The organism is Rheinheimera aquimaris (genome assembly GCF_020531985.1).
Lineage (GTDB): Bacteria > Pseudomonadota > Gammaproteobacteria > Enterobacterales > Alteromonadaceae > Alishewanella > Alishewanella aquimaris.
The window spans coordinates 229,575-287,245 of the sequence record NZ_JAJAVQ010000001.1; the positions used below are offsets into that span (position 1 = coordinate 229,575).

The following is a 57,671-nucleotide window of genomic DNA, read 5'->3' on the forward strand; positions in this document are numbered from 1 at the left end:
GACGGTAAACCAGGCTATAGCTCTGGCAGGGGGCCTGACCGAGCGGGCATCACGCGACAAGATCCTCATCTCCCGTGAAGGCCAAAAGAACCAGCACGAAAATGGCAACCTGAACAGCCGCATCCTGGCCGGCGATACCATCACTATTGAACAGAGATTTTTCTGATTATGGCCGTAAATTCTACCAACACTCCGCTGACATCAGGCGAACAGCTGGTTGACCTGAGTAAACTTTTTGCAGCGATAGGCCGCTACAAGTGGCGCATTATTTTGCTCGCCATCGTTAGCGCAGTTTGCGCAGCACTGATTGCGCAGAATATGACACCCATTTACCGCTCTACAGCCACTTTGTTGATTGAGGCTCAGGCTGCACGGGCAATAAAAATTGAAGAGGTGTATGGCTTTAACTCTTCTCAGGAAGAGTATTACCTGACCCAATTCGAAATTTTAAAGTCCCGCTCTATCGCCGAACGGGTATATGATGAGCTGAGCTTAGCCGGTCATCCGGCATTGCAGAGTAAGCCCACCTTGTATCGTCAGGCGATGAACTTTGTTAAAACACAGCTGGGTATTAAAGAAGAGGTTGTTGCGGACAGCGAGCTTAGCAGTGCACTGACGCGTAAACGCCGGCTTGACGGTTTTAGCCGCAGCATTCAGATCAGCCCGGTGCGCAAAACACAGCTGGTTAATCTCAGCTTTCAATCTTCAGATCCGCGCCTGGCACAGTCGGTTGCCAATGCCATTGGTGAAGCTTATATCGCCAGTCAGCTTGATGCCCGGTTAGGGATAACACAAAAAGCAAACAGCTGGCTAGGCGGCCGGCTGGGTGAGCTACGTGAGCGACTGGAGCAGTCAGAAGCCAGGCTGGAGGCATTTCGCGCTGAGCATAACCTGGTCGATGTTGAAGGGGTGACGGCATTAGATGCCAGAGAGCTGGAACGCCTGAATGAAGAGCTTACCGATGCGCGCTCAAAGAAAACCAAAGCCGAAGGCTTTCTTGCCCTGGTCAGGCAGTTTGACCAACATGATATTGCCGGCTTAGAAAGCTTGCCTGAGATAACGTCGCACCCGTCGGTACAGAATGTAAAGCGTGAAGTGATGGCGGTCGAGCGTAAGTTCTCGGAGCTGAGCAAAGTATATGGGCCCAAACATCCCAAGATGATTGCGGTTCAGGCCGAGTTGTTAACAGTAAACAACAGCTTACGTCAGCAGATCGGCCGTTTGATCGAGGGGATTGAAAAAGAGGCCCAAAGCGCAGCACGCCGGCTGGCGGCTCTGGAGCAGCAATTCAACCGCACTAAAACGGCGTTTTCAAGCTTAGGGTCGGTTGAGTCAGATTACCGCAGGTTGCAGCGTGAGGTTGAAACCAATCAGCTGTTGTTCGAAAGCTTTTTTGCCCGGCAAAAAGAGACTGAGGTCACCGGTGATTTTGATGCGCCGATAGCCCGCTTTACCGATAGAGCAGTGCTGCCGTCGGAACCGGTTAAACCGAATAAAAAGATGATTGTCATGCTGACGTTCGTCAGCACCCTGTTGCTTGGCACAGTCTTGGCGCTGTTACAGGATGCGTTTAACGACACGATTAAAAACACCGCTGACGCTGAGCAGGAACTGGCGCAATGCGCGCTGGGGCATTTACCCAGAAGCAAGAAAAAGAAAAACGAGCAACTGCGCAGCCTGGCATATTTTGATCCGAAGCAGCGCCGTTACAGTGAGGCTGTACGTAATATTCGTACAGCAATGTCCTTAATGGCCCTTGATAAACCGCTGCAAGTGATTGAGGTCACCTCATCTGTACCGCAAGAGGGTAAAACCACTGTCAGTATGAACCTGGCTTTTGCTTACGCCGCGCTTGAACGGGTGCTGCTGATTGACGCTGACTTGCGTAAACCGGCCGTTGGCGCGCGTTGCAAACTGCCAAGCTATCAGCCTGGCCTGGCGAATGTGCTGGCTAAGACTGCCTCACTGGAAGAATGTATCGTTAAAGATGTGCAGGACGGAGTCGATGTGATGCCAGCCGGCGCAGTGCCGCTGAATCCGATGGAGCTGTTAGCCGGTTCCGGTATGCAAAGCTTGCTACAGCAGTTAAAAGGCCAGTACGACAAAATCATCATAGACACGGCGCCGGTGCAGGCGGTAAGCGATCCTCTGCTACTGGCACCGCTGGCAGATGCTGTTGTGCTGGTGGTTAAAGCCGAGCGCACACGCATTCCTGTGATTAAACATACATTAGGTCAGCTGCATCAGGCGCATGCCCGAATGTATGGCGTGGTGCTCAATCAGGTTAAAAGTGACAAAGCGGAGCCTTACTATGGCAATTACGGCGCTTAAAGGCTCAATCTAATGTTTGATTTACATAACCATATTTTGCCGGGAATAGATGATGGCAGCCGTGATATGGCCGAGTCGCTGCAGTTACTGCGCCTTGCCGCAGAGCAGGGGATAAGTCATATGCTTGCCACTCCCCATATTAACCCGGGCCGTTACGATAACAGTGCTGCTGGCATCAAGCACGCCCTGGACTGCTTACGTCAGGCTGCCAGTGAGCAACATATCAACATCAGTGTTGCAGCTGCAGCTGAAGTGCGTATCAGCAGTGAAATGCTGCCGCTGGTTGAACAGGGCAAGTTACCGTTTATCGGGCAGTATCAGGGACGAAATATCGTGCTGCTGGAGTTGCCGCACAGCCATGTTCCACCCGGTAGTGATAAGTTACTGGCCTGGCTTGGCCGGAAAAATATCAGCGTGATGCTGGCGCATCCGGAGCGCAACCGCGATTTGCTGGCTGAACCGGAGCGAATTAAGCCGTTTATGAAAGCCGGTTGTTTGTTTCAGCTAACGGCTGGTGCGCTTGACGGCGATATGGGGCCGGACGTTATGGCGCTGGCCCGGCACTGGTTAACACAAGGGTTGTATCACATCATTGCCAGTGACACGCATTCGGTTAAACGCCGGCCCCCGAAACTTGGGCAGGCATTTGAGTATGTGAAACAGGTTCAGGGGGAAGAACAGGCGCACCGGCTTTGCGTTAGCAATCCGGCCGAGCTGTCTGCGCCTGTATTCGAACGCGGCATGTTACTGAGTTAAAAAAAAGTATCAACACTCTGCAACAGGTTGTAGTTATCATCTACCAGCCATAAGCTGCGCCATTTATCAAAGGTCAGGCATGGATGTGATGTGCTGAGCAGCACAATATCGCCAATATGGGGCTGGATAGTGCCGCTGTAGCGCCAGAACGCATGCTGATCCATTACTTTTATCGTCTCGCAGCCCTTAGGTTTGTCGCTTAGCAACTTACCATCGCGGTAAACCGCAATCGCCTGCGGCAAGCCTGCGTCAAAGGCCGCGTCACGTTTACCAAAGCCGAGCACGGCCAGCCCCGGTTCCGGTAGAGACTGCACATAAGCCGCCAACTCCAGCGCACTGGATAAACTGTCACCCAGACGACAGGCAAGATGACTGCGCGACATCAGCTGTTGCTGCGCCTGTTCGTATATGCCTTTGTCATGGCTGATATAACAGCCCGGGCGAAGCACGATACGCATAGTATCGGGTAAAGTAGCTTTGTTAAGTTCAGTGGCAACAATGTCATACCAGACTGAGCCTGCGCCGCTTATCAGCGGTTGCTGGTATTTAAGCAGCTGTTGTCTGGTCAGCGCTTTCGCCAGCGCGGCAGCACGCTGTACAAACTGGCGCACATCGCGCTCGGTATCATCACTTTTTATTACGCCCTCGTAGAATTCGATACCTGCCAGGCTTAAGCCGGGCAGGGTAGCAATATGTTGTGCCAGCTCCGTTGCCTGCTGATTAGTCCGGCAACCGCAGCGACCACCGGGTACACCAAGCTCAATCAGTACCGGTAAAGTAAGTTTTTCGGCGGCAAAAAAAGCTGACAACGCGCTGGCATTGGCATGACTGTCAACACAGACATAAATATTACATCCCCTGCCAACAACCGCTGCCACCAACGCCATATTGGCGCGACCAATCAACTGATTGGCCAGAATGATTTGCTGCGCACCGGCCTGGGCGGCAACTTGTGCCTGATAAGCCGTAGCGACTGTGATACCCCAGGCGCCACTGGCCAGTTGCTGCTGGAACAGCCAGGGCGTCATGCTGGTTTTACCATGTGGAGCAAGCGACACGCCACAGCTATTGGCAAAGCGTTGCATCCATTGCAAATTATGCTCAACGGCAGACTGCTTAAGCACAGCCGCTGGCAGGCAGATATCCTGCTGCAGTAAATTCAGTTGCCGGTTTAATTGCTGCGGTGCTGCAGCTTTATGCCCAGAATTTTGGTACTTCATAACATCTCGCTATTAACTAATTGCTATCCAGATTGAAGTGTAACCAGTAAATTGCTGTAAATAAGCGATATTAATGTTTACTTTTGCATCAGCATGGTACAAAGTATCTTTTATGTCTAGAGAAATGTTACTTTAGCAAAAGTTACTCTGTAACACCATTGCTAAAGGTTTCAGCCCGGCGGAAAAAGTAATGAGTTACGAAATAGATGTGTTGTCACGCATTTCTGAACGTTTTGTCGAAATGAGTGAATCGGAACAAAGGGTAGCGCAGCTGATCCTGGACAATGTCAAAGCTGCAACCGAGATGAGTATCGCTAAACTGTCGGAGCAGGCCGGTGTAAGTCAGGCAACAGTTACGCGTTTTGCCCGCACCGTTGACTGTAAAGACGTGCGTCAGCTTAAAGTGAAGCTGGCGCAATCGCTGGCTGTCGGCCAGCGCTTTGTTGAAGAAACACCCGATCTTGACGGTATTCAGGGTGTGTACGAAGCAATAAAAAACACGCTGGACCTGAGCCGCAAATTGCTGGTAGAGGCCGATATCAAACTGGCAGTCAGTTATCTGCAAGGCGCCAGAATGATTTTTTGTATCGGCATGGGCGGCGGCTCTTCTATCGGATCACAGGAACTGCAGTACCGACTGTTTCGTTTTGGTATGCCGGTGTGCAGTTATCAGGATGGTTTACTTACCCGAATGGCCGCTGCTGCAGTTGAACCTCAGGATGTCCTTGTTGCCATTTCTCTGACCGGTAACACAGCAGAAATCATTGACTCTGCAGCCATAGCGCGCCAATACGGTGCCAAAGTTATTGCCATTACCAAACCCAGCTCAGCACTTGCTGCCAATGCCGACATCGTGCTGGGTCTGCAGGCACCGGAAACCGACTTTATCTATAAGCCATCGGCTTCACGCTACGCCATGCTGGCGATTATCGATGTGCTGGCGACCGAAGTTGCTAAACAGAATAAGCGTAAATCACGCGACAAATTGCGCCGTGTCAAGCTATCGCTGGATAGCCATCGCGGTGGTGACGAGCGTCAGCCGCTTGGAGACTAAACCGTTATGACGATAAAACGCTATGGTATCGATGAAAGTACCGGTACCGGTGGCCAAAAGCTGCCCTTTGCCAAAGCTGTAGAAGCCGCTGGCTGGCTGTATGTGTCAGGCCAGACACCCATGCGAAATGGTGAGGTCGTTGAGGGCGGTATTGTTGAGCAGTCGGAACTGGCACTGCAAAACTGCATAGACATTATGCAGCAGGCTGGCTATCAGTTGGCGGATGTTGTGCACGTAAAAGTGTATCTGACAGATGCGCGTTACTTTGCAAGTTTTAACCAGGTATTCCGCCGGGTGTTTGCTGAGGCGCCACCTGCCAGGATTTGTGCGGTGGCTGACCTGGTGGTCGACTGTAAAGTTGAGGTTGATTTGACCTGTTACCGCGCTGATCGCTGCTGATATGAACGGCACACTGTTTCTGCTTGGTTTTGGTCTGTATCTGTTGCTGATGATTACCATCAGTTATCTGGTATCACGCAGGCAAAGCAGCAGTGAAGATTTTTTGCTGGCCGGACGTAAAGTGTCCGGCACGCTGACACTGGGAACCACTGTCGCGACGATGATTGGTACCGGCACCAGTATGGGAGCTGTAGGCTATGCCTATCAGCATGGTTGGGGAGGCATTTTGTATGGTATCGGCGGTGCCGTTGGTATTTTACTGACAGCCTGGCTGTTTGCACCGCTGCGGCAATTGCGTTTTATGACAATGAGCGAAGAGCTGTGTTACTACGTTGGTGCCAACCAATGGGTAAAGCATTGCAGTGCGGTGCTTATCTTCCTGGCGTCACTGGGCTGGCTCGGCGCGCATATTATTGGTGGCGCCCTCTATTTATCCTGGGCCACGGGCATAAACTTACTGCATTCCAAATTACTGATCGCAGGTGCCTTTACTCTGTACGTTATGATAGGTGGTTATAAGGCGGTGGTTTGGACCGACAGTCTGATGGCTGTGCTGCTGTTTTGTGGATTTATTGTGATGAGTGCCGCTGCGGTGCATATTAGTGGTGGTATAGCACCACTTGCTGGTTTGGTCACTGAAGCGCTGCATTCCGGTCAGATGAAAAGCCTGCCGTTGCTGCCGGCTATTTCTCTGGCGGTGGTCGTGGCAGTGGGCGTGATGGCGACACCGTCATTTCGGCAACGTATTTATGCTGCACGCAGCGTCAATACGGTCAGGCGTTCGTTTTTGCTGTCAGGCGGTTTATATCTGTTATTTGCCTCTTTACCGGCCGTCATTGGTATTACCGCATTTTCACTGGCACCCGAGCTGGATAATCACCAGTTTGCCTTCAGTACGGTGGCCGTTATGTTGCTGCCAGCCGCTTTGGCAATGCTGGTGTTGCTGGCTGGCCTGTCGGCTACGTTATCCTCTGCCAGTTCAGATGCTATTGCTGCCGTGTCGGTACTGATCCGCGATTTATACCAGGCAGTAACGGGGCAGATGCCGCCGGTTAATAAAGCCGTGCGCTACGCCAGACTGGCTGTGCTAGTAGTGTCAGGCTGCGCATTACTGCTGGCTCTGCTATCCGATGATTTAATCAGCTACATCAGCAACATGATCGCGACGCTGATTGCCGGTATGTTTGTTGTCGCTGTACTTGGCCGGTTTTGGCAGCGGCTTAACTGGCAGGGCGCATTGGCGGCGATGCTGACAGCTGTATTTACCTCGCTGTTGCTGTTAAGCCAACCGCTCTGGCTTGCACTGTGGGGAAACCCCTGTATTCCGGCTGTCAGCTGTGCTTTTTTTGCAGCAGTGCTAGTCAGCTTGCTGACGCCGGCATCCGCAGTAAGCCGGGATCTGGCATTACAACGTATTACGGCGCAGCGGGAGCTAAACCCTGTTGTGCAGCAAGAGCAAAACGGACGCCCTGTCACGCTGGAACAGCGGTACTGAATTCAATGAGGGTTTATGCGTATTTTTACTGCCTCGCTGGCAACTGAAACCAACACGTTCTCGCCGATGTATACCGATGTGCATAGCTTCTATCAGAGCTTTTATGCGCCACCAGGCCAACATCCGGACACACCTACGTTATGCAGTGCACCACTGATTGCTTGCCGTGAATACGCCAGCAGCAATGCCAGTATTGAAGTAATAGAAGGCAGTTGCAGTTGGGCTGAGCCAGGCGGCTTGCTGAACCGGCAGTCTTATGAGCAGTTACGCGATGAAATTTTGCTGCAATTGCGTCAGGCTATGCCGGTGCAGGCGGTACTGCTTGGCTTGCACGGTGCTATGGTGGCGCAGGGGTATGACGACTGTGAGGGTGACTTACTAACGCGGGTACGTGAAATAACCGGGCCAGATGTGTTTATTGGTGCCACGTTAGACCCTCATAGCCACCTGACACCTGACCGGCTCAAAGCGTCTGATGTGCTCATAGCATTTAAAGAGTTCCCGCATCTGGATTTTATGCAGTGCGCGCGTGATTTGGTGCGCCTGGCGGTGGCAGCAGTGCAGCGTGAGGTTAAGCCCAGCATGAGCAGTTTCGATTGCCGGATGATAGATGTATTGCCAACCAGCCATGAGCCGATGAAATCCTTTATCACGAAGATCCGTCAGTTAGAGCAACAACCGTCAGTGCTGTCGATTTCGGTTATTCATGGTTTTATGGCGGGGGACGTGCCATATATGGGCACGCAATTGTTGGTCGTCACTGATAACAAACCTGAACTCGGGCAGCAACTGGCAAAACAGCTTGGGTTGGAACTGTTTTCTTTCCGCGGACGCACTTTACCGCGGTTTGACAGCATAGAAACCGCACTGACGTTAGCCGTACAAAGTAAGGGCACGACTGTGCTGGCCGACGTCTGGGACAACCCGGGTGGCGGTGTAGCAGGGGATGGCACCTTAATTTTGCAGCAGATACTTGCACGTAAACTGACCAATGTAGCTGTTGGGACTATTTGGGATCCTATGGCGGTTAAGTTGTGTTTTGCCGCCGGAGAAGGCGCCCGGATAAGCTTACGTTTCGGTGGTAAAAGTTGTGCCACTGCTGGCGAGCCAATAGACAAAGTAGTGCAGGTTGTCCGGCTTAAAGCCAATGCTGAGCAGCAGTTTGCCGACAGCAGTGTGCCTATGGGTGACTGTGCATTGATTAAATTTGATGGTATCGACGTTATTCTGAATACCAACCGCTGTCAGTCGTTTGACCCCAGCCTGTTCAGAGCCCTGGGTATTGCGCCGGAAGAGCGCAGCCTGCTGCTGATCAAGTCGACTAATCATTTTTATCAGGGCTTTGCGCCGCTGGCGGCGCAGGTACTTTATGTCGATGCCGGGGCGCCATACCCCAGCGATCCTAAGCGTAATGGCTACCGCCACCTGACCAGGCCGATATGGCCCATAGTAGAAGAGCCGTTCGCGCTATAGTGCAATGCGCTCAATGCAGCCACACTGCTGAATGGTGACATACAAAGTCTTTTCGTCACGGCTCAAGGCTACATTCGTCGGTAAGGCATTGTTTAGCCGGTATTCCTGCAACAGGTTGCCGTTTTTATCCAGTTTCGCTACCACGCCTTTGCCGTAACGCGCGATAAAGAGATTCCCCTGGCTGTCGGTGCGCATACCATCAAGGCCATATTCACTGAAGCGGGCAAACAGTGTTTTGTCAGCCAGGCTGTTATCCGGCAGGATCCGAAAACGCCATACTGTTCGCTGCACACTCTCGTTAACGTATAAAAATTGCTGGTCGGGGCTTACAGCAATGCCATTGGTTGTACCCATATCGGCGCGCATTAACTCGCTTTGGCCGTTTCGGCTAATGCGCCATAATTTGCCGCTGTTATCTGCCCAGTTCGGATCGCTGGCAAACAAAGTACCGTTTTGCATAATGGCCAGATCATTAGGCTGGTTCATCGTCTTGTTGTGGCTGAAGGTATCCAGCGTGCCGTTGTGATAACGCAGAATATTGTGGCCGGTATAGTCGGCGATATACATGGCGCCGTTTTCATCAAACACTATGCCGTTGCCGGTGCTGCCAGGGGCTAATGTAATGTAACGACTTGCACTGCCATCAGCACTGACTTTGCCGACGGTACCAGCGGTTGCAAAGTTGACAGCATACAGGTTGCCGGCAGTATCGACAGCCGGACCTTCTACCGCGCCGCTGAAAGTCCCCGCTTTAACCCAGATATGGCTGTGCGGAGTATGTTCGAGTAACTTTTGTAGTGGCCGGTGCAGGGCAATAATTATCTCATGCTGAATGGTCGCGGCCTGTTCAAGCTGCAGTGCGATGCTGTCGCGCTTTGTTTTTAAAAGCGGTTTTTGCTGTTCAATGCTGTTCAGCATTAACTGGCCTGACTGGCTTAATGCTACCAGTTGCTGCATCAGAGAGTTGTAAGGTTTGAGAGTTGCGACATTTGTTGCAAGCAGTCCGTTAGCGGCGGTTTGCCACTTCGCAAGCTGCTCATTAAGCCACTGCTTGTCGACAGCCTGGCGTTGTTCCAACCAAAGCTGCAACCGTTGTTCAAACTGGCGGACAGCGCTTTGCTCGGCTGGTAAGAAATCAGCCAGCAGGTTAAGCGGGGCATCCTGATGATAAATGCCGGTAGCAGACTTTTGATGCAGACGATGATAATAATGCGCGGGTTCAAAAGCCTCACTGACAGTTGCTAAAGCCTGTGAATGTTCACCTGCCAAAGCAGTATACCCCTGTTGCTGTTGCCTTATGTTCTGCAGGCTGAAGTGATTTAACCGCTCATTAAGCCAGCCGAGCCGCTGATACATACTGTCTTCGTCAGTGACATCCTGAGCTGACCATAGTCGCTCAGCAACAGCGAAACCATTCGGCCATAAGCGGATATCGATATTGTCTGGCGTCACCAGCTCGCCCCATAACGCCATTTCGCCACCGAGAATGTGTTGCGTTGTGCTGCCGTCAGTATCATAGGTGTAAGGAACGGGCGCTGCTACCGGTAACTTTTTATCCGCGCGTTGCTGTAGTGCTATTGCAGAACCGTTGACCTGGTAAGGCGCATTACCGACAATCAGCTTACCCTGTAGTGTTTCGCCAAGCGTAAAATCTGCAGTAAGCGGCCCCATCCAGCTATCAATCCGGAAGCTTAGTTTGTCAGCGTTTAAGACAGGTTGCTGTACGAAGGCCGGTGAGCGGCCATCAAACTCCATTAAAGCGTGCACTGTGCCGTCAGTAAGACCGAGCAGGGCCAACTTGCCTGTTATGGCGCTGCCGCGCAGCCGCTCGAAATCAAAATGCCAGGCAGACCAATGGGCAGGCGCTGATAAATCTGGCTGCGGCAGGTTTGCTGGCGCCGGGTCGTTACGGTAGTGAAAGGCGGCAAACTGTGGTTGGTCCAGATAATAGCCGGTCGATAATACGGTATCGTAACCTTCCGCAGCGGCCTGATGCAGCGATTCTACGCCACGCCATGACTGCACCAGCACCGATTTTGGTAAGCTGCCCTGCGTTATTTCATCCCAGCCCATCATAGTGCGGCCAGCCTGTTGCAGTATGCTGTGCAGCCGCTGGTTAAAGTAAGCATGTAACGCAGTAGCGTCAGCCAGCTGATGTTGTTGCATAAACTTTACGATATGAGCCGAGCCAAGCCAATGCTCGCTCAACACTTCATCGCCGCCGATATGCAGATAGGGATCAGGAAATACCGTTGTTACTTCCGTGATCAGTTCAGTCAGAAAGTCATAAACGGCTTCATTCGTTGGGTCCAACACGGCCGGATGCACTCCCCAGTGTTTTTCGGGTTGTTTCGGCCCGGGTTGGCTCATCAGTTCAGGATAAGCAATACCGAGAGCGGTCGTATGGCCCGGCAGGTCAATTTCCGGTACGACGCGGATGCCACGCTCCGCGGCATACTGTACCAACTGCCGTAACTGTTGCTGTGTGTAGTAGCCTTGTTTGCCTCCCAGCTGGTGTAACCTGGGAAAACGCTTTGACTCAAAACGCCAACCCTGGTCATCAGTCAGATGCAGGTGCAGCACATTCAATTTCACCGCCGCCATAATGTCCAGCTGGCGCAGCAAAGTTGGAAAAGGCAAAAAGCGCCGGGCCGGATCCAGTAACACGCCACGCCAGCTAAACCGCGGCGCATCATACAGCTGTAATGCAGGGGCTTTGCCATTTTTCTCCAGCTGTAATAGCGTTTCCAGACCGCGCAAAACACCGATTTCTGTTGTGGCGTCAAGTTCAATTTCGTGCTGGCTGATACGCAACTGATACTGCTCGTTCATCTGCACAACCGGTATATTGCTTTGGCGGGCGTCAGTGACTGTAATGCGCAAGGTTTGTTGTGGCGTGTCGGCAATATCGACGCCGGTTTGCAGAGCTAAGCGCTGAACAAACCGCTCTGTTGCCTGATTAAGCAAAATGTTGTCCGAGGCGTCGATATTAAAGCCAGAGCTGAAATCAAATTCTCCCTGCTGTAACACCAGTCTGGTCGGCACCGGTAGTAAATTAGGAGGCTCTGAAGCAGAAACCGTACTTATTAACAGCAATATAGAACAGCAGATAAATCGCATAAACAGCCAGCTTGAATTGTTACTTGGTAACATATTAATAAGCAATAAACGATAGGATGTCTATAATTCAATGCTATATGAAGGGATTTTTTGCACAATTTCTGTTTACTTTTTAATCTTGATGGTACAAAGTAACATTTAAGTGCGGTGGGCTTGGTAGTGCTACCGGCTTAATCCAGGAAGAACGAGACAAGTATACAGTGGCTTAGCCGGTAGTTGCGCTGCCGACAGAGCTAAACGGATTAAAACAAGAACAGAAGAGAAAAACATCATGTCTGAATTACTCAGCGATAGCGTTACCTGCGGTAAAAAACGGGCCAGGCTCAGTCTGGCTATTTCGGCTGCGTTACTGGGTCTTAGCCCTTTTGCTGCAACAGCACAGACGTCGCCACAAAATGACAGCGATGTCATTGCGAAGAATAGCGAACAACCTGTAGAGGTTATTGAAGTAAAAGGTATAAGAGGCAGTATCCAATCGGCGCAGGAACTTAAACGCTACGCTGACACAGTAAAAGATGTGATCACCGCCACAGATATCGGTGCTTTACCGGATAAATCAGTGACTGAAGCACTGCAACGTGTACCTGGTGTGACGATTGAGCGCTTTGCTTCATCTGACGATCCTAAACATTATGCCGATGAAGGCACCGGCGTGCTGGTGCGTGGCCTTGATCGTGTGCGCTCCGAGGTAAACGGCCGAGACGCCTTTAGCGCTAATCCTTGGGGTGGTTTAAGCTATGAAGATTTTCCCGCTGAGTTACTCGGTGCGGTAGAGGTTGTGAAGAATCAGACCGCGGATCTTATCTCCGGTGGTATTGCCGGCACAGTCAACCTGATCACGCGCAAGCCATTTGATTCACCGGAACGTTTGATAGCCTTTAGCGCTAAAGCTAATTACGGTGATTTTCGCGAAGAAATCACACCGTCTTTCTCGGCGCTGTTTTCAGACAGCTGGGAAACAAAAGCCGGTAAGTTTGGCTTTTTAATCGCCGGCTCAAGGTCTGAATACAAATCGCGTGGTGATGGCGTAGGGCTGGGTAACTTCCACTCCCGTGGCGACGCTTTTATTCCTACGCTGGACCAGTGGGGCGGAATAACGGGGGTTGACCCAAGTTCACCGGTCGACGGTCCGGCCTTGCCCGGCCAGCCCGCAGGCAGTGTCTGGCATGTTCCGGTGGCCATTCATATGAGTACAGCAGACAACGATCGTGAACGCACTGGCTTTACTACGTCGCTGCAGTGGGCTAACACCGATAATACTATCATCGCGACGTTGGAACATATCAACTCAGACGCATCTCTGGAATGGAATGAGCGGCAGATTGGTCAGGCAGCGCAGGGCTTTCGTGGTTTTATGGGCTCGTCACAGAACTGGACGGAAGATCTGGAAAATGGCTATCCACTGACAACCGACAACGGCTTTGTTACCTCAGGTATAGCGCTTGGTGTCAGCCCGGAAACACCGTTTTTCTATCGTAGCCGCTGGAATTATAACGAAAACACCGTTAAAGACACCTCATTTAACCTGAAGTTAAAACCGAGCGATCGTTTAACGCTGGTGCTTGATTATCAGCATATTGATTCAGAAAAAATCGTACACAACTACAGTATGTCCGGTCAAACCCGTGGTAACCATGTACACGTGGTGTCGCCTTATTTCCTTGATATGCGTGGTGAGCGTCCGACGGTTGAATTTCTGAGTGACAATATTCTTACCGCTGGCTGGTCGCCTAATGAAGACTGGAACGGTCCTGTGCCTAATGTGTTTTTGGGCAGCGGCATGGAGCAGGAAGAACACAATACGGCTAAAGCCGACAGTTATAAATTCGATGTTACTTATGAGCTGGACGGCGCTTTTACTGCCATTAAAACCGGTTTTTACTACAGTGACAAAGATCTCACTGTTCGTGATACCGCTTATGAAGGTTGGTCTGCTATCGGTACTCCATGGGACATGAACGATCGTAATGCCGCAGCAGCAGTAAACCGGCCGGAGCTATTTGAACGGGTAGATTTTTCTGATTACTACAATGGTAAGGTGCTGCAGGGTAATGTGAATAACTTCCTGTTTCCGAAGATGGATCTGGTAAGGAATTATGCTGAATCATTACGTCAGGGCTGTCGTGACGGCTGGCATAATGCCACCAGCAGTGCTGCCAATAATGGTGTTTGTACCGGCACCTATGTGCCTTATGCCGACAAACCTAATCGTGTTGAAGGGCCTTTTGCCGCGCATAATATCAGTTCTTCAAATGAACAACGTACAGAGTTTTATCTGCGTGCAGACTTTGAGCTGGTGAATCAGGATATTCCGGTTAAAGGTAATCTGGGTTTGCGTTATGTCAGTTATGAGCTGGAGTCTACCGGTGCTTTTGTTCAGCCGCAAATTACCCGACGCGGAGAGCCAGGAACATCGCTCAATGCAGTAATGCAGCAACCGGAGTATCTGCGCTATTACAACCTGGCTAGCGGTGAGTCAGAGTTGAGTACCGTTGAGGGCACCGATTACGACACTATACTACCCAGTTTCAACGTTAACTTTGGCCTTACCGATGAAATCGTGGCGCGCTTTGGTATCTCTAAAGGTTTATATTATCCAAGCCTGGTTGATGCGCGTAATATCAGCTTGCTGGACCTGGATTATACCCGCCGTCTGCAAACACCTGGTGCAGACTACGACGAAGAGACTAACCCGGTGGTTGGTATCGATGATATCGAAGTTACAGCACTGGCCGGTAACCCTTACCTTGAGCCGGAGGAGTCAGTAAATGCTGATCTGAGTGTCGAGTGGTACTTTGCGCCGGCAGGTTATGTTACCGCAGGTCTGTTTCATAAGAAGCTGGATAACATTATTCGTAACCGACAGTTTAATCTGGACGTAACATACAACGGCGAAGAATATGATGTGTCAGCCTATGGCCCGGCTAATACCGGCTCAGGCACTATCCGCGGCGTGGAGTTATCTTACTCGCAGTTCTACGACATGTTGCCCGGAGCCTGGAGTGGTTTGGGCTTACAGTTTAACTTCACATACATCGATCAGAGCGGCCTGGAAGACCCGAACGAGATCTCGGAAGGCACGTTAGGCTTTGACGAAAATGGTAACCCGATAGCGGATAACCGCAACACTTTCCGTGTGTTCAGTGGTTTACCACTGCAAGGTTACTCTGATAAAAATATGAATATCGTCGGTATGTACGAGTACGACAAAATCTCCTTCCGTCTGGCTTACACCTGGCGCTCGGAATACCTGTTAACGCTGCGCGAGTCTGAAGAATATGTTCCGGCCTTCGCTAAAGCATCGGGTATGATGGATGCCAGCCTGTATTACTCCATTAATGACAACTGGAAAGTTGGTATCGAAGGCAGCAACCTGCTGAATACCGAAACTAAAACTCAGTATCAGATGAATCAGGCCGGCGTAAGAACAGATGCATTAAACTTCACGACTGACCGTCGCTATGCGTTAAGCGTGCGCGGTGTGTTCTGATCGTTGTTTGCTGTTCTGATAAAACGCGCAGTGCTGATACTGCGCGTTTTTTTATCAGCGCAAACTGTTATTTTTGTTAGTTAGCCCGTGCCCCAGCAAAGAAAAATACTGTAGCCAAATGGCTGCGAGAATATCAGTCAGTGCGTCATCGGGGTATATACCATGCGCGGCGGCGTCACTTTTTAGCGTACCTGACACCAAAAAGCTGTTTTTCAAAGGCTGCATCTGTAACACCTTTTCAAAGGCTCGCGCGGCCATTTCCTCTGGCCGAGCCAGATAAAACCGGTTCATTTTTGAGTCGAGTTGCCGGCAGTGGCGAAAGAAGCCGCTTTCACTTTCGGCGCTATCTGACAAAAATAGTTTTTGATAAACTTCGCTTAGCAACGTATTGAAATAATGTGGTTTTAAGGGCTTGTGCTGCAGCCAGCAGCTGCTGGAAAACTGGTTACGCGTATCGTGAAGTGTAAACATCTTTTCGGCGATATAGTGATCAAACGCATGATACCACTCGTGTGCCAAGCTGCCGCCACCGGCATTTTTAGCCAGCGCCAGGATCCGCCCCTGAGGCTGATAATGGGCACATACACCAGGTTGGCCACCAATACCGAATGTCAGCCCAAGGCTACCTCTGAGTGATATCACCTCTGACGGTACCTGCAACAGTTGCTGCAAATCGCAAAAAGCATCAAAAAACAGGTTAGCCGCCAGCTGCTGCTCATCAGCTGTGACCCAGCGGCCAATATGGATACTGTTAAATCCAAATATCTTTAGCAGATCGGCAAAGCTGACATCGGCTCCGCCACGATGAGGAGGCCCGTTACGGTAATACTGGCGCTGAATACGCGGTGTAAGGTCTGGCATAGGTTGATAATAACGTGAATTTTGTGCCGTCAAAAGACGTATAGCATCGGGTTATTGCCCCGGGTCAGCAGCCGGGTTTAGTTTACGGCTTCTTATATAGCCGACCAGATTACTGCTTAAAAATGCCAGCTCCATCAATACAGCAACCGGCGAACCGACCAGCAGATTGTGCACTATCCAGGCACTGGCACCGATTGCCATTAAAATACGCACCAGCGTTACGTTTTTCTGAAAACTGCCGACGGTACCCACTATGGCAGCGAGATAAGGCAACAGGTTAATTGGGTTAGAATAACTGATAAAAAACAGCAAGCTGGACAATACTAGAAAGACGTACATCCAATGTAGCCTGGGGCTGACAGCAGCAACCAGAAACCGTACTGATGTAAGTCCAACAAACAAGGCTGCCTGATACTGAGCTAAAACGGCAAAATGGCAGGCGTTTAGCAGAGCAGAAACAAACCAGAACTTCAGCATCGCTGAACGCTGATGTTGCTGAAAAGCAATAATGCCGCTGGTAAAAGCCAATGCCGCCAGCAATTGTGACAGGACAAACAGCAGGGTAAATTCAGGCAAATGCACCTCTTAAACAACTAAGGTAATAGCGCTATTGTACCTTAATTTACCGAAGTACTCGCGACAACAAAGGTATAAGATATAAAGAATCCGGCAAAAACCGGAGCCGAAGAGTAATGCCGGTAACGGCTTTAAGAAGGAGAGAAATAATGCGTGAACTTTACATTGCCAATAAAAATTACTCATCCTGGTCGCTACGGCCATGGGTGCTGATGATGCAGCTTAATATTCCGTTTATCGAGCAGTTGGTGCCGTTTAGCCAGCAAGGCAATTTTGAAAAGTTCAGAACCTTTTCTCCCAGTGGTAAAGTGCCGTGTCTGGTTCAAAAAGACATCGTGGTTTGGGATTCATTGGCCATTACTGAGTTTCTGTACGAAACACATAAAGATATTTGGCCGGAACAGATAAAAGCGCGTGCTTTCGCCCGCTGCGCAGCCGCCGAAATGCATTCAGGCTTCAGCACATTGCGTAGCACGTGCGGTATGAGCTGTTGCCACCGCGTCAAACTGCACAAAATAAGTGATGCCCTGAAGGCTGATATTGCAAGGCTTAACGAGTTGTTTGAGCAGGGGTTGAGTACTTTTGGTGGTCCCTTTATTGCGGGTAATAGATTTACTGCTGCCGATGCTTTTTTTGCCCCTGTCGCTTTTCGTATGCAGAGCTATGACCTGCCGTTTAGCGAAACTGCCAAACAGTACCTGAATCATCTGCTTGCCTTACCGGCGATGCAAAACTGGTATCAACAGGCACTGGCAGAGCCGTGGCAGGATCAGGCGCATGATGCAGAAATCGCCAACTTCGGACAGGTTATCGCAGATTACCGTCAGAGCAGCTAACGCCGTAGCTATTCCGCGGCTGATGTGGCAAATTAGGCGGCGTATAACAATCTTCATGCAAAATAATTATAAGGAACAGAAATGGAAGGCTTTATTAGTGCGCTGAACGGCATTATCTGGAGCCCGGCGCTCATTTATTTATGTCTCGGGGCCGGTTTATTTTATTCAATTCTGACACGCTTCGCACAGGTGCGGCATTTCAAGGAAATGTGCAAACTGCTGCTTAATAACAATGAATCTGACAAAGGGATCTCCTCATTTCAGGCTTTGGCGGTATCCCTGTCTGGCCGGGTAGGCGTGGGTAATATCGCTGGTGTCGCTGCTGCTATCGGTTTTGGCGGCCCGGGGGCAATTTTCTGGATGTGGGTAGTGGCATTTTTAGGTGCCAGTACCGCTTATGCAGAATCAACACTGGGACAAATTTACAAAGTTGAAGAAAATGGCCAGTACCGTGGTGGCCCGGCGTACTACTTTGAACGTTGCCTTGGCTGGCGCTGGCTTGGTGTAGTTTTTGCTATATCAGCAATCATTGGTTGCGGTATTTTCTTACCCGGTGTGCAGGCAAATGCAGTGGGTAATGCGGTGACGCAAATTTTTGGTGATGGCAACATGGTTGTCACCAGTTTCGGAGAAGTAGGCACCTATAAGCTGATTGCGCTGGCAATTATATTAATTGTGCTGGCTTTTATCATTTTCGGCGGTATCAAGCGCATTGCTCATTTTACCCAGATAGTGGTGCCTTTTATGGCACTGGGTTACATTGTTATGGCGCTTATCGTCGTGTTTCTGAATCTTGATAAAGTGCCAGGCGTATTTAACCTTATCTTCAGTGATGCTTTCAGTGCTCAGGCGGGGTTTGGTGCTGCTATTGGCTGGGGCGTTAAGCGCGGTATTTATTCTAATGAAGCCGGGCAGGGCACTGGCCCACACGCCGCCGCCGCGGCGGAGGTTGAACACCCATCTCAGCAAGGGCTTGTACAGGCTTTCTCGGTTTATGTTGATACCTTGTTCGTTTGCACTGCGACAGCACTGATGATCCTGATCACGCAACAGTACAACGTAGCCGGTGAGTTACCGGCTGGCCAGTTTATCGTGCAAAACGTTGATGCGGCCACCGAAATTGGTTCAGCTGCTTTTACACAAATGGCCCTGCTGAGTGTTTTTGGTAATTTTGGCCAGATATTTGTTGGCATAGCGCTGTTTTTCTTCGCTTTCACCACTATTTTGGCTTATTACTACATTACTGAAACTAACGTAGCGTATTTAAACCGGGTGTTTAACAACAAATTACCGGTAGTGCTGTTTAAGCTACTGCTGATGTTTATGGTGGCGTACGGTACGGTAAACAGCGCTGGTTATATCTGGAATATCGGTGATATCGGTGTGGGTTTGATGGCCTGGGTAAACGTTGTTGGTATTCTGGCGATATTTTTTATGTATAAACCGACCATGCGTTGTTTACGGGATTATGAAGAGCAAAAGAAAAATGGTGGCCCAATTAGCTTTGACCCGGTAAGGCTCGGCATTAAAAACGCCACATTCTGGGAAAACAAGCTGGCGAAGCAACAAGCAGAGCTACAGCAAAAAGATAAGCAGTAGTTTATCGCTTAAAGTTAAAAAGCCCGGTATTCACCGGGCTTTTTTCATGCTAAATACGATGGTAAAACTTATTTCACCTGTACTATCTTGCAGGTGTTAGAGGCGCCGATTGTCTCCATCACATCACCATGCGTCATAATGACCAGATCGCCGCTTTTTAAACCCGCCTTGGCTTTTATCGCATCAATCGCAGCATCAGCCAGAGACTGACCATCCAGCGCAGTGCTGTCAAAAAATGCTGGATATACCCCACGATAAAGCGCCATCTTGTTTAGCGTTTTAGTATGCCGTGACAGCGCAAAAATTGGCTGTGGTGACGTGATCCGCGACATCAGTTTTGCCGTGTAGCCAGACTCTGTCAGTGTAATGATCGCTTTGATACCTTCAAGATGGTTGGCTGCATACATTGCTGATAGCGCTATGGTTTCGCTGATCTCGGTAAACGTCACATCCATACGATGCTTGGATATTTGCACGCTCGGGTGTTTTTCAGCCCCATCACAAACCCGCGCCATGGCGCGCACCGTTTCTGTAGGGTATTTACCGGCAGCAGTTTCCGCCGACAGCATTACTGCATCAGTGCCATCGAGTACCGCGTTAGCCACATCCATTACTTCAGCACGGGTCGGCATAGGGCTTTCAATCATGCTTTCCATCATTTGCGTAGCGGTAATGACCACGCGGTTTAGTTGGCGTGAACGCGCTATGATGCGTTTTTGTTGGCCAACGAGTTCTGCATCACCAATTTCAACGCCCAAGTCTCCCCGGGCGACCATCACAGCGTCAGAGGCGCGGATGATGTCATCCAGTGTTTCGTTATCAGCAACGGCTTCTGCCCGTTCAATTTTGGCCATAATGCGCGCTTCAGAACCGGCGGCCAGTGCTAAGTCACGCGCTAAGCGCAGGTCATCACCACTGCGAGGAAATGACACCGCCAAAAAATCTACATCGATTTCTGCCGCAGTAATAATGTCGCGTTTGTCTTTATCAGTCAGGGCAGGGGCAGTTAAGCCGCCACCCTGGCGGTTAATACCTTTGTTGTTACTCAGTTTACCGCCGACTGTTACTGTTGTATAAACGCGGGCACCTTCAACACGGTCAACGGTTAATTGAATACGACCATCATCCAGCAACAGTAAATCGCCGGCTTTAACGTCTTGTGGTAATTCTTTATAGTCAATACCAACCTGATGCTCATCGCCTTCACCTTTAGCCAGTTCTGCATCCAGCACATATGGCTGGCCTTCTTCAAGCATTACGGCACCGTTTTTAAAGGTGGACACCCTGATTTTTGGCCCTTGTAAATCCCCAAGAATTGCAACATGCGCGCCTAGCTTCGCCGCTGCAGCCCTTACCATCGCCGCGCGTTCACGGTGATCATCGGCACTGCCATGCGAGAAATTCAAACGGAATACCGCGGCTCCAGCCTGGATCAGCTTTTCAATAGCGGTTTGAGTACTGGTGGCTGGCCCCAGCGTAGCGACGATTTTTGTTCTTCTGTGCATGTTCTGTTCCTGCATATTGCAAAGAGGGAGTTTCAGGTGGGATCAGTGTAATGTAATTTTATTACAGAATACAGCGCAGGAAGGAATAAAAACGACAGGTTGGTGCAGTTGCCGCGGCAACCGCACCTTACAGCAGATTAGTTGTTGAAGTCTTTCTTATCAAAACGTGAGCCACGCAGGCTGTCTTTAACTTTTTTCAGATTTTCCCGGAACTTACTGCCACGACGTAAGGTAAAACCTGTCGCCAGAATATCAATTAATACCAACTGCGCAACGCGGGACGCCATTGGCATATACATGTCAGTATCTTCAGGTACATCCAGTGACAACACCAGTGTACATTCTTTAGCAAGCGGGCTGTCATAAGCTGTCACACCTATCACCGTGGCATCATTTTCACGGGCTATCGCTGCTATATCGCACAGATTTTTTGTTCTGCCGGTATGACTGATACATACCACCACATCGCCTTCGGCGCTGTTAATGGCGCTCATACGCTGCATGACGATATCGTCAAAACAGACAACCGGCACGTTAAAACGGAAAAATTTATTCTGTGCATCGTGTGCTACAGAGGCAGAAGCACCCAGCCCGAAGAAAGAAATCTTCTTTGCTTGCGTCAGCACATCTACCGCCCGGTTCACGGTGGCAATATCAACGCGCTGACGGGCAGTGTCTAAAGCTGCCATAGTAGATTCAAAGATCTTAGCGGTGTAAGCTTCGGGGCCGTCTTCTTCTTCAACGTGACGGTTTACATAAGGCGTGCCGTTTGCAAGGCTCTGCGCCAGGTGCAATTTAAAATCCGGAAAGCCTTTGGTATCAAGCCGGCGACAAAACCGGTTCACTGTAGGTTCGCTGACATCTGCCATCTTGGCCAGGGCAGCTATACTGCTGTGTATAGTCGTTTGCGGGTTAGCCAGAATGACGTCGGCAACTTTACGCTCCGACTTACTAAAGTTATTTACGCTATTGACGATTTTTTCCAGCACATTCATCCGGCGATTCCTGACTTATAATTTGGCTTATACAGGTTGTAATAAGGCTTGTAGCCCTTCTGTGTTGTGGTCAAAACAGTATTAAATTTACCACAAAACAACAGATCCGTTGCTAAGGCTGCCTTATTATATAAGAATAGTCAAAACATTACGCAATCTGTAATTTAATTACAAGATATCCGGTTTACAACCCTGTGATGCTACGCTAGTATGGCCTAAGTGTTGTAAAATTACATATAAAGCAAGGGTCAGTTATGACAACAACAGCACAAAATTCAGCATGCGATTTAATCCTGTTTGGTACCAAAGGTGACTTGGCACGCCGTAAGCTGCTACCAGCCATGTATCAGCTGGAAAAAGCCGATTTACTCTGTGCAGAATCACGTATTGTCGGGGTTGCACGTGATGAAATGTCTACCGAAGATTATGCTGAGCTGGTGTTAACAAACCTGAATAAGTTTCTGAAAGAGCCGCTGGATAATGCGGTCTGGCAGCGGTTACAGCAGAAACTGGTATATGTGCAGCTGGATTTAGCCAACGAGCAGGACTACACCAAGCTGACAGCCGTTACCGATTGCAGTAAACGTGTGCCGGTCAGCTATTTTGCGACGCCACCTTCTTTATTTGGTTCTATCTGCAAAGGTTTGGCCGTTGCGGGTTTGGCGGCAGAGCCTGCAAGAGTTGTGTTAGAAAAACCTATCGGCCATGACCTGGCCTCATCAAAAGTGATCAATGATCAGGTCGCTGAATTCTTTAAAGAAAGCCAGATTTACCGTATAGACCACTATCTGGGTAAAGAAACCGTTCTTAACTTATTAGCTTTACGCTTTGCAAATGCCATTTTTGCCGGTAACTGGGATCATAATTCGATTGACCATGTACAAATTACCGTCGCAGAAGAAGTGGGTGTTGAAGGCCGTTGGAGTTATTACGACGATGCCGGCCAGATGCGTGATATGGTGCAAAACCACCTGTTGCAGGTGTTAACGCTGATTGCAATGGAGCCTCCGGCCAGACTGGATGCGGACAGCATTCGTGACGAAAAGCTGAAAGTACTTAAAGCGCTGCGCAAAATTGATATCAGTAATATTCAGGAAAAGACTGTACGTGGGCAATACGCCAGCGGCTTTGTTGCAGGCAAAGCTGCACCGGGCTACCTGGAAGAAGAGGGCGCCCGTCCTAACAGTAAAACTGAAACTTTCGTGGCAATTAAAGTTGATATTGATAACTGGCGCTGGGCCGGCGTGCCGTTTTATCTGCGTACAGGTAAACGTATGGCGTCTAAACTGAGCGAAGTCGTGATCAGTTTTAAACCGCAGCCGCATAATATTTTCCATGCTACCTACAGTCATTTACCGGCCAACAAGCTGATCATCCGTTTACAGCCGGATGAAGGCGTCGAAATTCAGGTGCTGAATAAGATCCCGGGCCTTGGTGAAAGTATGCGCCTGCAGGAAAGTAAACTGGATTTGAGCTTTGATGAAACCTTTAAATCGCAGCGTATCGCAGACGCGTATGAGCGCTTATTGCTTGAAGCTATGCTGGGTAATCAGTACTTGTTCGTCCGCCGCGATGAAGTAGAGCATGCGTGGAAGTGGGTCGACGGCATTCTGGATGCGTGGAAAACCAGCAATGAGCCACCGAAAACTTATCAGGCGGGCAGTTGGGGACCTGTCGCATCGATTTCGATGCTGGCCCGTGATGACCGTAACTGGGAAGAATAGACCATGATGCAATTACAACAGTTCAGCAGCACAGATAATCTTAACGCTGATTTTGCTGCGCGTCTGGTTGACATTCTGCAACAGGCCATCGAGCAGCGTGGCGCAGCTTATTTGGTTGTGTCCGGTGGCAAAACACCGCAAGCGCTTTTTAACACGCTCAGTAATACAGATTTAGCCTGGGATAAAGTCACCGTCTTATTAGCCGACGACCGTTGGTTGGATGCCAACCAGCCAGACTCTAACGAACGGCTGGTTAAAGCCACTTTGCTGCAAAATAAAGCCAGCAACGCGCGCTTTATCAGTTTGTATGCTGATACTGCATCGGCATTTACCGGTGCAGCTGAGGTGTTACCGCGTATCAGTGCGTTACCAACCTTCGATGCCGTAATCCTCGGTATGGGCGAGGACGGTCACACCGCGTCGTTATTTCCATGCAGTGCCCAAATTGAAGAAGGGTTGTCAGACGGTGCACCAGCAGTGCTGGCGGTTGAACCTCAAACCGCGCCTTATCAGCGTATGTCACTTAGCTTGCCACGGCTGTTAGATAGCCGGCATATCTTTTTGCATCTGGTAGGCAGCAATAAGTTGACAGTACTAAACAAAGCAATGGCAGAGCACGATGTGCTCGCGATGCCAATACGTGCATTTTTACATCATCCGGTAGCACAGGTTACCGTGATGTACAGTGATAATTAGGGGATAATCATGGATCCTGTGATTCAGAAAGTAACGGACAGAATTATTGCCCGCAGCCAAAAAAGCCGCGCTATTTACCTGCAACGTCTGGAAAAAGCCCGCTTGAAAGGGCCGCACCGCGGCGTGCTGAGCTGCGGTAATCTGGCGCACGGTTTTGCCGCCTGTAATCAGCAGGATAAAGGCGATTTACGCAGTTTAACCAAAGCCAACATTGGCATAGTGTCGTCGTACAATGACATGTTGTCGGCGCACCAACCCTATGAGCAATACCCGGTCCTGATTAAGCAGGCTGTATCTGAAGTAGGCAGCGTCGCACAGTTCGCTGGCGGCGTCCCAGCTATGTGCGATGGCGTAACACAAGGTCAGCCTGGCATGGAGCTTAGCCTGTTAAGCCGCGATATTATTGCTATGTCGGCAGCTGTTGGGTTATCTCACAACATGTTTGATGGTGGCTTAATGCTGGGTATTTGCGACAAAATCGTACCCGGTTTGTTTATGGCAGCGATGAGCTTTGGTCATCTGCCATTTGTGTTTGTTCCGGCGGGGCCAATGCCATCAGGCATACCGAACAAAGAGAAAGCCCGTGTTCGCCAGCTATATGCTGAAGGAAAGGTAGGTAAAGAAGAATTATTGGCGGCAGAGTCAGCTTCTTACCACTCTGCGGGCACCTGTACATTTTATGGCACCGCCAACTCTAATCAGCTGGTCGTTGAGATTATGGGGCTACATTTACCCGGCGCATCTTTTGTTAACCCGGGCACACAGCTTCGGGATGAGCTTACTAAGGCCGCCGCACGTCAGGTAACGCGGCTAACAGATTTAGGTACCGATTATCTGCCTGCCGGTAAAATGATTGATGCTAAGTCTGTGGTAAACGGCATTGTAGGCTTGCTGGCAACCGGCGGTTCAACCAACCATACCATGCACCTGATAGCAATGGCCCGTTCTGCCGGCTTTATTGTAAATTGGGATGATTTTGCAGAGTTATCTGCAGCGACACCGTTGCTGACAAGAATTTATCCAAATGGCCAGGCTGACATTAACCACTTCCAGCATGCCGGTGGTATGGCGCTGCTGATCCGTGAATTACTGGACGCAGGCCTGTTGCACGAAGATGTACAGACTGTCGCGGGCCCGGGGCTGCGCCGTTATACACAGCAACCAGTGATACAAGACAACAAATTAGTATGGATTGATGCACCTGAGCAGTCGCTGGATCCGGACGTACTGGCAACAGTGAAAAAACCGTTTAAAGCGCATGGTGGTCTTGAAGTACTGTCAGGCAACGTTGGTCGGGGTGTGATTAAAACGTCTGCACTGCGCGAGGGCACAGAGGTTGTCAAAGCACCGGCTGTCGTATTTTCCAGCCAACATGAACTGGATGCCGCATTTAAAGCCGGTGAGCTGAATAAAGACTGCATCGTTGTTGTAAGGTTCCAGGGGCCGAAAGCTTGTGGTATGCCGGAGCTGCACAAACTGACACCGCCGCTTGGCGTGTTGCAGGACAGAGGCTATAAAGTCGCCTTAGTGACTGACGGCCGTATGTCCGGCGCGTCAGGCAAAGTGCCGGCCGCTATTCATGTGACACCAGAGGCGATTGACGGTGGCAACATTGCCCGCATTAAAACCGGTGACATGATGTTGGTGGACGGTTTAACCGGCAAGCTTGAGGTATTGGTACCAGAAGCAGAATTTGCCGCACGTGAACTTGCGACCCAGGATATGGCAGAGAGTTATTACGGCATGGGCCGCGAAATGTTTGGCGCGCTGCGCGGTCAGTTAACTGGCGCAGAGCAGGGGGCCTGTAGTTTGTTCATCACGGAGGAACATTTGCATGGCTAAGTTGCCAGCATTTGCAATAGTGGCGGATATAGGTGGCACTAATGCCCGCTTCAGCCGCGTAGACCTGGCTACGTTGGCATTGGACAAGGTTGCCGTATACCCGTGTGCTGATTTTGTGACACTTGCCGATGCATTGACACATTACCGGCAACAGCAGCAGCTAACGGATATTCAGCATGTGGCTATTGCCATTGCGTGTCCTGTTACCAGTGATGTCGTCAGCATGACCAATTTTCACTGGACGTTTTCAATTAAAGCTATGCAGCAGCAACTGCAGTTAGAAGCATTGCAGGTAATTAATGACTTCACTGCTGTAGCAATGTGTTTACCTGCGCTTACTGAACAGCAGAAAGTCAAAATTGGTCCGGGCGATGTTCAACCTGGTAAACCAATGGCGGTGCTTGGTGCAGGCACAGGACTTGGGGTTGCACATCTGCTGCCGGTCAATGATAAGTTTGTTCCATTGCCGGGCGAGGGTGGCCATACCGACTGGGCTGCACAAACCGAACAGGAGTGGTTTATTCAGCAAACACTGGCGAAAGAGTACGGCCATGTGTCACCCGAGCGTCTGCTATCAGGCCCGGGACTGGAAGCTATTTATATAGCGCTGGCATTGTATCGCAAGCAGAATGAAGCTCCTCTGAGTGCCTCACAAATAGCGGCACAGGCGCTTAGCGGCGGATCAGCGCTGGCTGTGGACACTGTTAAACAGTTTTTTGCCAGCTTAGGCAGCGTGGCAGGCGATTTAGCGCTGACATTAAGTACCTTTGGTGGTGTCTATATTGCCGGAGGTATTACACCTAAGCTATTACCTCTGCTGGCAGACAGTGAATTCAGAGCACGTTTTGAAGCAAAAGGCCGGTTTAGTGCGTTTAATCGCCAGATAGCCACCTACGTCGTCACTGCAGAACAACCCGGTCTGGTCGGTGCTGCGGTTTACCTGAAACAATTCTTGGCGAGTAACTAAATATGGCATTTGAAAATTGGCAATTGCAACCTGATACGCTGTTTGCACAGGGCCCCGTGGTTCCGGTGATCGTAGTAAAAGATCTCGCTGACGCTGTACCGATGGCAAAAGCATTGTTAGCAGGCGGCATCAAGGTACTGGAAGTCACGTTGCGCACACCGGTTGCACTGGATGCTATACGCTTGCTGGCACAGGAAGTACCCGACGCCATAGTAGGTGCAGGCACCGTGACTACGCCTGAACAGTTGCAGCAATGTATTGATGCTGGTGCAAAATTTGCTATTAGCCCGGGCCTGACCCGCGAGTTACTGCAAGCCGGTAAAGACGCGCCTATTCCACTAATTCCGGGTATTGCCAGTATTTCAGAGCTGATGGAAGGCACGGGGCTGGGTTATAGCCACTTTAAGTTTTTCCCGGCTGAAGCTGCAGGCGGCGTGAAGACGTTAAAATCTATTCATGGGCCTTTTGCCGATATCCGCTTTTGTCCAACCGGCGGCATTAACGAAAAGAACTTCCTTGAATACCTGGCGCTACCGAATGTTAAGTGTGTCGGCGGCTCCTGGATTGTACCGGATGACGCCGTGAGCAATAAAGACTGGGCGCGCATTACCGAGCTATGTAACGCAGCGGTAGCACAAAGCCAGCGCTGATTACTTCAAAAGTTTGTTGTTGCTAAACGCCCGGTAGATACCGGGCGTTTGTTTTGAGTTTACTGTGGAAAAAGCGTATAGTAGCGCACTTTTTATTCTGGGCCTTAGCGGCCTGACCCGATTTAACCTGCTCTGGAACACACTGTGATATCAACTGCTAACATTACGATGCAATTTGGCGCTAAGCCGCTGTTTGAAAATATCTCCATTAAATTTGGCGAAGGTAACCGCTATGGTTTAATCGGGGCAAACGGCTGCGGCAAGTCAACGTTTATGAAGATCTTAAGCCGTGAGCTGGAACCGAGCGCAGGGAACGTCTTTGTTGAACCGAATCACAGGGTTGCTAAGTTACATCAGGATCAGTTCGCGTTTGAACCATACTCAGTGATCGACACTGTTATTATGGGCCACGCTGAACTGTGGGCTGTAAAAGAAGAGCGTGACCGCATATACAGCAGTGCCGAAATGAGTGAAGAAGACGGCATGAAAGTCGCCGATCTTGAAGTCGCCTTTGGCGAAATGGACGGTTACACCGCTGAGTCCCGTGCCGGTGAGTTATTAATTGGTGTCGGCATACCGGTAGAGCAGCATTTTGGCCCTATGTCTGCCATCGCGCCCGGCTTTAAACTGCGGGTTTTATTGGCACAGGTACTGTTTGCCGATCCGGAAATTATGCTACTGGATGAACCAACCAACAACCTCGACATCAATACCATCCGCTGGTTAGAGAATGTGCTGGCAGAACGTAACAGTACTATGGTTATCATTTCGCACGATCGCCATTTCCTAAACAGCGTTTGTACGCATATGGCCGATTTGGATTACGGCGAACTGCGTTTGTATCCAGGCAATTATGACGAATATATGTTCGCCGCGACACAGGCACGCGAGCGTTTACTGGCCGATAACGCCAAGAAAAAAGCTCAGATAGCGGAACTGCAAACGTTCGTCAGTCGCTTCTCTGCCAACGCATCAAAAGCAAAGCAGGCGACATCGCGGGCGAAGCAAATTGATAAAATTCAGCTGGAAGAGGTTAAAGCGTCCAGTCGGGTTAACCCTTTTATCCGTTTCGAGCAGCAAAAGCAGTTGTATCGGCTGGCACTTGAAGTGGAAGGGCTGAACAAAGGCTTTGGTGAGCTTAAATTATTGAAAAACCTTGGCATGACGATTGAAGTCGGTGAAAAGGTCGCCATTCTGGGCACCAACGGTATTGGTAAATCGACGCTGCTGAAATGCCTGGTCGGTGATTTAACGCCTGAATCCGGCATCGTTAAATGGTCTGAAAACGCCAAAATTGGTTATTACGCACAAGACCATGCACACGAATTTGCCGAAGATATCAGCTTGTTCGACTGGATGAGCCAATGGAAGCAACCTGCAGATGATGAACAGGCCGTACGTGGTATTCTCGGCAGGCTGTTATTCTCGCAAGATGAAATTAAAAAATCAGTTAAGGTGCTATCAGGTGGTGAGAAAGGCCGCATGTTGTTCGGTAAACTGATGCTGCAACGGCCGAATATTCTGGTGATGGATGAACCTACCAACCACCTGGACATGGAATCGATAGAATCGCTCAACCTTGCGCTTGAGCACTACAAAGGTACCTTGTTGTTTGTCAGTCACGACCGCGAATTCGTATCCAGTCTGGCCAGCAGAATTATTGAAATTACCGGGCAGGATGTGCGCAATTTCGTTGGTACTTACGAGGAGTATCTGGCTGCACAGACAGTCTAACCTACTGCCAGCAATACAGATTAAAAGCCGGTCTTGTCAGACCGGCTCTATTTTATGTCTTGATTTTAGCTGTTTCATCCCCATGTTAATTGCAGTACTTAAAACTATTCCCGGTAAGATATTGTTTTGAGCAGTAAGGCTAAATTCAGCCAGCATTTTTTATGCTATGTTGATTATTTGCCCGGGTTAACCAAGAGGAACTACTATGAAAGTCAATATTGGTATCAGCGAAGAACAGCGTAAATCGATTGCACAGGGCCTGGCAGTATTACTGGCCGATACTTACACATTGTATCTGAAAACGCATAATTACCATTGGAATGTCACCGGCCCTATGTTTCAGACCCTGCATACGTTGTTTGAAGCGCAGTATACCGAGCTGGCAGTGGCCGTCGACGATATTGCCGAGCGCATCCGTGCGTTAGGGGAGTTTGCTCCCGGTTCTTATAAAGAGTACGCCAAACTGACCAGTATCAAAGAGGCAGAAGGCATTCCATCTGCTGAAGAAATGATTAAAGACCTGGTGAAAGGCCATGAAGCTATTGCCAAAACAGGCCGTTCTATAGTACCTACAGCGGACGAGGCGTCTGACGAGGTCACGCTGGATCTGTTAACTCAGCGTATGACAGTGCATGAAAAAACAGCCTGGATGTTACGTAGCCTGGTGGCGTAATCATCAGCTGGCAGGCCACACTGGTCTGGCCTGCCAGCATAACTTCATAACTAGCCTCAGAAAAATGTCGTTCTGACAAAAATCACTAAGTTTTTCCCGCCAAAGCTTGTAAAATCATATTCAGCAGTAACACTTATAGCTGGTGCACTTTGGGGTGTATCCGCTAGGGGAGACAATATCCAATGAAAGCCTTGCAATATGCGCAAAATGTTGCAGATCTGTTTGCTTTGCCGGAAGGATATTTAAAAGTAAAACAGTTGATGGACTCTGACATTGCGAGCCTTGATGAGATTGCCGAAGTTATTTTGCTCGACCCGGTATTAACCTCCAAGTTGCTGAAGCTGGCCAACAGTGCCATTTACAACTTGCCTTATCAGGTAGAAAGCGTTAGCAAGGCACTGCTGGTACTTGGTAAGACTCAGGTATACAACCTGGTATTAAGTATCGGCATTTCCTCTGCATGCAGTAAAGTAGACACCTCTGCCATTGATTTGGAAAGGTTCTGGGAGCAAAGCATTAACGCAGCGCTTATCGCCCGCTATCTCGCTCAGTGTTGTCAGCTAAAGCCAAACGATCGCTATTATGTTGCAGGGCTGCTGCATAATATCGGTGAACTGGTGGTTTTGCATAATAACGCTGAACAAGCAAACCGCTGCCAAAACTACAGCGCAGAAGAAAGGCCATGGCAAGTACAAGAGCGTGAGCTTGGCTTTACCTATGCAGAATGTGGTGCTGAACTGCTGCACTTATGGCAGTTACCCGACAGCATTGTCGAACCCGTAGCGTTGCAACACAGCCATAAGTTTGTGCAAAAGAACACTGCGCAACTGGTATTACACCTTTCAGTAAGACTTGCGCTGGCAAACCAGCATCCGGAAATGTACTCAACCCGGCAACTGGTCGATCCATTCGTGCTTGAATTGTTAGAACTGACGCAGCAGGATATCATTCGCGCTATCGATTTTTGTAACACTGAAGGCTTGTTTATCCTGTCTGTGTTAAACCCCAGAATCAGTACTATCTATTAATTTAATAACAGACAAAGGCAGTATGTCTGCACTTTGTCTGCTACTCGGATATATTAACCCATGAAGAAATCGCCACTGTACACTGCGTATTCAGGTTCAGCGTTATTGGAAACGCCATTGCTGAACAAGGGCAGTGCTTTCACTGTAGAAGAACGTCAGGCATTTAACCTGGCCGGTTTATTGCCTCCACGCTATGAAACCATTGAAGAACAGGTAAGCCGTGCTTATATGCAGTACAAAAGCTTTGACACTGCAATTAACAAGCATATTTATCTGCGGGTAATTCAGGACAACAACGAAACCTTATTTTATCGGTTGTTACAGCAGCACTTAGAAGAGATGATCCCGATTATCTATACGCCGACTGTCGGTGATGCCTGTGAACAGTTTTCTGATATCTATCGTAGTGCCCGTGGTCTATTTATCAGCTACAACGACCGGTATCAGTTGGACGACGTATTGCGCAATGCAACGAAGCGCAAGGTAAAGGTTATTGTTGTTACTGATGGCGAGCGGGTACTGGGCCTGGGCGACCAGGGTATCGGTGGCATGGGTATTTCTATCGGTAAGTTATCACTTTATACCGCTTGTGGCGGCATCAGCCCGGCTTATACCTTACCTGTGATGCTGGATGTTGGTACCAACAATGAAAAGCTGCTCAATGACCCTATGTACATGGGGCTGCGGCAAAAGCGGGTCGGGCAGGCGGAATACGACGAGTTTGTTGAACTGTTTATCCAGGCGGTAAAGCGCCGCTGGCCAGAGGCCATTATCCAGTTTGAAGATTTTGCCCAACCGAACGCAATGCCGTTGTTGCAACGTTACCGCGAACAGGTTTGCTGTTTTAATGATGATATACAGGGTACTGCGGCGGTGACTGTTGGCACCTTGCTGGCGGCGTGTCGCAGTAAAAACACCCGCTTGTCTGAACAAAAAGTGGTGTTTGTGGGTGCCGGCTCAGCCGGTTGTGGTATTGCAGAGCAGGTTATCAGCCAGATGGTGGCAGAAGGTATCACTGAGCAACAGGCCCGCAGCCAAATCTACATGATAGACAGGTTTGGCCTGCTCACCGACAACACACCGGGCTTACGTGACTTTCAGCAAGCGCTGACACAGTCTTCAGCCGCGATTGAAGGCTGGAGTTACAGTGGCGAGTTTCCAACATTGCTTGATGTGATGAACTGTGCTGCTCCTGGCGTGTTAATTGGCGTGTCCGGCCAGGCGGGGTTGTTTACCGAAGCCGTTGTTAGGGCAATGAAAGCCGGTGTTAGTACACCCATTATTTTCCCGCTGAGTAACCCGTCCCGGCAGGTTGAAGCAACGCCGGAGCAGGTTATCAGCTGGACAGACGGTGATGTGATTATTGCCACCGGCAGCCCGTTTGCACCTGTTAGCTACAATGGCAAACAGTTTGCCATTGCGCAGTGTAATAACAGTTATATTTTCCCGGGTATTGGCCTTGGCGTGATAGCCTGTAAAGCCCGGATCATCAGCGATGAAATGTTAAGGGCCGCCAGCAAAACACTCGCCAATGCGTCGCCTTTGGCAAACAACGGCAGCGGTGGTTTATTACCGGCATTTACCGAGCTTGCGGCATTAAGTAAGCAAATCGCTTTTAACGTGGCGAAAGTGGCCATGGCGCAAGGCTTGGCACTTGAGTTGGACGACTCGTTATTGCAGCAAAAAATTGACGACAATTTCTGGTTACCAGAGTACCGTCAGTATAAACGGGTTAGCGCCTGAGACTGACAAAGCTCGTTACAATTAGTTTTAGACTTAACATTATGTAAAGGGTACGCTGTATTCTGGTAATAAGCAGAACAACAAGGAACCCCTTTTTATGTATAAGTCACTGATTGCCCTAGCTGTAGCCGGTGTTTTAGCCGGCTGCAGCCCAGCTGAAAAACCCGCAACTGATACCACAAACAACACTGCCGCCAATAATGCAGCTGCTCAGGTTACTGCTGAAAATACGCAGTCTGAAACTGAACGGCTGAATCAGTGGTTCGAGACAAAGTACGAAGAGCAATTGCAACAAAGCCCGTTGCAGATGACCTATATGGGGCGTAAAGATAAATACGACCAGGTTGACGATGCCTCTATCGCCGCCGAAGACGAGCAGTTAGCCTGGCTTGCCGCTACCGTGGAAGAGTTAAAGTCGAGCTTTGATTACGCTAAATTGGAACCTGAAGCGAAAACGTCTTACGACGTGTGGATTTACCAGTACGAGCAGGCCAAAGAGGGCGCGGCATTTCGTAAACATGGCTATGTGTTTACGCAGATGAATGGTATTCACGCCATGCTGCCGCAAATCATGATTAACTTCCATAAAGTAGATACTGCAGAAGATATGCAGGCCTATGTCAAACGTATTGAGGGTATAAGCCGCGCAATAACACAGCTGCTGGAGCGCGCACAGGGCAATGCTGAGCATGATGTCCGGCCACCGCGTTTTGCTTATGAAGGAGTCATGGACCAAATTAACAACCTGATAAACGGCGCCCCCTTTACTGACGCAGAGCAGGACGTACCGCTGTGGGCGGATGCTAAGGGTAAAATTGATGCTTTGGTTCAAGCCGACAAACTGACAGACGAGCAGGCAAAGCAGTTATCGGAAGATGCGAAAAATGCACTGCAAACGCATTTCTTGCCGGCCTATACGGCGTTAAAGCAATGGCTGGAAAAAGATATTGAATTAACAGACAAAATTGCTACCGGCGTTGGTAAACAACAAGGTGGTACCGACTACTACAATTATCGCCTTAAAGCGTCGACCACAACTGACTTAACGGCTGAACAAATTCATCAGATTGGTTTAGACGAGGTAGAACGTTTAACCAAAGAGATGATCGCGATAAAAGATCAGGTAGGCTTTAAAGGCGATCTGAAAGCGTTCTTCAAATTTATTAAAGACGATGACCAGTTCTATTATCCGGAAACCGATGCCGGTCGCGAGGCCTATCTGGAAGACTCAAGGCAGTATCTGGCGTTTATTAACGAGCAACTACCTAAATATTTCGGCATTTTGCCCAAGGCCGACCTTATCGTAAAACGGGTTGAACCGTTTCGCGAGCAACCAGGTGCAGCACAGCATTATTTCCCGGGTACACCTGATGGTGCGCGCCCTGGTATTTACTATGCGCACTTGTCAGATATGCGCTCTATGCCGAAGAATGAGATGGAAGCTATTGCTTACCATGAAGGTAACCCTGGCCACCATATGCAGATTTCAATAGCGCAGGAGCTGACATCTGTTCCTACCTTCCGCACGCAAGCTGGCTTTACGGCGTATTCTGAAGGTTGGGGCCTGTATGCTGAACTGTTAGCAAAAGAGATGGGCGCTTATCAGAACCCGTACTCTGATTTTGGCCGCCTGATCACCGAAATGTGGCGCGCTGTACGTTTAGTGGTAGATACCGGGCTGCATAGTAAGGGCTGGACTGAGCAACAGGCAATTGATTACTTCATGGATAAAACGCCGATTGCGCAAGGCGCTGTTATTTCAGAAGTTCGCCGTTATATTGTCTGGCCAGGACAGGCCACCGGTTATAAAATTGGTATGCTGAAAATCCTGGAACTGCGCGGTAAAGCCAAGCAGGCTCTTGGTGATAAGTTCGATATAAAAGCTTTCCATGACACTGTGCTGGGTGGCGGTGCTTTACCACTGAGTGTACTGGAAAAACGTGTAGACAACTGGGTTGAGCAGGTAAAATCCAGTTAATTGATGTAACAGAAAAGGCTGCAGCAATGCAGCCTTTTTCATCTGAGCCGTTGTGACACGCTATTATGCAAATTGATTTTGTATCTGATATTTCAACTTTGGACAGAGCGCAGTGGAATTCGCTGTTTGGCGGTAGCTATCCATTTTGTCAGTACGACTTTCTGTTAGCTCTGGAGCAGGGCGCAAGCGTAAATGGCAATAGCGGCTGGCAGAGCCAGCATCTGGTTGTCAGGCAAAATGGTCAGTTGATAGCCGCCATGCCGGCTTACCTTAAGTGGCACTCTTATGGCGAGTACTTATTTGACTGGCAGTTTGCCGACGCCTACCGCCATTACAATTTGCCTTATTATCCCAAGCTGTTAAGCGCTGTGCCTTTTACCCCGGCGCAAGGGCCAAGGCTGGGTATAGCTGCAGGTTATCAGCATATTGATATGTTAAAGCCAATAACCGAAGCGTTGGTTAAACTGATTGATTCGTCGGAACTCAGCCAGTTTCAATGTTTATATGCCAGCGATAACGACAAAGCAGCATTTCGTCAAAGTGGATATCAGGAACGTATTGATGTTCAGTTTTTGTGGCAAAACAGCGGATATCAGCATTTCGACGATTTTCTGCAGCAATTAACATCACGCAAACGCAAGCAGATCCGCAAAGAGCGCCAGGCAGTATCAGAGCAGGGGGTAGAGATCCGCATTATTACCGGCGCTGATTTAACGTTGGCTTTCTGGCAGCAGTTTTACCGGTTTTACCGCGCAACTTATAGCAAACGCTCCGGTCATGGCGGTTACCTGACATTACAGACATTTGTACATTGGGGGCAGAGCATGGCAAATCAGATTGTGGTATTTGCCGCCTTCAGACAGCATGATATGGTCGCGGCGGCGTTATGCTTTAGATCAGACGATACGCTGTACGGCCGTTACTGGGGTTGTAATGAAGATTTCAGACAGTTGCATTTTGAATGCTGCTATTACAGCGGCATACAATACTGCATTGAGCACAAACTGCAGTATTTTGATGCCGGTGCCCAGGGCGAACACAAGCTGCAACGCGGCTTTGAACCTGTGCTACGCTCGGGCTTCTACCATATTAAACCCACTATACTAAGCCCGGCGATTAATGATTATATGCAGCGTGAACACCAGGCAGTACGCCAGTATCAGGCTGAGGCAACCACACAACTGCCGTACAAACTAAAGCACATTTAGCGCGGGCTAAAGCGGCTATTGAGGTATTTAATAATATCAGCCGATTCATACAGCCACTGAACATTGCCGGCTGCATTTTCAATACGCAAACATGGCACTTTCACGCGGCCACCTTCGTTAGCCAACAGCTGCCGGTACTCGTTATTGCGCTGTGCATCGCGTTTTTCTACCGGCAGGTTAAGCCGGGCAATTTCCTTACGTACCCTGATACAAAACGGGCAGGCGTTAAACTGATATAGCTGCAGCTGCTGGCAAGCAGCATTAACATCAGCCTGGGCCACGCCACAACGCTTGATCCCTTTAGGTGTTGTCAGCTTTTCGCTTAATAACATTGCCGGGGTAAGGATAAGACGGATAACTTTGAACAGAATACGCATACTGCTGCCTGTTTTGCACTCAGTTTGAAAAACGGCGCGGATTGTAGCACAGCCACGCCGTTTGTCCCGAGTTAATGCAGATATTTACAAACCGAAGGGTGTAAAATCTTCTGTACTGTGGCGCTCTGGCAGTTGTGGGCCGTCGCCAAAACTGCGGTTTACGATATAACCACGTTTAACAGCCGGCCTCTCGTCCAGCTGTTTTGCCCAGCGCATCAGATGCTTATAGCTTTGAGTATCAAGAAACTCGGCAGCGTTATAGGCGCGGTTTAATGCAATACCGCCATACCACGGCCAGATGGCCATATCGGCAATGCTGTATTCGCTGCCAGCGACAAACTCATTTTTTGCCAGTTGTTTATCCAGTACATCAAGCTGTCGCTTGGTTTCCATCGCATAGCGGTTAATGGGGTACTCGTACTTTTCCGGCGCATAAGCATAAAAGTGGCCAAAGCCGCCGCCGACAAAAGGCGCACTGCCCATCTGCCAGAATAACCAGTTTAATGCTTCAGTGCGTTTTGCCGGATCTTTTGGCAAAAATGCGCCGAACTTTTCCGCCAGATACAGCAAAATAGAACCGGATTCAAATACCCTGACACCGTTTGTTGTATCAAGCAGTGCCGGAATTTTCGAGTTAGGGTTTAGCTCAACAAAACCGCTGCCAAACTGATCACCATCGCCAATTTTTATTAGCCAGGCATCATACTCTGCGCCGCTAAAACCCGCAGCGAGTAACTCTTCCAGCATAATATTTACTTTAACGCCGTTGGGTGTCGCCAAAGAATATAACTGCAGCGGGTGTTTACCTTTAGGTAAGGCTTTTTCATGTGTTGGGCCAGAAACCGGGCGGTTAATACTGGCAAACTGCCCGCCGTTTTCAGCGTCCCAGGTCCATACTTTTGGTGGCGTGTAGCTGTTGCTCATAACATGCTCCTGCTAGGTAGTTTTGAGATAAGGAGTTTGGCTTAACCTATCAGCGGATATTGGCACTACAGCAGATGATTACAAGCGTGTGGTTATAACCTTTTGTTGTATAGCCGGTACTTTAGGCCTAAGCACACTGTCAGCTAACCCGGCTAAAATGCAGCAGCCGGTTATTCGCCGGCATAGCATGATCACACTGCAGCGCAAAGCCGGCCGATAAAGCCAGCTGCAATACCGCTTCTATATCCCGTATACCCATTAGCGGGTTTTGCGCTTTTAGCGATGCATCAAACATGGCATTACTTTCACTGGTAAATTGGCCGTTGTAATTAAACGGGCCGTAAATACACAGCTCAGCTTTAGCATGACAAAAGTCGGGCAGGCGGCTAAACAATGTTTGCACCACTTGCCACGGCATTATGTGCAGCGTGTTGGCGCTGAATACCGCATCGACCTGCTGCTGCGGGCCATTATTTTCACGGATATCCAGCTGCAGCGGCGATGGTAGGTTGGGCAGGGCAGCCAGGCGCAACCGCTCGGTCAGATCGGGCAGATACACCGCCTGGTCTGACGCCTGCCAGGTTAAATGCGGCAAAGCGGCGGCAAAATGCACAGCATGCTGGCCTGTACCACTGCCTACTTCCAACGCCTTAGAACTTTTGGCAAAAGCGTGTTGCAACACGGCCAGAATAGGGGCTTTGTTGTTTTCACATGCCTGAGAAAAGGCCAGGGTAGCCGCCATAATAATTTCACTCCGTGTTAGAAATGTACCGAAACACCGGTACCCAGTAACGATGCATCGCTGTCAAACTGGTAATTTACATATAAATCGAACATCGGCGTAAAGCGGTAGCGTAATGTAATGTCGCCGTAGGTGCTGCTGTCTGTATTAGAACCGTCGCCGTAGCGTAGCGCCGCACCCAGCTCTAACTCAGGGATAATAAGGTAGCGAAAACCGGCTCCGGCCACAAAACCATTTACTGCATCATTTTCAAAACCAACAACACCAACTTCAGAGCGGACATAAGCCGCTTCAAAGAAAGAATCAATATTGTCACTAACAGATTGACGTAAACCTAAACCGGCCTGCCATTCAGATGCTTCAAACTCTAAACCCATAATATCGTCCAGCAGCGGCAAATCGCCGGACACATCATAGTAAGACGCATGCAAATACCAGTTATCAGACAGCAAATAACTGGCTTTAAGCTGATAGCCATTCATATCGACATCGTTACCGGCAATATTATCAAGCGTTGCTTTTGCATAACCGGCGCTAACGTAAGTCCAGCTGATGTCTTTGTTAGTAGACTGATTCCAGCGAGAGCCAAACGTATTTGCTTGCACCGTTAAAGCAGTGCTGCCTAAAGCGACTAACGCCAAGCCTGTAATAATTGACTTCATAAAGCCTCTGTTGTGATCTAAGGGAAATAACTTACGGCATAGTAACAGTTTCACAATAAACTTGTGAATATATTGAGTTTGTTTATGATTTGGATAGGGCAGAGTTATACCTAGTTTGGGCGGTAATTGTTATTTTTAACGGTTTGGATTCAAAATCAGCCAGTTAGTAGGTGTAAAAGAATTAACAGAAATCCAACTAGTCATATTTTCCTCAATCTTTACTTACGAGAACTAAATAATCTGCACTAACCCAATTAAGATTTTCAGAGTACATAATCAACGCCCAGTCGCTAGTAAAGGAATAAACTTTTATCCGTGTTCCTTTTGTTAAATGCCCTAGAATTTCTGAGTTCTCGTCAGGCCTATTTCTGACATTCAACTTAACGGCTGTAACCTCATACAACCCATATTTTTTAACCGACATACTCGTTTCCTGTATCGAGGTAGACGAAAAGCTTTTTGATACCTGGGATTGATAGGTGGATTTAGGCATTTCAGCGGCTTTAACTGACGTGCCGATACGGCAAGTCTTCGACCAAGAAATACAGGAATTACCGCATGGTTGTCCTTTCTTGCAATTCTTAGCAAAAGCGACAGGAGATATGATTAGAAGGAGCAAAGCAGCTACAATAACGAGTATCTTATCCATTAGATGTCCCATCAAGTTATTTAAGTTAATTTAAAATCTATATCTCATTCAGTGTCTGTCTGATTTTTTAAAATATTTTTAATTTTCGAATCTATGAGTTTGTCTTGAACATTAATTAGCTTAGGTGTGAGATAACCCACTAAGACGGAGAGTGCGATGATTCTGCCCAAATTGGCTGGGGTTTCGTGAATCAAACCTACAAAGTACAAGCCCACCACCAAGCCAGCAACAGCACTCAGCATCATTCTGAGCCCCATCCATGCACCTCTAAACTCTTGCAGTTTTGGAGATGCCTCTCTCATATCATCTTCTGAGCGCGGGGGGCCTTTTAGGTCAATACAAAGTGTAATTATGTGTGCGAAGCTACCAACAGTTGCGCCCAAGGGGCATAGAACAATGAGCGCTAAATCATATACAGTAAAACCTAACATACTGACAAATTCCGTTTAATGTTACTCAACAGCCTTGTTTCGTTATTGTTAAGCTAATGACTTTTTCCTATTTTAGCAATCATCTTTGTTTGATCTTCAGACAAGCTTTGCATGACTGTTGGTAACGTCAGTCAGGTAAGAACTGGTAAGGCATCTGGCACCTGAACAGGCAATGTTCATTGCAGAGCAATGCGGCTTAGATATAGGTGAAGTGCTGGTTAAGCTGGATATGGAAAAAGCGAAATCACCGGCAGTACGTGAAGCACTGGGCAGCGTACTAAAGAGGATAGCCGGGGCGGTAGCGGCCATAGCTCTGATAACGGGGCTAATGACGACTCCGGCGAGTGACGAAGGGCCTAACATAATGGAAGTGACAGAACGGGCGAAATGCCCGTTTTTGTTATTGAATATTTACCTGTGACCTCTGTATGAAATATCGTCAGTATAAAGTCCTATATCTTTTCTAATATAGCTAAAAAAAACCTCAGCTTTCTGTCTAAAAACAGCGAAGTCCCATTTCAAGATAGAATCAGTACTGTCGTATATATAATCAATCAACTCATTGAACTGATGGTAAACATCAGCTGGGGCAAACATCGCGATATGACAGGTCATGGTCATTCTCTGTTTATCAAATTCGTCCCAAACCTCTTTAGGGATTTGTTTGTCACCATCATTTATACTAGAAATTAGCTTTATTATTGGATCGGAAACATCCTTATAAAGCGATATTTTCTGAAGCAATAGCTGATTAGAGTGCTCGAGTTCATACTTCAACTTTGTTTTGTACGTCTCCAAGTCTCTACTAAGAAAGTGAACGATAAGAGATCTAATCAACCATGCCAGCGTTGCGGAGGTAATACTAAAAGCGCCGATGAAGCTCCAGAAATCTTCCATTTCAAAACATCCTTTGTTTAAAAGCCTTTACTTAAACGGTCGTTGTAGCGACCACAAGATTGTTCCATATAGTGCCTAGATTTGTCTGTTGAACGGACGATATGCGCCCTAGACCAATACTTACAGGCCTCCCAATCCTTACGCATTGACTGCTGTATTGCAGCACGTTTTTCGGCACTCATTGACGGCACAGTTATGGTCTTGGTGTCATCAATGCTGGCGGCTTCCATAGCATGGCGATATCACCGGCGCTGCAGTTGCCGTGTGGTGTATGCAGTATGCCGTCTTTGTCTATGCTGAAATGCCGCCAGCCGTTCGTCAGTGGCAAGTAGCCGGAATTGTGTACGGCAAGGTATCGGTATGCGGACGGGTGAGGGAGGGCACTTACGTAAATCTATCGCAACAACTTCGAAGAAAGTGTTATTGTAAGTACCTAAAATAACTCAATTAACAGGGGTTTAGTTTGGAACAGCTTGCCTTGGAATTAGTAAAAAAACATTGGCTAATTGCCGCTTTTGTTATCGCAATATCGTTAATATCAGGTCTAATCAAAATTCTCAGAGCCGTTATTGATACTCATGAGGACCTGTACTTAAAACGCGATTTAAAACGCCTTACTGAATTAAAGGCAAGTGTATCCGTAGGCTCACAGGTCGCAAAGTTTATCGACAAGCGTATTGAAGAAGAAGCTTTTGCTTTGGCTTCGGGTATACGAACAGCTAAAGAAGATGCAGAGCAGACTTCCAACGTTACAAAACACTTTACTTTGCCTGGTCCAGATTACGCAGTGAAAATCTGCTGGCAAACCCGAACTGTAAAATAAAAGTACCGGGCGTTTATACACCAAGTTATTTGCACGATCTAAAAAAAGACGAAGTCTCAAAGGAAAGTACTACATAGGAGAAAGGCTAGCATATCGAGCAAGCCAGTGTTTATGCAATTTAACATAATTGAAATTTAAATAAGGGGCATAAGCCCCTTTTTCATCTTCGAGAACGACGAGTAACAGATACTTCAGATATATTCGGATCAACCTTAAAAAGTGTTGGAATCGATGTGACAGGATTAACAAAAAGCTCGGTTATACCTTCTTGTTGTTGGCTATTCCGTACTTCGGAAACCAAATAGTGAGAAGATTCGCCAATACTCAAAAAGTCTCCGACTTTTGGTTGACCTTCCAAAGTAACTTCACGAAATATTGAATCATCAATACGAATTAAAAAACTAAAAAAAGATCTTCCCATAAGAGCCTCACAATATCTTCACAATAAAAATTGAAAATAAAGCTATCAGAAAATAGTTTTGAAAGCAAACATCAAAATCAAAGTATCTCTTGAATAATTATTGAATCAAATTCAACAAAATCTATTTAGATTGTAATTGTTGAATTCAATTCATACTATTTCCCCTTTACAATTTTCAATCTGAAAAATCTTTAACCAATCTATTAAGATAATCTGCTGTATGCAATAGCATTTTGTATTTAGTGCCGCTGGTTATCTCTTTAAGCTTTGCCCGTGTTATCACGAGCTGCTTTGCTGACTGTTCGGCTGTCCACTTGTAGCGCCAGAGCATGGCGATATCACCGGCTGTGCAGTTGCCGTGTGGTGTGTGCATTATGCCGTCTTTGTCTATGCTGAAATGCCGCCAGCCGTTCGTTAGTGGCAGATAACCAGAGTTGTGCACGGCAAGGTATCGGTATGCAGACGGGTGAGGGGTGTTTGTTTCATACCAGCGCTTTGCAGTTTGTTCTGTGACGCCGAAAAAATCAGCGGCCAATTTGTGTTTCTTTTCCCAATAACCAAACGCAGATATATACATCTGTCTGAAGTCTGGAAGTGGCGACTTTTTAGGCAACATACGTCTAAATTACTCCCTGAAAAGTGTGCGGAACTAGTTCCAGTACCTGAAAGGGGTAATTGTCGTTAAGTTTTGCAAAATAGTCCTTATGAAACAATGATATATGGTTTTTTGGTTCGGTTTTCCGCTGCAGTAAAGTGTGCAGTTCTACTGCGGATGTCCGCACTCAGTTCGAGTGTAACAGAACTCGAACTGATCACCTGCCAGCGTCCACCCACAAAAAAGCCGCCTAAAGGCGGCCGGTTCGGCAGAGGGAAAGCTTCGCTTTCTGGCGCGGCTTCGCCGCTTAGCTCCCGTTGCGCGCCTCCCTCCGGTCGGTGCTCACTGCAAAGGGGCTGCGCCCCTTTACCCCCTGACAACTGCCGCTTATTCGCGCCCGCAGCCCCCTAAAGGGGGCTGGCGGCGCTCAACGCTTCGGCAGTTGTCTCCGGAGCGCCATTCTGACCCTGAAAGGCCATAGCATCCGGCATGCAGGTCAGGCGGTGCGTGACGCCCTCCAGCTGTACCCGCGCCACACAGTTGCCCATCTCCCTTACGTGGTATTTCATAGGGTAGTAGGGTGCTCCGGTTTCATCTACAAAGTTCACCTGCCAACCTTTGTTCGTCAGCTGCCAACCGGCCATGTAGATAATCACCGGCTTTTGTTCCTGGGCAGTCACACTTGCTTTGCTACTTTTCTGCGAATTTTCATCCGGCTTCGGATAGTAATACTCATAAGGTGCTATCGCCTTGGCGCTGCAACTGCCATACAGCTGTTTGTAGGCATCATTGCATGACCAGATGCCTTTTTTCGGGATTTCCGGCTCAGCAGTGACTAGGGCGTTAACCGTAAAGGCCGCAGCTAACGCCCCGATTGAAAAAAAGTGAAAGCCTTTGGCTTTGTAGTTCCTAAACGCATCTTTGATCCTCTGCATGACTGGCCGGTAACGGCCATGTGAGTAGTACGTGGGTAACATCAGCGTGACGGCATCATAGCCGCCAATGTTCATATCAGGTTTGAATATCTGCTCAGTGTCATAGGCTTCATATAACCGGTCACCGTAATAATTCCATTGGTCAACCTTCATTGAGCTGGCTTCGGTGCCGTATTTCACTATGCCCATGTGCAGGCGCGGCAGCGGTAGGTCATAGCCCGTCAGCATCTTCACAAAGCCCGATATAAACGGAATTTTCATCCTGTCCATGCGCCGGCAATACACAACGTGCTCAGCTATGGTTCGGCGTGCATCTGCGTCTAAGTTCTCAATATCCTGAATGATGAAAATGGCGTCCCAGCGCAGTTTTCTAAGCAGCTTAAAATGCGCGTTCACTTCCTTTCGCCCTGGGGCGTTCCATTCCCGAGAGTTTAGAAAAATACCGCATTCATCCAGTACCAGAAGCCCGTTTTTATTTTCGTCTATCTGTTTGCCTTCATAACCAAGGGGCAGGGCTTCAAGGTCGTGTACAGTGGGAATGTCAGGGAGGCGGTACAGCTCGGTATGCTTTTTATCAAGACCTAGCATGTGTTCAGGGAAAATATCGAGGTTAGTGGCGACCTTGCGGCCTTCAAGCAAGTATTTCTGAATACGGGCAACACTCATTAAAGATTTGCCACCACCCAGTTTCCCAGTAACAACCCAGACCGGCATGGCGCTACTTCTTCGTGAAGCTGGACATTGAGTTTTCAGCCCAGCGCGCTTTGAATTTGGCGACCTCAACCGTGATATGTGCGCCGATGCTCAGTATGTAATACGTAATGATAGTGGTGGCGAGATAAGGCAGGTTCTTTGGCATCATGGCCAGCACCCCCATGATATTGGCGTAAGCAATGGGTGGCAGACCGTTGATAATTTCTAAGATGGTGTCATTCACCCACATCACAAGGTTGTAGACAATCAGGCTGACGACAGCAATAAGTGTGACATATATCGTTATGCTCTTTACGGTGCCCAGCAGATAGTTAGCCAAAAACCACTGCAATAAACGGGTGCAAAGCGCACCGAGAAAAGCGAAAAGACTAGCAAATACTACTGGCATTATAACCTCACATTCTGAATATGCTGCTGGATGCTTCTCACGAAGAAAATCAGCGTTAGCAGGTAAACCACCCACGTTAAGACGTTTGAAATGGTCGGCGCATAAGTACAAACATCAAGGCTACGGCGGCCAAAGGGGATCGGACTGCAATTGTCTTGCGCAAAGGCGAACAGCTGTGGGATAGAATCAAACGAGGTTAAATTGTCGCCTATGTTATTCAGGCGGTTTACACCGGCACCACCTTCGCCGTTGTTCTGGGAATGCTCAACTTTACCCCATGCTTCCTCTAATGCCAGAGAGTAATCCGGCAAATCAACACCACCCGCTGCGGATTCACCATCGCCAGCGGTGCCAAAGCCGTCTTTTATGGCGTCGATACTCTCCTGAATACCATCCAGTTTGCCCTCGACACCGGACATATCGCCGCCGGTTTCAATACCGGCAATAGCGTCTTTGATGCCGTCGAGCTTGTCGCCGTTCTCTGCGGTGCCGTGGATCAGGTCATTCAGCCGGTCGATAATGGTCGAGCTGTTTTTGTTCTCAGCGGCCAAGCGCTTGTTAGTCTCGTTTAAGCGCTCAGTGACAGGGGTAAAATCCTGCTCAATGGTCAGGTCAATATTCGTGACTTTGCCGTCACTGTCGGTAATGGTGCCGCCAACGTTGCTGTTGCCGCCAGTAGCACCGCCACCAGAATCAGGAATGCCAGAGCCATCATCACCGCCCGGGGGCGTTTCGGGGTCTGTGGGTTCGCAGTTCTCTGTGCAGGGTGGTTCAGGGTCGGTACCACCATCATCAGGTGCAGTGGGGCCGGTAACAGCAGAACAAGACTGTGCTGTGACGTAATGTGTATAACCACTGGCAGTACCTAAGCAGATATCCCCGATTTTACAGGTAGACTGGCAAAGTAACGGCTCAGGGTTTGCGCCGCCTGTACTGCCAACATGCGCGCAAAATGACTCTTCTGAATGATGATAACCGTCAATAATGGCACCTTCGATATATCTGCAGGTAGTTGTTGGTTCTTCTTCAACCAGAATTTTACCGGCACTCAAAAAAAGACCGGCACCTTCGCCAGGGCAAGAAATATTCCAGCCAATGGGATCAGGAAAAGTGCATGTGGTGCCGTCAGTTGTGTTGGTAATAGTGACGGACTCCTGAACGTAGTTAAGTCCTTCAATTTCATTGCTTGAGTTAGACACTAGTTCGGAAGGTGTTACCGTGAAATTGTAAGCCCTAGAGTTATATCGCTTAACATGTAAATTAGTGTACTTATAAACTTGTTCGGCATAAGAAAAACTGCTCCACACAGAAGCAGTTAAGGCCAGAAATAACATTAACTTTTTCATGTGTGGAGCGTCCTGTTTAAGATGCTTTGTTAGCAAATTTCTTAAACAGTTTGATGGCGATACTGGCCACAACGATGGTCGTTACAATAGGCCATGCATCAGCGATCAAAGAGCCTGCTTCGGTCGAGATAGCAGCCATTGCTGTCGAAGCTTCCCCCTCAGCCAGTGCAGAGCCAGAGGCCAGCGCGGTTACAACGAAAACACCGGCGGCGTTCAGTTTAGCGTTGAAAATATTGATTTTCTTCATGGTTTACCCCTTAAAGGTCAGTTAGTTGCATTCCAAGCAAAACGCCGGAATACGTAAAAGCCGAGCCCAGCGGCCCAGCCCAGTGTGTAGCAGCCGATAAGACCGACTGCGATAGTTTGGAAATCAAGTGCAAAAGTCATTTGGCAGCTGACTCCCAAGCGTTCATGCCAAGGCAAAAGCAAATACCGCAGCCCACCATGAAAATGACGTTAGCCAGGTATTCGATTTGCTCAGTGGCGATTGTTACGGTTTCCATTTAGCCCGCCTTTTTAACCATCTGCGGATCGTCAGCGCTCAGGGCCTCAAACGTCATACCTGAGCGGGTGATTTTGGTGCGGCAATTGAGAAACACCTCTTTCATAAAGACGTTGCCTTTGCGCAAGTCTTCAGCCAGCTTGATGTTCGGCTGGTTGGTGTCTGGGTCAATCAGCTTGATTTTCAAAGTAGGGGAGCCATAGCTGAAGCCCGTTTGACGCTGGTCATTGTTCGGGTAGTTCTGCACGCCGGTAACGCTGGCGTATGGCATTTTGCTGCCGTTTTCCTGCTCCATAAAACCGGCAGAAATTTCAGTAATGATGAATTGCAGTGTGGTTAAGCTCATAGTGTTTCCTTAGGCCGCGCGGCCATGAATTACAACAAAGTTGCGGGTTGAGGGTTTGCGGTACCAGTCCGGCATCTGATGCGGCTGGACAGTAATTTCGCGTTCGTGTCTTATCATTGGCAATGCTGTACGGCTTGCATCGAATGGCATGGAGATATCCAGACCGAGCTGGAGCAGACGCTGTTTGTGCACGTAATACTGACGCGGGTACTTACCGGTATCTTCGTTGTATAGCGGCTGACCATTGAGCCACATATGACAGTAGTTAGCGGTAGCGTTCGCGGCTTGTCGTGAGTTGCACACTTTGCGGCGTAGCAGCTGGTCGGCAATGGTTACATAGTCCATAGTTGCGACCTCTAGGTTTTCAGTGAGATTTTCCAACGTGGTTAACGTGTGGTGTGTTGCTAAGTCCTCTACAGTGACATGGCCGTAAAAACACAGCTCATACCGGTCTAATTTCTTGGCTTTAAAGCTGTGTTCTTCGCGGACAATTCCGGCAGCCTGACAGTGTTCAACCAGTTTTCTGTAATAGGCCTTATCTTCATCGCTGGCGTCTTTCAGGTTCTTTTTTTCGTGTTCGATAAGCTCAAAGTGCTTAATGTAAAACTTGCTATAGTCCCAACTACTGCCGCCAATACTTCGGCTGGTAGAGTAATCAACAGTTGCGCCGTTAGGGTAAAGGTTAGGGCGCTTACCATTGGGCATAGACATGGTTGCCAGTGCACGCAGGAATGCCCATTCATTTTGATAACCAACAGAATGGTTACGCGTAATGTCTACATGGCGTATTACAGCGCCGGTGTAGCGCTTTTTGTGTTTACGGTTGGCAGCATCTTCGTGAAAGTCTTTCGTAAAGTAGAACCGGCCCGTGGTAAACGGCGGCAAGCCAAGCTTAGCCAGGACAATGTTGTAAACCTGTATACACTCTTCAAAACTGGTGAATCCATACAGGTTTTCAACACGGCCAAAGCGTGACGGATTGCCCTCAACTCTGACCCTGTGACCGTCACAGCTAACACGTAAAGACGTTGAAAAGCTGCTTTGGATGGTGGCACGGGAAGCTACGATTTTATCCGGATCAAATTCACCGGTATGCAGGTTCACAGTTACATAGCCCTTGTCGCCAATCATCGGCAGACGGTCACCTAAGTGCGTCTGCTCGACAACTAACCGGTCTATGAACCAATGACCCAAGGCGCTCATTATGCTGCAGTCCTACGCGAAACACGTTTGCGGCAAGCTGCGTTGTGATACAGCGCTTTGCCAACAACAACCCGACCACAACCGCAATTACACGCCCGGGCAGTCACATTTTGCTGTGGCCGGCGAGTCACAGAAGTGTTGCCCTGGTCTGTCACAGTTTTTGCACCTGGCACAGTCACGAAGAAATCACGCAGCGCGGTCACAGGTTTGTTTGCCTGGTCAGTCACGCCATAAACGTGTTTGTTTATCAGCTGAGCCAAAACAGACCCCAGTACCAGCGGCACACCATTGCCGACAGCTTTCTTTTTGCCCTCAACGGTGAAACTGGGCAAATCAAAGTCAGCCGGTAAGCCCTGACAGTATTTCAGCTGTTCAAAAGACCGGTCATCAGATGCGGTTGCTGCACCATGCTCAGCAGAGCGGCCAGTGTGGTAGGGCGGATTTAACAGTGTTACACCGTCACGGTGTCCGAATTGAAAATGGCGCAGGCGGCTAACGTCTGAAAACCACGCCTGATTAAGCTCAAAGCGCTGCCAGCTATAACGGTCTGGATTAACGATGTTCGGCACTCTGGCAACGTTTTCCAGCAAAAACCAATCTGGCTGTGCTTCTTTCACAATACGGGTGAAATGGTAAAGCATTTCCAGACTATAACCGGTTGGTGCTTCGCGGCGCAGGCCGCTAAATTCCTGACAAGGACTGCCACCGATAACACCGGAAAACACGCCTGCAGGCACATGAAAATGGCGTATATCCTGACCCAGTATCAAATCAGGGCCACGGACAACAGAGAAGCCAAGGGCTTCAAATGGGCGGGAAAACAAATCAATGCCAGGGTAAAGAGACAGGATTAAGCGGTTTGCCGGTACAGGCTTTGCAGCCAGGTGAGTCACAGTTAAGTGTGCCGGCCGTGTCACAGTTTCTGCTCCTGGACAAGTCACAGGTTTTGCAGCCTGGTTAGTCATGATTAACAGCCTTAGCCAAGTTAATCAGGCCATCGCCACACATAGAGCTAACACCAAGCATGAAACTTTGAAGGTGAAAGTCTGGAATGCTTTGACCTTCAGTGGCGGCGTCTTTCATAAGCTCGTCGCGGGTGGACAAGAAAGAATTAACGATAATGTTTTTCCAGACTGGTGCAGGATGAAGATGCTCAACAGCAACCGGAGAATCATGGGCTGGAACCGACTTAGATAATTCCGGCTGCTGCTGAGCGAAAAAGGCTTCGCGGTATTCGGCGGTAGCGATTACATCACCGATAAAAACATGAAGCGTTAGAGGATGGCCACGGCGTGGCACCCAGAAAGTGACATCTTCCTCAATCAGATGGTAAGTGTTTTCACACACTGCACATTCACGGTAACTGACGCGCTGTGCGTCTAGTTTGGCTAATGCATCCGATAAATCAGAAGCAGAGAACAGAGAGCGCTTTATTTCGTCGAGTGTAGTCATGGTTCCAGCCTATGAGTTAACTTCATTTTTGGAGTAATTATCTTGATTCCAATAATCGGGAGTGTCAACTTCATTTTTGGAGTAATTTTGCAGAAGTGAGATAACGCGCTAAAATCAGGCCAAATTTTCTGAGGGTAGAAGCATGAACATTAGCAGTAAGCTAATTGACCAATACAAAGCACTGGATGGCGGAAAGTCTGACAAAGTTATTGCTAACGAAGTGCCTAGCATGACTGTTGGTAACGTCAGTCAGGTAAGAACTGGTTTAAGGCATCTGACACCTGAACAGGCAATGTTCATTGCTGAGCGCTGTGGCTTAGATATCGGTGAAGTGCTGGTTAAGCTGGATATGGAAAAAGCTAAAACGCCAGAAGTACGCGCAGAGTTCGAAAAGATACTAAAGAGATTAGCTGGTGCAGTAGCGGGGATCATCCTGACAATGGGAATGATGGCGGCACCGGCAAGTGATGCAGTAGCGTCACCAGCCCGATAATCAATTTAACATAATATACATTATGAGCCATTAAGTATATGCCGTATCATTACGCATTTCAGCTTTCTATTTCTGTTTAGCCAAGTAAAATGCGTTGTTATCTGCACTTACTTTCTGGCTTATTCATGGCACTTACTATCAGGCCCACTGACGAACAACTCGATATCCTGGCTAAGGTTCAGCGCATGACCGCGGAACTTACTTACTCGAAAGCCATATTTAAAGGATTAAGCGAGTATATTCAGCTGAAAAAAGATTTTGATGAGCTAGAGAAAAAACACAATGCGTTACTTAAAACACACGCTGAGCTTAGAGAAACCGTTAATTTGTATGTAATGGCAAAAACGCGGCTTAACCGCGTTTTACAGGATGATGCCAAAACCGATAATGCGGATTAGTCCGATACTGGTTTAATACCAACCTGAGTTGCTTCACCAGCTTCATTTACCTGACGCACTGTCAGTAGAAGCTGGTCAAGCCGCACCTGGTCGCCAATTACCACACGACGATGGAAACGTTGCGCAATATACGCCGCCAACGTCTGGTTTTTGTCCTGGCCTATCAGGTTAATGGTATAGAATGCGTCCAAATCGCTAAGGTTGATATCTCCGTTCAGTACGAAATCACCAAAGAAACTGCTATTGCTCAGCACGGACTTCTCGGCGTCGTTGGCCAATACTTCGCTTATTTTCTGAATGTGCTTTAATTTTGCCAGCACCATCAAAGTGTCACCAGCATGAAATACCGGCTTTTTATCCGGCAATATCCATTCGCCGTCACGAATAACGCCCAAAAACTGAATTGGCTGCTTAAATTGAAAATCCTGCCAGCCCAGAGTTAACACCGGAGAAGAGTCTGTCACCTTAAACGATAACACCTCCATCACGTCGTTGCTTGGAATAGCATCAAGTGGCATGGCGTTGTCCGGTGCCAATTCAGCCGGTACTTCCAGCTTCAACCAACGGGCTACCGGCACTATGCTCCAGCCTTGAACAACCAGCGAGACAATAACCACCACAAAGGCAACATCAAAATACAGGTGTTCATCCGGCATGCCGGCCAGCCAGGGAAATAATGCCAGAATAATAGGTACCGCGCCGCGAAGGCCAACCCAGCTGATAAATAACTGATCCCTTACCGGAAAACGAAATGGTATCAGGCTGAATAGCACGGCGATCGGCCTGGCGACAAAGATCAGGATCGCCGCAAGGATGAGCGCTGACAGCAAATGGTTCATCAAATTGCTCGGTACGACCAGCAACCCCAGCATCAAGAACATGCTGATTTGGCTGATCCAGGCTAAACCGTCATGCATACGCAATATATGTATAATTTGCGGCAATCTGGCATTGCCTACCAGATACCCCATCAGATACACGGCCAAAAAGCCGCTACCGCCAAACATATTTGTCATGGCATAAATAAAGATACAGCTGGCAACCGCCAGCAATGGGAAAAAGGCAAAATTAAGTGGCAGTTTACGGCATAAAAATACGAATACCCGCCCTGCTCCATAACCCATTACACCGCCAACTACCGCTTGCTGTAAAAAGGTTCTGCCAACGTCCCAGCTTAGCGCATGGCCTTCAGCTAAAACGCCAACCAATGTCAGCGTTAACATAACCGCCATAGGGTCATTACTGCCTGATTCAATTTCAAGCGTAGATGCCACCCGTTCTTTAATGCGAAGGCCTTGGGACTGAAATATAGAGAACACCGCTGCCGCATCGGTTGAACTTAAAATTGCACCGAGCAACAGGCCTTGTAATAGCGTCATATCCAGCAGATAAGCCGCTGACACCCCTACAATGGCGCATGTGAGTACCACGCCGACCGTTGCCAGCATTGATGCCGGCGCTAATGCGACACGAAAGCGCTCCGGATGCGTGCGCATACCGCCGTCAAACAGAATAATCACTAAGGCGATAGAGCCAATTAAAAAGGCAACCTGGGGATTGTCGAACTGAATGCCGACGATACCTTCCTCGCCGGCCAGCATACCAATAATGAGAAACACAAGCAGCATAGGCGCGCCGAGACGCGCCGAGATAAGAGTTGCTATAATGCTGATTACAAAAAGAAAACCGCCAACTAATATTGCGAGGTTTATGCCATCCACTCTAACCTCCTGATTAATTAGACGTTTGAAATCTCCCGCACGATGGCATTTAACGCATCCAATGGCTGTGCAGCCTTAGTAATAGGACGGCCAATTACCATATAATCCACACCAGCCGTAAGCGCCTGAGCAGGCGTCATAACCCTGCGTTGGTCATCCTGGGCAGTGCTTGCCGGACGGATGCCAGGTGTTACCAGACAGAACTTCTGACCGAATGTCTGCTTTAATAGTGTAGCTTCCTGGGCAGAACATACTACGCCATCTAAACCTGAACTGTGTGCCAACGTAGCCAGCTTCATAACCTGCTGCTCTGGTGTCAGCTGTATGCCTAACTCTGTCAGGTCACTCTGTTCCATACTGGTTAATACTGTAACAGCAATAAGGTGTGGTTTTTCAGTGCCATAGGATATCAGAGATTCGCGCGCCGCGCTCATCATTCTGCTACCGCCACAAGCGTGCACGTTAACCATCCAGACTCCAAGATCGGCTGCGGCTTTAACTGCCTTTGCGACAGTATTGGGGATATCGTGAAATTTTAGGTCGAGAAATACATCAAACCGTCTTTGCTGCAACTCCTGCACAAACTGCGGGCCGAAATGCGTGAACATCTCCTTTCCCACTTTCAAGCGGCATAGGGCCGGGTCCAGTTGACTAACCAGGTTCAGCGCGTCTTGTTTTTGTTCAAAATCCAGCGCAACCACAACAGGCGTTTGGCAAACCATATCTTTTCCTTTACTTCTAACGCCCATCTATACCACCAACAGGTTCAACAGTTTCCCACTGCTGGCAAGAGGGACATAACCAATAATGTTTTCGGGTCTTAAAGCCGCAATTACGGCAGCCGTATAACGACTTTTTATCCAGATAAGCATTTACCAGCTCTTTTACAGACGATAGTACTTCTGCGGCCGGTGCTGACTGCTGTTGTCTTATTTGTAGTAGCTGCTGAAAAAGGCGAATACTGGGCTGTTGTGTCAGTTTATCCAGTAAAAATTGCTCTGCAGCGGTGGCGGATCCATGTTCCGATAGCCAGGCTGCTAATAACACCGTCGCTGTAATATTGTTATGTTTATTAGCCAGATGGCTAAGCAACTGATACCACTCTTCACCGGCTAAATTGCACTGTTGCAATAACGGTAATATATCAGCTGCCCATTGTGGCTTGTGTTCAGCAATATAGAGCAATGCAGATTTTGCCAGCGCCTTTTCGTTTACCTGTATAGCTTGCTGGGCCAACTCATATTTTGGCCGTATCGCTGCCGGATAACGCTCAGCAAGTTCTGCTATTAAGGTGATGTTGGTATCAGACGATTGTTTTTGCGCCTCTATCTGCATATTAGCCTGCGCTATGCGCAGTGATCGAGAGTTAGTAGCATCAACAGCTGCGCTATATTGTTTTGCTTTACTCCACTCGTGAGTAGCAATAAAAATACTGAATAACTGCTTTAAAGCCGCCTCGCCCAGAGACGGCGATTTTACCAGCGTGACCAGCAGTTTCTCTGCCCGGTCATACAAACCTGCAGAAAAATAATCTTTTGCCAGCTCAAATTGTATTTGCTGTGCTTGTGGCTTAGGCAGCTTTAACTGGTGCAGTTTTTCATGTATGCGAATAGCTTTATCCCAATCACCTTTACGGCGGAACAGATTCGCTAATGCAAGGTAGGTTTCGATGGTCGCCGCTTCAATATCCAGCAGTTCCAGCAGCTGCTCAATGGCTTTGTCTTCTTGATCTGTCAGCAGAAAATTCAAACCCGACGATAAATTTCGGGTAATGCTGGCCCGGCCTTTCAGCTCTTTATGTTTTACGCTGTTTCGCCCCATAAACCAGCCGTAGGCTGCTGCTACCGGTAATAATAAAAACAGCAGCTCCAACATAGGTTAGTGGCTTTCCGTTGATTTACGCAGCCAACCCTTAGCTTTACGTTGTAAGGAATACAACATGATGATAAGCCAGCCAAGTAACATACCAAGCAGTAAGAACAATAGTGCGATATCAACTACTCTGAGCTGAACACTGATGACAAGAAGGTTTAAATCAGCAACCTGCTGATTGATAGAACCAAACAGTACCCCTGCCAAAATCAGGGCTACTAATACGACGATATAAAGTAGTCTGCGCAAGGGATACTCCGGTTACGCCTGAACATCTCAATAACAGAGCAATCAGGTGTTGTCTTTTACCCGGTCACGTAACTCTTTGCCTGGTTTAAAGTGAGGGACATATTTTCCGTCTAACTCAACTTTATCGCCCGTTTTAGGGTTACGGCCTACGCGAGGTGCACGGTAATGCAATGAGAAACTGCCAAAACCACGAATTTCAATTCGTTCGTTGCCAGCTAATGACTGTGCCATCTGCTCGAGGATTTCTTTAACTGAAGCTTCAACATCCTTGACCTGAATATGTGGGAAATCAGTAGCTAATTTTTCAATTAATTCAGACTTGGTCATAGACCCTCCGGCAAACCTGCTAATGGATAAAGCAGGAGGCATTTGCCCCCTGCTTTGTTAGCAATTAATCCTGCTTCTGAGCAGCTTTAAATGCTTCGGCCATAGCGTTACCACCAAAATCAGCTTCTTGTTGCTTGCTGTTGATAGTATCCATAGCTTCTTTTTCTTCAGCTTCGAACTTCGCTTTGATTGACAGGCTGATTACGCGGTTTTTGCGGTCAACACCCATTAAACGAGCTTCAACTTCTTCGCCTACTTTCAGTACAGTAGTTGCATCTTCGATACGCTCACGCGCGATGTCAGATACACGGATATAACCTTCTACAGCACCTTCTAACATCACAGTAGCGCCTTTAGCGTCAACGGCAGTTACTTCACCTTTAACGATAGCACCTTTTTTGTTGTCAGCAAGGTAACCATTGAACGGATCTTCATCCAGTTGCTTGATACCTAAAGAAATACGCTCGCGCTCTGGGTCAACTTGCAGTACAACGGCGTGTACTTCGTCGCCTTTCTTGAACTCGCGAACGGCTTCTTCGCCAGTGGCGTTCCAAGAAATGTCTGACAGGTGAACCAGACCATCGATGCCGCCATCCAAGCCGATGAAGATACCGAAGTCAGTGATTGACTTGATCTTACCGCTTACACGGTCACCCTTGTTGAAGCCCTTAGCGAACTCTTCCCATGGGTTAGCTTTACACTGCTTCAGACCTAAAGAAATACGACGGCGTTCTTCGTCGATTTCCAGAACCATAACTTCAACAGTATCACCCAGGTTAACTACTTTAGATGGGTGGATGTTCTTGTTAGTCCAGTCCATTTCAGATACGTGTACTAAACCTTCAACGCCTTCTTCGATTTCAACGAAGCAGCCGTAGTCAGTCAGGTTAGTTACGCGACCAGTGATTTTCGCACCTTCTGGGTAACGTGAAGCGATAGCTGCCCACGGATCTTCGCCCATTTGTTTCAGGCCTAAAGATACGCGTTGCTTCTCGCGGTCGAATTTCAGTACTTTTACCGGAATTTCGTCGCCAACGTTAACGATTTCGCTTGGGTGCTTAACGCGCTTCCATGCCATATCAGTGATATGCAGTAAGCCGTCTACGCCACCTAAGTCAACGAATGCACCGTAGTCAGTCAGGTTCTTAACGATACCTTTAACTTCCATGCCTTCTTCCAGCGTTTCTAACAGCTGGTCACGCTCATGGCTGCTTTCTGATTCAATAACCGCACGACGTGATACCACCACGTTGTTACGCTTCTGATCCAGTTTGATAACTTTGAACTCAAGTTCTTTGTTTTCCAGGTGCAGAGTGTCACGCACCGGACGTACGTCTACTAATGAACCAGGCAGGAATGCACGAATACCGTCAACTTCAACCGTGAAGCCACCTTTAACTTTACCAGTGATAACACCGATAACAGTTTCTTTGTCTTCACAAGCTTTTTCCAGGCGTACCCAGGCTTCGTGACGTTTCGCTTTTTCGCGCGACAGTAAGGTTTCACCGAAACCATCTTCAATCGCGTCTAACGCTACGTCAATGATGTCGCCAACGCTAACTTCGATTTCGCCGTTCAGAGATTTGAACTGTTCAACCGGAATTGCAGCTTCTGATTTCAGACCAGCGTCAACCATAACGACGTCTTTCAGAACGGCAACAACAGTACCTTTAACAATGGCACCCGGACGGGTTTCGATGGCTTTGAGGCTTTCCTCAAATAATTGTGCAAAATTTTCAGTCATATTCACTTTTTCAGTTAAGTGCTCCACGCTGCATCATGCGTTGTGGGGTTGCTAAATTAACCTGTTTAAATCCATTTAACAGGCTGTCCAAAATGCGGTTTTGGCCTGGTTCATACCACAGCTGGCAACTTCATGCCGGTGTAGTTCAGTACCTCTTCCAACACTTGTTCAATCGTTTTGTTTGTCGAATCCAGCATATAGGCATCAGCAGCCGGTTTTAATGGCGCAGTGGCGCGGTTCATATCGCGCTCGTCCCTAGCCTGGATTTCGCTCAAAAGGTCGCCGATGTTAACATCAAAGCCCTTTTCTTTCAACTCCAAATAACGCCGTCTGGCGCGCTCTTCGGCGGTGGCGGTTAAAAATATTTTAACGTCTGCCTGGGGGAAAACTACCGTCCCCATATCGCGACCATCCGCAACCAGGCCCGGCTCTTCAGCAAAAGCACGCTGACGACGCAGCAGCGCTTCGCGAACCCGCGGCAATGAAGCAATTTTTGACGCAATATCAGCAACTTCCTGCGTACGGATCGTGTGTGTAACGTTTTCGCCTTCCAGCGTAATACGCATGTTGCCTGTTTCGTCACTACTAAACTGAACATCGAGGTGCGCAGCCAGAGGTTGCAGCGCTTCTTCGTCATCACTTTCGATTTGATGATGCATAGCAGCTAAAGCCAAAACCCGATATATGGCGCCACTGTCCAGTAATTGCCAGCCTAAGCGCTGAGCCAGCAAGCGACAAATAGTGCCTTTGCCTGAACCACCCGGGCCATCAATGGTAATTACTGCTGCAGAGTGTGGCATCCTACCCCCTTTAACTACTGGTTAATCGGATTTAAAAACGGCGGTATTATACAGCTTTTTGCGACAAAATCTGTGTTTAATTACGATAAAACGAAGGAAAGACGCGCGCTCAGAAGGCTACGCGTCTGGATGACGCGCTATCTAGCGAGCCAGTTGCTGAAAGACACTGAAGTAGTCAGGGAAGGTCTTTGCTGTGCAGTCAGGGTCTTCAATAGTCACGGCAGTATCACTTAACGCAACCAAAGAGAAACACATCGCCATGCGATGGTCGTTGTAGGTTGCGATACTCGCATGCTTCAGTTGAGACGGCGGGACTATTTTCAGATAATCGTGGCCTTCTTCAACCTCAGCTCCAACTTTGCGAAGTTCAGTCGCCATGGCAGCTAAGCGGTCTGTTTCTTTTACCCGCCAGTTGTACACGTTACGGATAATAGTTGGGCCCTCAGCAAACAACGCCGCAGTGGCTATGGTCATCGCGGCATCCGGTATGGCGTTATAATCACGATCAATACCGATCAGCTTGTTACGCGTTACCTTTATATAATCATCGGCCCATTCAACATCGGCGCCCATTGCTTCCAGTGCATCAGCAAAATGAATGTCGCCCTGCACAGCGTGTTTGCCAATACCGGTCACTTTAATACTGCCACCTTTAATGGCAGCTGCTGCCAGAAAATAAGAGGCTGAAGATGCATCCCCCTCCACCA

At 48.6% G+C, this 57,671-nt stretch carries 56 protein-coding genes (2 of these 56 cut by a window edge); 25 read left to right on the forward strand and 31 right to left on the reverse strand.

Going from position 1 to position 57,671, the window contains the following annotated elements:
• The 3 genes in view from LHL18_RS01035 to LHL18_RS01045 are tightly spaced (at most 12 nt apart) and all read left to right on the forward strand, a layout consistent with a single transcriptional unit that may run on beyond the window.
• Positions 1–166, forward strand: partial view of a polysaccharide biosynthesis/export family protein gene (locus LHL18_RS01035; protein WP_226765419.1) — the 3' portion only. The gene continues 350 nt to the left of window position 1, outside the view; only the last 166 of its 516 coding nucleotides appear in the window; the start codon falls outside the window, past its left edge; the stop codon is at positions 164–166.
• A 2-nt stretch (positions 167–168) separates the two neighbouring features.
• Positions 169–2,331, forward strand: coding sequence for a GumC family protein (locus LHL18_RS01040; protein WP_226765420.1), 2,163 nt, complete (start codon positions 169–171; stop codon positions 2,329–2,331).
• Between the two features lie 12 nt (positions 2,332–2,343).
• Positions 2,344–3,087 carry a tyrosine-protein phosphatase gene (locus tag LHL18_RS01045; protein ID WP_226765421.1) on the forward strand — a complete coding sequence of 248 codons (744 nt, stop codon included), beginning with the start codon at positions 2,344–2,346 and terminating at the stop codon, positions 3,085–3,087.
• On the opposite strand, the gene LHL18_RS01050 is transcribed toward LHL18_RS01045, so the two are convergent.
• Entirely contained in the window at positions 3,084–4,307 is a 1,224-nt protein-coding gene (locus LHL18_RS01050) for an amino acid deaminase (RefSeq protein WP_226765422.1), read from the reverse strand. The genes LHL18_RS01045 and LHL18_RS01050 overlap by 4 nt on opposite strands.
• Before the next feature lie 190 nt (positions 4,308–4,497).
• Between LHL18_RS01050 and LHL18_RS01055 the strand changes: the two genes are divergently transcribed.
• Genes LHL18_RS01055 through LHL18_RS01070 form a run of 4 tightly spaced genes read left to right on the forward strand, consistent with a single transcriptional unit; the run spans position 4,498 to position 8,728 of the window.
• Positions 4,498–5,361, forward strand: a complete 864-nt coding sequence (locus LHL18_RS01055; RefSeq protein ID WP_134054802.1) for a MurR/RpiR family transcriptional regulator — start codon at positions 4,498–4,500, stop codon at positions 5,359–5,361.
• A gap of 6 nt (positions 5,362–5,367) precedes the next feature.
• A complete protein-coding gene (locus LHL18_RS01060) occupies positions 5,368–5,760 on the forward strand; it encodes a RidA family protein (RefSeq protein WP_134054800.1) in 393 nt (130 codons plus the stop codon).
• A 1-nt stretch (position 5,761) separates the two neighbouring features.
• Positions 5,762–7,255 (forward strand): sodium:solute symporter family protein, encoded by a 1,494-nt coding sequence (locus tag LHL18_RS01065; RefSeq protein ID WP_226765423.1) that lies wholly within the window; start codon positions 5,762–5,764, stop codon positions 7,253–7,255.
• Between the two features lie 15 nt (positions 7,256–7,270).
• Positions 7,271–8,728, forward strand: coding sequence for a M81 family metallopeptidase (locus LHL18_RS01070; RefSeq protein WP_226765424.1), 1,458 nt, complete (start codon positions 7,271–7,273; stop codon positions 8,726–8,728).
• Here the strand turns inward: LHL18_RS01070 and LHL18_RS01075 are convergent.
• A complete protein-coding gene (locus tag LHL18_RS01075) occupies positions 8,723–11,881 on the reverse strand; it encodes a family 20 glycosylhydrolase (RefSeq protein WP_319004153.1) in 3,159 nt (1,052 codons plus the stop codon). The two genes, LHL18_RS01070 and LHL18_RS01075, sit on opposite strands and share 6 nt — an antisense overlap.
• Before the next feature lie 238 nt (positions 11,882–12,119).
• Between LHL18_RS01075 and LHL18_RS01080 the strand changes: the two genes are divergently transcribed.
• Complete coding sequence (locus LHL18_RS01080; RefSeq protein WP_226765426.1) at positions 12,120–15,338, forward strand: TonB-dependent receptor; 3,219 nt, start codon at positions 12,120–12,122, stop codon at positions 15,336–15,338.
• 54 nt (positions 15,339–15,392) lie between these two features.
• Here the strand turns inward: LHL18_RS01080 and LHL18_RS01085 are convergent, their stop codons facing one another.
• Positions 15,393–16,232, reverse strand: coding sequence for a CLCA_X family protein (locus LHL18_RS01085; RefSeq protein WP_226765427.1), 840 nt, complete (start codon positions 16,230–16,232; stop codon positions 15,393–15,395).
• A gap of 18 nt (positions 16,233–16,250) precedes the next feature.
• A complete protein-coding gene (locus LHL18_RS01090; RefSeq protein WP_166670423.1) occupies positions 16,251–16,775 on the reverse strand; it encodes a YgjV family protein in 525 nt (174 codons plus the stop codon).
• Between the two features lie 149 nt (positions 16,776–16,924).
• On the opposite strand from LHL18_RS01090, the gene LHL18_RS01095 reads away from it, so the two are divergent.
• Positions 16,925–17,611, forward strand: a complete 687-nt coding sequence (locus tag LHL18_RS01095; protein ID WP_134054786.1) for a glutathione S-transferase family protein — start codon at positions 16,925–16,927, stop codon at positions 17,609–17,611.
• Positions 17,612–17,692: 81 nt separating this feature from the next.
• Positions 17,693–19,210 (forward strand): alanine/glycine:cation symporter family protein, encoded by a 1,518-nt coding sequence (locus LHL18_RS01100; RefSeq protein ID WP_134054784.1) that lies wholly within the window; start codon positions 17,693–17,695, stop codon positions 19,208–19,210.
• 68 nt (positions 19,211–19,278) lie between these two features.
• Here the strand turns inward: LHL18_RS01100 and pyk are convergent, their stop codons facing one another.
• Together pyk and LHL18_RS01110 are read right to left on the reverse strand one after the other, a co-directional pair.
• Positions 19,279–20,730, reverse strand: a complete 1,452-nt coding sequence (gene pyk / locus LHL18_RS01105; protein ID WP_264190044.1) for a pyruvate kinase — start codon at positions 20,728–20,730, stop codon at positions 19,279–19,281.
• A 122-nt stretch (positions 20,731–20,852) separates the two neighbouring features.
• Complete coding sequence (locus LHL18_RS01110; RefSeq protein WP_134054780.1) at positions 20,853–21,710, reverse strand: MurR/RpiR family transcriptional regulator; 858 nt, start codon at positions 21,708–21,710, stop codon at positions 20,853–20,855.
• A gap of 254 nt (positions 21,711–21,964) precedes the next feature.
• On the opposite strand from LHL18_RS01110, the gene zwf reads away from it, so the two are divergent.
• The 11 genes from zwf to LHL18_RS01165 all read left to right on the forward strand — a co-directional run bounded on the left by zwf (position 21,965) and on the right by LHL18_RS01165 (position 35,953).
• Positions 21,965–23,434 carry a glucose-6-phosphate dehydrogenase gene (gene zwf / locus LHL18_RS01115; protein WP_134054778.1) on the forward strand — a complete coding sequence of 490 codons (1,470 nt, stop codon included), beginning with the start codon at positions 21,965–21,967 and terminating at the stop codon, positions 23,432–23,434.
• Between the two features lie 3 nt (positions 23,435–23,437).
• Positions 23,438–24,130, forward strand: a complete 693-nt coding sequence (gene pgl / locus LHL18_RS01120; protein WP_226765428.1) for a 6-phosphogluconolactonase — start codon at positions 23,438–23,440, stop codon at positions 24,128–24,130.
• Between the two features lie 9 nt (positions 24,131–24,139).
• The gene (edd, locus tag LHL18_RS01125; protein WP_226765429.1) at positions 24,140–25,972 is read left to right on the forward strand and encodes a phosphogluconate dehydratase; all 1,833 of its coding nucleotides are present in this window, start codon (positions 24,140–24,142) and stop codon (positions 25,970–25,972) included.
• Positions 25,965–26,939: a glucokinase gene (locus tag LHL18_RS01130; protein WP_226765430.1), complete on the forward strand. Its 975-nt coding sequence runs from the start codon at positions 25,965–25,967 to the stop codon at positions 26,937–26,939. The genes edd and LHL18_RS01130 overlap by 8 nt, the downstream gene beginning before the upstream one ends.
• Before the next feature lie 2 nt (positions 26,940–26,941).
• Positions 26,942–27,589: a bifunctional 4-hydroxy-2-oxoglutarate aldolase/2-dehydro-3-deoxy-phosphogluconate aldolase gene (locus LHL18_RS01135; RefSeq protein ID WP_134054772.1), complete on the forward strand. Its 648-nt coding sequence runs from the start codon at positions 26,942–26,944 to the stop codon at positions 27,587–27,589.
• Positions 27,590–27,733: 144 nt separating this feature from the next.
• Positions 27,734–29,323, forward strand: a complete 1,590-nt coding sequence (locus LHL18_RS01140) for an ABC-F family ATPase (protein WP_226765431.1) — start codon at positions 27,734–27,736, stop codon at positions 29,321–29,323.
• A gap of 205 nt (positions 29,324–29,528) precedes the next feature.
• Entirely contained in the window at positions 29,529–29,996 is a 468-nt protein-coding gene (locus LHL18_RS01145; protein ID WP_226765432.1) for a Dps family protein, read from the forward strand.
• Positions 29,997–30,178: 182 nt separating this feature from the next.
• Positions 30,179–31,024 (forward strand): HDOD domain-containing protein, encoded by an 846-nt coding sequence (locus LHL18_RS01150; RefSeq protein WP_226765433.1) that lies wholly within the window; start codon positions 30,179–30,181, stop codon positions 31,022–31,024.
• 60 nt (positions 31,025–31,084) lie between these two features.
• A complete protein-coding gene (locus LHL18_RS01155) occupies positions 31,085–32,767 on the forward strand; it encodes an NAD-dependent malic enzyme (protein WP_134054764.1) in 1,683 nt (560 codons plus the stop codon).
• A 97-nt stretch (positions 32,768–32,864) separates the two neighbouring features.
• The gene (locus tag LHL18_RS01160) at positions 32,865–34,745 is read left to right on the forward strand and encodes a DUF885 domain-containing protein (RefSeq protein ID WP_226765434.1); all 1,881 of its coding nucleotides are present in this window, start codon (positions 32,865–32,867) and stop codon (positions 34,743–34,745) included.
• A gap of 65 nt (positions 34,746–34,810) precedes the next feature.
• The gene (locus LHL18_RS01165) at positions 34,811–35,953 is read left to right on the forward strand and encodes a GNAT family N-acetyltransferase (protein WP_226765435.1); all 1,143 of its coding nucleotides are present in this window, start codon (positions 34,811–34,813) and stop codon (positions 35,951–35,953) included.
• Here the strand turns inward: LHL18_RS01165 and LHL18_RS01170 are convergent.
• The 6 genes from LHL18_RS01170 to LHL18_RS01195 form a co-directional block, all read right to left on the reverse strand.
• The gene (locus LHL18_RS01170) at positions 35,950–36,330 is read right to left on the reverse strand and encodes a glutathione S-transferase N-terminal domain-containing protein (RefSeq protein WP_226765436.1); all 381 of its coding nucleotides are present in this window, start codon (positions 36,328–36,330) and stop codon (positions 35,950–35,952) included. The two genes, LHL18_RS01165 and LHL18_RS01170, sit on opposite strands and share 4 nt — an antisense overlap.
• An 84-nt stretch (positions 36,331–36,414) precedes the next feature.
• Entirely contained in the window at positions 36,415–37,254 is an 840-nt protein-coding gene (yghU, locus tag LHL18_RS01175; RefSeq protein WP_134054760.1) for a glutathione-dependent disulfide-bond oxidoreductase, read from the reverse strand.
• A gap of 139 nt (positions 37,255–37,393) precedes the next feature.
• Entirely contained in the window at positions 37,394–37,996 is a 603-nt protein-coding gene (locus LHL18_RS01180; protein ID WP_226765437.1) for a DUF938 domain-containing protein, read from the reverse strand.
• Positions 37,997–38,013: 17 nt separating this feature from the next.
• Positions 38,014–38,658: a hypothetical protein gene (locus tag LHL18_RS01185; RefSeq protein WP_226765438.1), complete on the reverse strand. Its 645-nt coding sequence runs from the start codon at positions 38,656–38,658 to the stop codon at positions 38,014–38,016.
• Between the two features lie 211 nt (positions 38,659–38,869).
• Positions 38,870–39,307, reverse strand: coding sequence for an SH3 domain-containing protein (locus LHL18_RS01190; RefSeq protein ID WP_226765439.1), 438 nt, complete (start codon positions 39,305–39,307; stop codon positions 38,870–38,872).
• A 44-nt stretch (positions 39,308–39,351) separates the two neighbouring features.
• On the reverse strand, positions 39,352–39,738 hold the full coding sequence (locus tag LHL18_RS01195; protein WP_226765440.1) for a hypothetical protein: 387 nt from the start codon (positions 39,736–39,738) through the stop codon (positions 39,352–39,354).
• A 172-nt stretch (positions 39,739–39,910) separates the two neighbouring features.
• On the opposite strand from LHL18_RS01195, the gene LHL18_RS01200 reads away from it, so the two are divergent.
• A complete protein-coding gene (locus tag LHL18_RS01200; RefSeq protein ID WP_226765441.1) occupies positions 39,911–40,159 on the forward strand; it encodes a hypothetical protein in 249 nt (82 codons plus the stop codon).
• Here LHL18_RS01200 and LHL18_RS01205 read toward each other — a convergent pair.
• On the reverse strand, positions 40,150–40,635 hold the full coding sequence (locus LHL18_RS01205) for a hypothetical protein (RefSeq protein WP_226765442.1): 486 nt from the start codon (positions 40,633–40,635) through the stop codon (positions 40,150–40,152). The two genes, LHL18_RS01200 and LHL18_RS01205, sit on opposite strands and share 10 nt — an antisense overlap.
• Before the next feature lie 463 nt (positions 40,636–41,098).
• On the opposite strand from LHL18_RS01205, the gene LHL18_RS01210 reads away from it, so the two are divergent.
• Positions 41,099–41,458, forward strand: a complete 360-nt coding sequence (locus LHL18_RS01210; RefSeq protein WP_226765443.1) for a hypothetical protein — start codon at positions 41,099–41,101, stop codon at positions 41,456–41,458.
• 160 nt (positions 41,459–41,618) lie between these two features.
• On the opposite strand, the gene LHL18_RS01215 is transcribed toward LHL18_RS01210, so the two are convergent.
• From LHL18_RS01215 to LHL18_RS01260, 10 genes are all read right to left on the reverse strand, one after another.
• Positions 41,619–41,879 (reverse strand): hypothetical protein, encoded by a 261-nt coding sequence (locus LHL18_RS01215; protein ID WP_226765444.1) that lies wholly within the window; start codon positions 41,877–41,879, stop codon positions 41,619–41,621.
• A gap of 175 nt (positions 41,880–42,054) precedes the next feature.
• A complete protein-coding gene (locus tag LHL18_RS01220; RefSeq protein ID WP_226765445.1) occupies positions 42,055–42,456 on the reverse strand; it encodes a hypothetical protein in 402 nt (133 codons plus the stop codon).
• 425 nt (positions 42,457–42,881) lie between these two features.
• Positions 42,882–44,123, reverse strand: a complete 1,242-nt coding sequence (locus tag LHL18_RS01225; protein ID WP_226765446.1) for a zonular occludens toxin domain-containing protein — start codon at positions 44,121–44,123, stop codon at positions 42,882–42,884.
• Between the two features lie 4 nt (positions 44,124–44,127).
• Positions 44,128–44,511 (reverse strand): hypothetical protein, encoded by a 384-nt coding sequence (locus LHL18_RS01230; protein WP_226765447.1) that lies wholly within the window; start codon positions 44,509–44,511, stop codon positions 44,128–44,130.
• Positions 44,511–45,563 carry a hypothetical protein gene (locus tag LHL18_RS01235; RefSeq protein WP_226765448.1) on the reverse strand — a complete coding sequence of 351 codons (1,053 nt, stop codon included), beginning with the start codon at positions 45,561–45,563 and terminating at the stop codon, positions 44,511–44,513. Before LHL18_RS01235 ends, LHL18_RS01230 begins: the two co-directional genes overlap by 1 nt.
• A gap of 310 nt (positions 45,564–45,873) precedes the next feature.
• Positions 45,874–46,104: a major coat protein gene (locus LHL18_RS01240; RefSeq protein ID WP_226765449.1), complete on the reverse strand. Its 231-nt coding sequence runs from the start codon at positions 46,102–46,104 to the stop codon at positions 45,874–45,876.
• A 256-nt stretch (positions 46,105–46,360) separates the two neighbouring features.
• A complete protein-coding gene (locus LHL18_RS01245) occupies positions 46,361–46,705 on the reverse strand; it encodes a hypothetical protein (protein WP_226765450.1) in 345 nt (114 codons plus the stop codon).
• A gap of 9 nt (positions 46,706–46,714) precedes the next feature.
• Positions 46,715–47,908 (reverse strand): phage/plasmid replication domain-containing protein, encoded by a 1,194-nt coding sequence (locus LHL18_RS01250; RefSeq protein WP_226765451.1) that lies wholly within the window; start codon positions 47,906–47,908, stop codon positions 46,715–46,717.
• Positions 47,908–48,825: a DNA cytosine methyltransferase gene (locus tag LHL18_RS01255; protein ID WP_226765452.1), complete on the reverse strand. Its 918-nt coding sequence runs from the start codon at positions 48,823–48,825 to the stop codon at positions 47,908–47,910. Before LHL18_RS01255 ends, LHL18_RS01250 begins: the two co-directional genes overlap by 1 nt.
• Positions 48,826–48,865: 40 nt before the next feature.
• The gene (locus LHL18_RS01260) at positions 48,866–49,360 is read right to left on the reverse strand and encodes a hypothetical protein (RefSeq protein WP_226765453.1); all 495 of its coding nucleotides are present in this window, start codon (positions 49,358–49,360) and stop codon (positions 48,866–48,868) included.
• A 142-nt stretch (positions 49,361–49,502) separates the two neighbouring features.
• Here LHL18_RS01260 and LHL18_RS01265 point away from each other — a divergent pair, with 142 nt between their 5' ends.
• Together LHL18_RS01265 and LHL18_RS01270 are read left to right on the forward strand one after the other, a co-directional pair.
• Entirely contained in the window at positions 49,503–49,853 is a 351-nt protein-coding gene (locus LHL18_RS01265; protein WP_226765454.1) for a DUF3693 domain-containing protein, read from the forward strand.
• Between the two features lie 125 nt (positions 49,854–49,978).
• Positions 49,979–50,251, forward strand: coding sequence for a hypothetical protein (locus LHL18_RS01270; protein WP_134054754.1), 273 nt, complete (start codon positions 49,979–49,981; stop codon positions 50,249–50,251).
• On the opposite strand, the gene LHL18_RS01275 is transcribed toward LHL18_RS01270, so the two are convergent.
• From LHL18_RS01275 to aroA, 8 genes are all read right to left on the reverse strand, one after another.
• Positions 50,248–51,972, reverse strand: coding sequence for a potassium/proton antiporter (locus LHL18_RS01275; RefSeq protein ID WP_226765455.1), 1,725 nt, complete (start codon positions 51,970–51,972; stop codon positions 50,248–50,250). The genes LHL18_RS01270 and LHL18_RS01275 overlap by 4 nt on opposite strands.
• Positions 51,973–51,989: 17 nt before the next feature.
• Positions 51,990–52,694: an orotidine-5'-phosphate decarboxylase gene (pyrF, locus tag LHL18_RS01280; protein ID WP_134054750.1), complete on the reverse strand. Its 705-nt coding sequence runs from the start codon at positions 52,692–52,694 to the stop codon at positions 51,990–51,992.
• A 16-nt stretch (positions 52,695–52,710) separates the two neighbouring features.
• A complete protein-coding gene (locus LHL18_RS01285; protein WP_226765456.1) occupies positions 52,711–53,847 on the reverse strand; it encodes an N-acetylglucosaminyl transferase in 1,137 nt (378 codons plus the stop codon).
• A gap of 3 nt (positions 53,848–53,850) precedes the next feature.
• On the reverse strand, positions 53,851–54,093 hold the full coding sequence (locus LHL18_RS01290) for a lipopolysaccharide assembly protein LapA domain-containing protein (RefSeq protein WP_134054746.1): 243 nt from the start codon (positions 54,091–54,093) through the stop codon (positions 53,851–53,853).
• Positions 54,094–54,135: 42 nt separating this feature from the next.
• Positions 54,136–54,420, reverse strand: a complete 285-nt coding sequence (ihfB, locus tag LHL18_RS01295; RefSeq protein WP_134054744.1) for an integration host factor subunit beta — start codon at positions 54,418–54,420, stop codon at positions 54,136–54,138.
• Positions 54,421–54,484: 64 nt separating this feature from the next.
• Complete coding sequence (gene rpsA, locus LHL18_RS01300; RefSeq protein ID WP_134054742.1) at positions 54,485–56,164, reverse strand: 30S ribosomal protein S1; 1,680 nt, start codon at positions 56,162–56,164, stop codon at positions 54,485–54,487.
• Positions 56,165–56,274: 110 nt separating this feature from the next.
• A complete protein-coding gene (gene cmk, locus LHL18_RS01305) occupies positions 56,275–56,964 on the reverse strand; it encodes a (d)CMP kinase (RefSeq protein WP_226765457.1) in 690 nt (229 codons plus the stop codon).
• Positions 56,965–57,105: 141 nt separating this feature from the next.
• Positions 57,106–57,671 carry the 3' portion of a 3-phosphoshikimate 1-carboxyvinyltransferase gene (aroA, locus tag LHL18_RS01310; protein ID WP_226765458.1) on the reverse strand. The gene runs 715 nt beyond the window's last position, so the window shows 566 of its 1,281 coding nt (coding positions 716–1,281); the start codon falls outside the window, past its right edge; the stop codon is at positions 57,106–57,108.

What these genes read in the sequence shown, in the direction of transcription:
- LHL18_RS01040 (WP_226765420.1), top strand. Translation starts at nt 169, where the DNA reads ATGGCCGTAAATTCTACCAACACTCCGCTGACATCAGGCGAACAGCTG.
- LHL18_RS01045 (WP_226765421.1), top strand. Translation starts at nt 2,344, where the DNA reads ATGTTTGATTTACATAACCATATTTTGCCGGGAATAGATGATGGCAGC.
- LHL18_RS01050 (WP_226765422.1), bottom strand. Translation starts at nt 4,307, where the DNA reads ATGAAGTACCAAAATTCTGGGCATAAAGCTGCAGCACCGCAGCAATTA.
- LHL18_RS01055 (WP_134054802.1), top strand. Translation starts at nt 4,498, where the DNA reads ATGAGTTACGAAATAGATGTGTTGTCACGCATTTCTGAACGTTTTGTC.
- LHL18_RS01060 (WP_134054800.1), top strand. Translation starts at nt 5,368, where the DNA reads ATGACGATAAAACGCTATGGTATCGATGAAAGTACCGGTACCGGTGGC.
- LHL18_RS01065 (WP_226765423.1), top strand. Translation starts at nt 5,762, where the DNA reads ATGAACGGCACACTGTTTCTGCTTGGTTTTGGTCTGTATCTGTTGCTG.
- LHL18_RS01070 (WP_226765424.1), top strand. Translation starts at nt 7,271, where the DNA reads ATGCGTATTTTTACTGCCTCGCTGGCAACTGAAACCAACACGTTCTCG.
- LHL18_RS01075 (WP_319004153.1), bottom strand. Translation starts at nt 11,881, where the DNA reads ATGTTACCAAGTAACAATTCAAGCTGGCTGTTTATGCGATTTATCTGC.
- LHL18_RS01080 (WP_226765426.1), top strand. Translation starts at nt 12,120, where the DNA reads ATGTCTGAATTACTCAGCGATAGCGTTACCTGCGGTAAAAAACGGGCC.
- LHL18_RS01095 (WP_134054786.1), top strand. Translation starts at nt 16,925, where the DNA reads ATGCGTGAACTTTACATTGCCAATAAAAATTACTCATCCTGGTCGCTA.
- LHL18_RS01100 (WP_134054784.1), top strand. Translation starts at nt 17,693, where the DNA reads ATGGAAGGCTTTATTAGTGCGCTGAACGGCATTATCTGGAGCCCGGCG.
- pyk (WP_264190044.1), bottom strand. Translation starts at nt 20,730, where the DNA reads ATGCAGGAACAGAACATGCACAGAAGAACAAAAATCGTCGCTACGCTG.
- LHL18_RS01110 (WP_134054780.1), bottom strand. Translation starts at nt 21,710, where the DNA reads ATGAATGTGCTGGAAAAAATCGTCAATAGCGTAAATAACTTTAGTAAG.
- zwf (WP_134054778.1), top strand. Translation starts at nt 21,965, where the DNA reads ATGACAACAACAGCACAAAATTCAGCATGCGATTTAATCCTGTTTGGT.
- pgl (WP_226765428.1), top strand. Translation starts at nt 23,438, where the DNA reads ATGATGCAATTACAACAGTTCAGCAGCACAGATAATCTTAACGCTGAT.
- edd (WP_226765429.1), top strand. Translation starts at nt 24,140, where the DNA reads ATGGATCCTGTGATTCAGAAAGTAACGGACAGAATTATTGCCCGCAGC.
- LHL18_RS01130 (WP_226765430.1), top strand. Translation starts at nt 25,965, where the DNA reads ATGGCTAAGTTGCCAGCATTTGCAATAGTGGCGGATATAGGTGGCACT.
- LHL18_RS01135 (WP_134054772.1), top strand. Translation starts at nt 26,942, where the DNA reads ATGGCATTTGAAAATTGGCAATTGCAACCTGATACGCTGTTTGCACAG.
- LHL18_RS01145 (WP_226765432.1), top strand. Translation starts at nt 29,529, where the DNA reads ATGAAAGTCAATATTGGTATCAGCGAAGAACAGCGTAAATCGATTGCA.
- LHL18_RS01150 (WP_226765433.1), top strand. Translation starts at nt 30,179, where the DNA reads ATGAAAGCCTTGCAATATGCGCAAAATGTTGCAGATCTGTTTGCTTTG.
- LHL18_RS01155 (WP_134054764.1), top strand. Translation starts at nt 31,085, where the DNA reads ATGAAGAAATCGCCACTGTACACTGCGTATTCAGGTTCAGCGTTATTG.
- LHL18_RS01160 (WP_226765434.1), top strand. Translation starts at nt 32,865, where the DNA reads ATGTATAAGTCACTGATTGCCCTAGCTGTAGCCGGTGTTTTAGCCGGC.
- LHL18_RS01165 (WP_226765435.1), top strand. Translation starts at nt 34,811, where the DNA reads ATGCAAATTGATTTTGTATCTGATATTTCAACTTTGGACAGAGCGCAG.
- LHL18_RS01170 (WP_226765436.1), bottom strand. Translation starts at nt 36,330, where the DNA reads ATGCGTATTCTGTTCAAAGTTATCCGTCTTATCCTTACCCCGGCAATG.
- yghU (WP_134054760.1), bottom strand. Translation starts at nt 37,254, where the DNA reads ATGAGCAACAGCTACACGCCACCAAAAGTATGGACCTGGGACGCTGAA.
- LHL18_RS01180 (WP_226765437.1), bottom strand. Translation starts at nt 37,996, where the DNA reads ATGGCGGCTACCCTGGCCTTTTCTCAGGCATGTGAAAACAACAAAGCC.
- LHL18_RS01185 (WP_226765438.1), bottom strand. Translation starts at nt 38,658, where the DNA reads ATGAAGTCAATTATTACAGGCTTGGCGTTAGTCGCTTTAGGCAGCACT.
- LHL18_RS01190 (WP_226765439.1), bottom strand. Translation starts at nt 39,307, where the DNA reads ATGGATAAGATACTCGTTATTGTAGCTGCTTTGCTCCTTCTAATCATA.
- LHL18_RS01195 (WP_226765440.1), bottom strand. Translation starts at nt 39,738, where the DNA reads ATGTTAGGTTTTACTGTATATGATTTAGCGCTCATTGTTCTATGCCCC.
- LHL18_RS01200 (WP_226765441.1), top strand. Translation starts at nt 39,911, where the DNA reads ATGTTCATTGCAGAGCAATGCGGCTTAGATATAGGTGAAGTGCTGGTT.
- LHL18_RS01205 (WP_226765442.1), bottom strand. Translation starts at nt 40,635, where the DNA reads ATGGAAGATTTCTGGAGCTTCATCGGCGCTTTTAGTATTACCTCCGCA.
- LHL18_RS01215 (WP_226765444.1), bottom strand. Translation starts at nt 41,879, where the DNA reads ATGGGAAGATCTTTTTTTAGTTTTTTAATTCGTATTGATGATTCAATA.
- LHL18_RS01220 (WP_226765445.1), bottom strand. Translation starts at nt 42,456, where the DNA reads ATGTATATATCTGCGTTTGGTTATTGGGAAAAGAAACACAAATTGGCC.
- LHL18_RS01225 (WP_226765446.1), bottom strand. Translation starts at nt 44,123, where the DNA reads ATGCCGGTCTGGGTTGTTACTGGGAAACTGGGTGGTGGCAAATCTTTA.
- LHL18_RS01230 (WP_226765447.1), bottom strand. Translation starts at nt 44,511, where the DNA reads ATGCCAGTAGTATTTGCTAGTCTTTTCGCTTTTCTCGGTGCGCTTTGC.
- LHL18_RS01240 (WP_226765449.1), bottom strand. Translation starts at nt 46,104, where the DNA reads ATGAAGAAAATCAATATTTTCAACGCTAAACTGAACGCCGCCGGTGTT.
- LHL18_RS01245 (WP_226765450.1), bottom strand. Translation starts at nt 46,705, where the DNA reads ATGAGCTTAACCACACTGCAATTCATCATTACTGAAATTTCTGCCGGT.
- LHL18_RS01250 (WP_226765451.1), bottom strand. Translation starts at nt 47,908, where the DNA reads ATGAGCGCCTTGGGTCATTGGTTCATAGACCGGTTAGTTGTCGAGCAG.
- LHL18_RS01260 (WP_226765453.1), bottom strand. Translation starts at nt 49,360, where the DNA reads ATGACTACACTCGACGAAATAAAGCGCTCTCTGTTCTCTGCTTCTGAT.
- LHL18_RS01265 (WP_226765454.1), top strand. Translation starts at nt 49,503, where the DNA reads ATGAACATTAGCAGTAAGCTAATTGACCAATACAAAGCACTGGATGGC.
- LHL18_RS01270 (WP_134054754.1), top strand. Translation starts at nt 49,979, where the DNA reads ATGGCACTTACTATCAGGCCCACTGACGAACAACTCGATATCCTGGCT.
- pyrF (WP_134054750.1), bottom strand. Translation starts at nt 52,694, where the DNA reads ATGGTTTGCCAAACGCCTGTTGTGGTTGCGCTGGATTTTGAACAAAAA.
- LHL18_RS01285 (WP_226765456.1), bottom strand. Translation starts at nt 53,847, where the DNA reads ATGTTGGAGCTGCTGTTTTTATTATTACCGGTAGCAGCAGCCTACGGC.
- ihfB (WP_134054744.1), bottom strand. Translation starts at nt 54,420, where the DNA reads ATGACCAAGTCTGAATTAATTGAAAAATTAGCTACTGATTTCCCACAT.
- rpsA (WP_134054742.1), bottom strand. Translation starts at nt 56,164, where the DNA reads ATGACTGAAAATTTTGCACAATTATTTGAGGAAAGCCTCAAAGCCATC.
- cmk (WP_226765457.1), bottom strand. Translation starts at nt 56,964, where the DNA reads ATGCCACACTCTGCAGCAGTAATTACCATTGATGGCCCGGGTGGTTCA.